Genomic DNA, 57,671 nt, shown 5'->3' on the forward strand with positions numbered 1-57,671 from the left:
ATTAAATTTTAGAAAATAGCCCATTTTTTGTTTAATTTAGGCGAAAGTCAACAAAAAAGGGTGGCGAAGCCACCCACACATGTTGATGAAGAGCCATACTTTTTTATCATAACCGCAAAGTCCCTTTTAATCACATATTAAGAAATTCCGATGCAGTTGTTTATCGCCATATTTGTCTTCGGCCCCTTCTAACAGCTCTTCGGGCCTATATCCCGAGCGAATTTGCAAAAGCTGCACCGATTTTGCAGCTTCGTCATAGCTAAAATCAATACGGAACGTACGATAGGACAGTACTCCAGTCCTTGCCTTTTCATCCAGAGTCAGGCGGCGTCTAGTTCCATCGAAAACGCCATTGCTAAAGCCACCACGTCCAAGTTGCACCTGGGCAAAACTCATCAGGTCAAACTCACTATTTTCCGCAATCCACCGTTGTTGCGTCAAAAACCTTTCGGAAGCGGTCACGGCCCACTTTTCTCCCTCCTGTTCGTCAACCCATCCGGCCTTCGCCTCTGGGAACGCATCCGCCATGGGGATGTAGGGTTTTATGTCAAGAATGGGAGTTTCATTGAGTAAGTCGGCCTCGTCCACATGCAAAGTAAGTCCATCTACTTTCAGCAGGCGCACACAACTCAGTCCAATGGAATTCGGGCGGTAGGGGGAACGGCTTGCAAATGTGCCAACACGGTCTTTCCCAGGAGCAGGAACAGGAGGTCGTGTGGTGGGACGCCAACCGTCATTTTCGTGAAACTGAAAGATCACCCAGATTCGTTCGAAGCCGTCAAGATCCCGAAGGGCCATTTCGAAATTACAGCCCGAATTCAGGACTATACGACCGGGGTGTCCCGCAAAAAGGCGGCCCTGTCTCGGTGCATCGTACTTGTATACAGCATCGCCAAAAAATGTTCCAATGGGTCTTACTTCCATGTGCATAATTTAGATTTTCTATCTTTAAAAACGTCCATATTCCACTGGAGTTTTCCAATGAAACATTCGACTTTCACGTTCAAGGCTATCGCCTCCGCCATTTTGGCAACCACAGCCCTAATTCTCGGGGCCTGTGACTCAGAAAAACAGAATATTCGCTTCGGTTCCGGCAACAAGGGCGGCCTTTATGACAAGTACGCAACCCAGTTTGCCGAATCATTCAACAAGGCAAACGGCAGCATTCAAATCCAGGTGAAGAACACCTCTGGAACTTCCGCAAACATCCGCCTCATTGAAGAAGGTTTCATAGACTTCGGTATTGTGCAGGCTGATATTCTAAAGGATTACCTGATGCGTAGCCGTATACGTTCCGCCATCGCCGCCGTGGCAGGTCTTTACACCGAGTCCATCCAGATTGTGGTGGCTGGCGAAGCCGAAATTAAGTCCGTTGCAGATCTTATCGGCAAGCGGGTCGCTGTAGGCGAAGAAGAATCCGGCGTACTCCGCAACGCAGAAATCATCCTGGAATCCTACGGAATTTCTATGGACAAGGTGGACGCGAAAAAGCTCAGCTTCAAGGAATCCGCCGACGCTTTGAAGGCTGGCGAAATCGACGCCTTCTTCTGCACTGCAGGCATTCCCACGCCCTACATTACCGAACTTGCAAACAGCAAGAACGTCCGATTGCTTTCCATTGGCGAAGTTGACGCCGCCCGCATCATGGGCATCCATCCGGAACTTACCGCAAGCGTCATTCCCGCAGGCACCTACGCAGGGCAGGAAGCCGACCTGCAGACCCTTGGGGCAAAGGCTGTTCTCGTAACAAACCAACTGACGGACAACGCTACCGTTGCTAAAGTCGCAGAATCCGCCTTCGCAAACTCCGCGGCAAGACATGCGTCAACCTCCACCGCAAATTCCGAGGCCGTCGCAGCAGCCCTCGAATTTGCAACCGCCAACGTTCCCGTGGCCTTCCATCCGGGCGCAGCAGCACTCTACGCCAGCAAGAACCTTAAAGTAGAAATCGTCGAGCCTCTTCAGGCCCGCGGTCCCATCCCCTCTACAGGCGACTAAGGAGAACTGATGTATAAACTATCCCTCGACATGTACCAGACTTTGGCCCTTGCCGTTGTGGTTCTCGTCATCGGCGCAAACCTCAAGAAGCAAATCAAGTTTCTGGAAAAATTCTGCATTCCCTCCCCTGTGGTGGGCGGCATCCTGTTCGCCTTCCTTTCCTGCATTCTGTACAAGTTGAATCTTCTAGAATTCCAGTTCGACGAAACCCTGAAATCCATCTGCATGATGGTATTCTTTACTTCCGTCGGTTTTAATGCCAACCTGAAGATTCTCAAGAGCGGTGGCGTCAACCTGATTCTCCTCCTGATTTGCGTCTGTACGCTGATTCTCTGCCAGAATGGTCTTGCCGTTGTTCTCGCCAAGGCACTTCACGTAAGCCCGCTGGTAGGCCTTTCCGCAGGATCCATCTCCATGGTGGGTGGCCATGGTACTGCAGGAGCTTTCGGCCCCGTCCTTGAAGACTTCGGCATGGAAGGCGCCACCACCCTCTGCACCGCCGCCGCCACCTTCGGCCTTGTGGCAGGCTCCCTCATGGGCGGCCCGCTAGGGCGTAAACTCATCATCAAGAGAGACCTTCTCAAGACCGCAAACACCGCCCACAAGGAAGAACTGAAGGAAGAACAAAGCAAGTACCGCCGTTCCGCACAGCGTTACTCCACCGCCGCATTCCAGCTTTCTATCGCCATGGGTCTTGGAACCGTCGTTTCCATGCTTCTTTCCAAGACAGGCATGACCTTCCCCGCCTACATCGGATCCATGATCATCGCCGCCATCATGAGAAACATCTGCGAATACAGTAGCAAGTACGAAGTGCACATGGGTGAAATCCGGGACGTAGGTGGCATCTGTCTTTCCCTGTTCCTGGGCATCGCCATGATTACCCTGAAGCTCTGGCAGTTGGCCTCCCTGGCCTTGCCCCTGGTGGTACTGCTCTGTGCACAGACTTTGCTCATGTTCCTGTTTGCCTACTTCGTGGTGTTCAACGTTATGGGTAGGGACTATGACGCCGCGGTACTTTCCGCAGGTGTTTGCGGATTCGGCATGGGAGCAACCCCTAACGCCATGGCAAACATGCAGGCTATTACCACCAAGTTCGCCCCGGCCGTAAAGCCCTACCTGCTGGTGCCCATTGTAGGAAGTATGTTCGCAGACTTCATCAACAGCCTCTGCATCACATTCTTCATCAATCAGTTTTAATTAGGGGCTAGGATTTAGGATCTAGGGGTTAGGGGATAGGTTCTAGGGGCTAGGGCCGCAGGAGGCAAGTTGTTTTAGGGGCTAGGGGTTCGAGGTACGCTTCGCTTGAGGTGTGAGGTCGGAGCTTCGCTCCTAGAGGTTTGATGTACCCTGACCTCTAGTTTCTAATCTCTATACCCTGCACCTTCAAAGGGGGCCTCGCCCCCGACCTCATAACCTCATACCTCACACCTTTTTTCTACATTTGCACGCGATGAAAGATAAAGCACGTAAACTCATTGAAAAATACGAAGAACTGGAATCCGAACTGGGTAATCCCGATGTTCTCGGTGACCAGGCTCGTTACAACAAGATTCACAAGCAGTACAAGGGTATCGAAAAGGCTGTAATCAAGGCCAAGGAATACCTGCAGATGCTTAACGACCAGGAAGAATGGAAGATGGCTCTGGGCGATTCCGACCCGGAAATGGTGGCCATGGCAAAGTCCGAGCTTTCCACCATCGAAAAGGCACTTCCCGGTCTTACCGACGAATTGCAGATCCTCATGGTTCCCAAGGATCCGTGGGATTTCCGTAACGCCACCATCGAAATCCGCGGTGGTACCGGCGGTGACGAATCCGCCCTGTTTGCTGGCGACCTGTTCCGTATGTACCGCGCCTATTGCGAAAAGATGGGCTGGAAGATTACCATCCAGGACCTGAGCGAAGGTACCGTGGGCGGCTACAAGGAAATTCGCGCCTTTATCGAAGGCGATAGCGTTTACGGCACCCTGAAGTTTGAAAGTGGTGTTCACCGCGTGCAGCGCGTCCCCGAAACCGAAACCCAGGGCCGCGTGCATACCTCTGCCGCTACAGTCGCAATCCTTCCGGAAGCAGAAGAAGTGGACGTAGAAATCCGCGAAGCCGATATCCACATGGACACTTACCGCTCCAGCGGCGCTGGCGGTCAGTACATTAACAAGACGGACTCCGCAGTCCGTTTGACCCATATTCCTACAGGCGTGGTGGTAAGCTGCCAGACAGAACGTTCCCAGCTCCAGAACCGCCTGCACGCTATGGAAATGCTCCGTTCCCGCATCCTTGACGAAGTCATCGCCAAGAAGGAACGTGAAGAAGCCGCCAGCCGTAAAGCCCTGGTGGGTACCGGCGACCGTTCCGCAAAGATCCGTACTTACAACTACCCCCAGAACCGCGTGACCGATCACCGCATCGGCCTCACCCTGTACAACCTGGACCAGGTGGTAGCAGGCGACCTTCAGGAAGTCATCAACGGCCTCCAGATGGCTAACGCTCAGGAAAAGTTGGGCAAGTTCCAGGCATAGTCCTGTCCGCAAGCAAGGAAGGCGCGCGCAATGGCAAACCCGCAAAATGCTCCCATGACGGTTCTGGAAATCCTGAACCGCACTAAGGTCTTCTTCGAAAAGAAGGGCGTTCCCGACCCGCTTCTGGACGCCCAGTACATCATCAGTCACGGTCTCAAGATGAAGAACCGTATGGATCTGTACTTGAACTTCGAGAAGCCCTTGACCCCTGCGGAGCTGGATGAATTGCGTCCCATGGTAGCGCGACGCGCCAACCGCGAGCCCCTGCAGCACATTATCGGCGACACAAGCTTCCGCGGCTTTATCATCAAATGCGACCCTCGCGCCCTCATTCCCCGTCCCGAAACTGAGATGCTGGTGGATATGGCCCGCGACCGCCTGAAGGAAGTGGAAGCCCCCTTTATCGTTGAAATCGGAACTGGCTCCGGCTGCATTTCCATCGCTTCCGCCAAGGAAATTTCTGGCGCCAAGGTTCTAGCCTGCGACGTTTCTGAAGACGCCCTGACTCTGGCCCGCGAAAACGCTGCCGCCAACGAACTGACCGACGACAAGCTGACCTTTGCCCAAGGCGACCTGCTGGAAGCCGCTACCGCCGACGCATTGACCGCCGCAGGTCTCGCTGCCGACCAGAAAATCGATTGTCTGATTGCGAACCTCCCCTACATTCCCGACGGCGAAAAACCGAACCTCCAGCCCGAGGTGGCAAACTTCGATCCGGCTCTTGCCCTCTTTGGCGGTGCCGACGGTCTCGATCTGGTCCGCAAGCTTTTACAGCAGACAGAAGGTCGCATGAATTCCGGCGCATCCATCCTTCTGGAAATCGGTTCCGAACAGGGAACCATGCTGGAAGCGGAAGCCTCTAGCTACCCCTGGCTGACCTTCACCGGCATTCACAAGGACTACTGCGGAAATGTCCGTTTCGTAAGTTACAAGGCGAAATAGCCCGCCCAACTCCGAGCAGCACAAACCTAAAACATTTACAAAGTTTTGAAGACCGTTTTAAGGACGGTCTTTTTTTAATCTGCGTACTAATTACATCTTTTCTATATGATTCACCATGAATTATATGGCAGGTAAAAATTGCAAGTAAATGAAAAAAATTTTTTTAAAGGGCTTATCTTGGCAATCTTTAAGGCTTTCCAAAAGCCTAAATTTAAAGGGATTAGCGATTGGAAGAAAACGACACAAATCTGCCAAAAAAAGGAAAAACATGAAAGTCTCCATTCTTGCTCTATTCGTCGCTTCGCTAGCCCTGCTTTCCGGCTGCGCCAAGACCATGATGCTGAACGCCCCCGCCCTTTATGATCAATACCTTACCAGGAGCTACAACCAGCCCCACAACGCATGTTACAACGCGGTCATCAGGACCTTTTACGATAGGGGCGTCGAACTCACCAAGGCCGACCCCATGGAAGGCAAAATCGTGACAGAAAGACATGTTGCCGCCATCTACGCCAGCTACGGAGTGGTCGGAACAATATCTCATCGTTACTATATCGACGTAAAGGGAAACAAGGAGCAATGTACCATCAAAGTCACGAAGTACAAGGCTTGGAAGGGAGACAACGAGGTTCCTGACGTTCAAGTAGATGCAGTCTACAGTTACTATTGGGCTCCGCTGTTCGGAGGTTTCGAAAGCAATTTCGAAGAGGACGAAGACGAAATCCGTTCTGGCGACGACATTTTGGCGGTCCTCAACCAGCACCGTCCAGAATTTGACGACATACACCAGAAATACATGAAAAAAGCCAAAAAAAGCTTTGAAGGCATCGTCGCGCTGAAATTCACGATTGCACCCGCCGGAAACATCATCGACATTTCTATCGAGAAGACAACAACTGGAGAACTTGAATTTGACCAGCAAATCAAGAAAGCCGTTAGCATGTTGAATTTTGGGGCGATTTCTGGAGGCAACAAGACAGTCATCATCCCGATTAGCTTTACAGACAAGGAAACGGATTCCAGTAAGAACGGCGGACGTAGAGTCAAGGGCGACGGAAGCGGCGGCATCGGGAGCGGTGATGTCAAGGTCACGGGCAACAACCGTATGGCGGCGGATATAATGAAGGTCGTGAAGCAACGTACACCCGCACTCAGGAACATCTACAACAAGTACCTGGAAAAGGACCCTGCCTTCGAGGGTAAAGTTGTCTTGAAATTTACCATCGGTACAAACGGAGATGTCCTTTCCATATCTATCGTATCATCCTCTACAAACAATGACATATTCGACAAGGAAATCAAGAAAAAAGTGAGTTCCTGGAATTTTGGCAAGGCCGAAGGTGGCAACACAACAGTAACAATTCCGTTTACCTTCTCAGAATAAAAAGAAACACGATGAAACAATTCCTGAAAGCACTTTTTCTTTTGCTGTTTTGCGCCTCAGTCGCTTCCGCAGCCTACGTCGCCGTACTCGAGACAAGAATAGACCCGACTATAAAAAAGAAGGTCGAGCTTCCAGACCGTCAGTACCTCACCAACGTTTTGCGGGAAGAAGCCATCAGGGAACTTCCCGCGGAGCAAAACTACACCATCATGACTCGCGAGAACATCAGCGCCATGCTCCCGCCGGGCAAAGCCATCGAAGACTGCGAAGGTAGTTGCCTTGCGGAAACAGGCAGAAACATCGCAGCCGACTACATTTGCCAAGCTCATGTTGGAAAGTTCGGTTCAAAGCTCACAATTTCAGCGGAAATCTACGAAACTGCAGGCAACAAGCTTGTCGCCAGTTTTAACGGACAAGGCGCAAACGTGGAGGCACTTCTGAAGGTCATCAAAGATAATGCTCCCGAATTCTTCCGCAAGGTAAAGGATGGCGTTCATGAAATTTCATCAAGTGGCATAACAGACCAAGACGACGAAATCGAAGAGGATGAAGAAGAGTTCAATCTTAACAAAGTGAACATTTCAGATAATTCTGAATATCGCGAGACTCGCCCTCGTTCCTCTAAGCCCATCGGCAGCGTTCCCTCCACGAACAATCCATTAAGAAGCGGTTGGCTTCGCTGGGGAGCAATCATTGGTGGAAGCACATTACTTACAACAGGCATTGTACTTTGGGCTAATGGAACAACCGATATTGAAGGAGGGCAAACCAAAAGTGCAGTGGGCATCGCCTTGAGCCTCATTGGAGCCGTCGGCATAGGATTCGGATTCATTTTCTAGAGGCCTTGAGGTTTATTTTGTTCCAATCCTTATCAAAAACACCATTCTATTTTCTTGCGTTCTTTCTTCTATGTTCCTGTTCGAATAACATGGACATGGACGACGACATCCTGGACGAATATCTTATAAGGCAAACATCCTTCTATATCGACAAGACGGACAATGAATATCTAGAACTGTTATCCCAGTCCTTTGGCATTAGCAAGGACAAGGTAAGAAAGGTCCAGAAGCACATCATTTCCAAGAAGAACCAGGCCACGGTGGAGCGGGATTACGACCGTGCCATCATCCAGAAAATTGAGGCACTCAAAAAATCCAACAAGGACGACCGCCGTCTAGATTTCGTATATAACGTCCTGGCTCCATATCTGAGCGCCCTCAGCCGAAACGAACCCCTGCTGGTAAAGGAAAGCAATCTTTTTCAGGAACAGGACGTTGTTGAACTTTTTGAGAAATTCTTCCCCGGCGGTGGCAATAGTTTTGCAGATTTGGTTTCGTCGGCACACGGTTATTTTAAAGGAGAATACTTCAACATCAACAAACAGCACAACGTGAATAAGGTCCTGATGTCCTACGGCCTGCTGCTGGATTTTGAAATTGAATCCTGCGCCAACGTCATGCAGATTCAAGATACCATTCTCACCCCCATGGCCTATAAGGGCGATTCTGTGGCAGTGCTGAAAACAAGGCGCATCATTCCGGGCCTGCTGCCGTCAAAAATCGGCTACAGCTCTGCCGCCACCTATTTCGTAATCGTAATTGACGATGCCGTAGAAAAACAGGTCAAGAAATTCACCAGGGAGCTGAAGGCCGATTTCAGCAAGTATGGATCAAAGAATGACCTCTACAATAGATATTGGCGGCTAATCGGTTTACCCAAGTTCGATATATTTAAGGCCAACGAAATCTATTCCAAGCTCCTGGAAAAGGATTTCGGCGGTAAGTCAAGAGAGTTTATCAAGTACGCCCAGGAAATGGAGACCGTCATTCACGAGGCGAAACATCAGGTGGACGGCATTGAACATCCCGAGTTGACGCTCAACCTTGATATCGAATTTTCCGCCCACGTGACTGCTGCGATTTTTAGCCCGGCACCCCACGTGGCACTGCTCTCGGCGATACAGCGCATGGACAACTTCGGGATTTCCCTGGGAGACACGACCAGCTACAATGTTTCCAGACAGCTTTGGGAACTGGCCATCAAGTCGGCAGAAGACTCCACCTACTCCGAGCAGCAACTGAAAAACGACCTGATTGAAATTTACAACAGCTACCGGACAATCCGGGAAAAACAAAGCTTCGAGAAACTTGACGATTTCCGGGATCAAGTCGTCTCAAAATTACTCAAATAAATCCGGGTGTTCCTGCATCTCATCCAGCTGGATCTGGTGGAGAACGACGCGGCCTTCGGAAAGGCTCATCTGGACATCAATCAGGCGCTGGTTCTTAGAACCACGGAACTTCAAGTCCAGGCAGCGCTGTGCCAGCACAAACGGGCCATCCACAAGGATATCTGCAAAAGTCAAAAGCTCCAGGCATTCCGGCATCTGGTCCTTCATGGACATCAGGCGTTCATACGTAAAGCCCGAAAAAATCACCAGGTTCAATCCCATTTCCTTGATTTCGCGGGCCAGCGGCACAAGGGCCTTGGCCTGGAACATGGGGTCCCCCCCACTTAAGGTAACACCATCCAGCAAGGGATTCTCCTGGATCATCTCAAGAAGTTCCTTGAGGGAAATCAGGTGACCGCCCTCAAAGTCGTGAGTCTGCGGATTGTGACAGCCGGGGCAGTGATGAGAACAGCCCTGAGTAAAAATGGAAAAGCGGATGCCCGGGCCGTCCACGAAGGATTCCGGCTCTACACCCGCTATACGTAACTGAATATCATCAAAACTTTGAAAGTTCATTTTTCTCGTACCAGTTTTACAGCTGATCCTGAACCAAGTTCAGGATGACATTCAGGGGAAATTAGTTTTCAGCACAGTCACAACCGTGCTTCACGCGGTCATTGACTTCAGCAAGCTTTGCATTGTTGAAACGATCCACTGTACCTACCAGGTAACCAGTGATGCGGCGGATGCGTTCAAAGCCAACGCCTTCTCCGTACTGGGACTTTTCCTTATCAGACATTTTTCACTCCTTGACTGTGACTTTGTCTATTGTCTTTTTGATCTATAAAAAATTCTATTAGCGAATACCGAGGAATGCAGGCATACCCGGGAACTTCTTGCGGAGTTCCTCGATCTTCTGCGGGTCGATGGAATGACCTTCCTTACGGCCGCAACGGGGGCACACATCGTTAATCACGCCAACATAACCGCAAACCGGGTCGCGGTCCACCGGATGGTTGATGGAGCCATAGCCGATGCCGGACTTTGCCATGAAACGCACGATCTTTTCGAATGCATCCAGGTTCTGGGTCGGGTCGCCATCCATTTCGATGTAGCTGATATGGCCAGCATTGGTGAGGGCGTGGTACGGAGCTTCCAGTTCGATCTTCTTAAACGCGCTGATCTTGTAGTACACCGGCACATGGAAAGAGTTGGTGTAGTAATCACGATCGGTAACGCCCGGAATGATGCCGAAGCGCTTCTTGTCCATGCGGAGGAAGCGACCGGAAAGGCCTTCTGCCGGAGTTGCAAACAGGGTGATGTTCACACCGAGACGCTTGGATTCGCTGTCGCAGAAGTCGCGCATGTGCTGGATGATTTCCAGGCCCAGGCGCTGAGAGGATTCGGATTCACCGTGATGCTTACCGGTAAGGGCCACCAAAGTTTCAGCAAGACCGATGAAACCGATAGAAAGAGTACCGTCCTTCAGGACTTCGCGAACTTCGTCATTCCAGCCCAGCTTTTCGGAGCCAATCCAGATACCCTGACCCATGAGGAAGGGGAAGTTCTTCACGCGCTTACGGCTCTGGACTTCCATACGTTCCAGCAGCTGATCACGGACAAGAGCCAGCATACGGTCCAGTTCCTTGTAGAACAGGTCCAAAGACTTCATCTTGAGAGCGATGCGCGGAAGGTTAATGGAAGTGAAGCTCAAGTTACCGCGACCGAAAGTGATTTCGTGGTCGGGACGAGCGGAGTTACCAATAACGCGGGTACGGCAGCCCATGTAGGCGATTTCAGTTTCGGGACGGCCCGGCTTGTAGTAAGCAGCATTGTACGGTGCATCCATGAAGCTGAAGTTGGGGAACAAGCGCTTTGCGGAAACGCGGCAAGCAAGCTTGAACAAATCGTAGTTGGGATCTTCAGGGTTCAGGTTCACACCAGCCTTCACGCGGAGGATCTGAATCGGGAAGATTGCGGTTTCGCCACCACCCAAGCCTTCTTCTGTGGTAAGGAGCAAATTGCGGATTACCATGCGGGCTTCAGGATCGGTGCACATACCATAGTTGATGCTGGAGAACGGAGTCTGAGCACCGGCGCGGCTGTGCATAGAGTTCAGGTTGTGAACGAAGGCTTCCATTGCCTGGAAGGTAGCCTTATCGGTTTCTTCGTAAGCCTGCTTTTCAGCAAACTTCTGAGCACCCATGACGATTTCGGTAGAGAAAGTCTTGGAGAGTTCGCGAGCTTCGGTCTGGACAAACTTTTCGTTAGGAACGAGAGTTGCAACCATGCCCATTTCGAACATTTCGTCGTGAAGCTTCTTGACGATGGGGCGGAGTTCTTCTTCTTCCTTACCGGTGAGAAGAATCAAGGCCTTCACCATGTTGTTCAGGTAAGCCTTGCGGTAAGTGATGCGAACGCCGTCGGCCATGGCATAGTCGAAGTTAGGAACAGCCTGGCCACCGTGCTGATCGTTCTGGTTGGACTGAATAGCGATAGCTGCGAGAGCTGCGTAGCTGCGGATGTCCTTGGGTTCACGGAGATGGCCGTGACCGGTATTGAAGCCGTTCTTGAAAAGCTTGATCAAGTCGATCTGGCAGCAGGTCATGGTGAGGGCGTAGAAGTCCAAGTCATGAATATGGATATCGCCTTCGGAATGAGCACGGCTGTGTTCCGGCTTCAGCATCATCATGGTGTAGAAGTGCTTTGCAGATTCGGAACCGTACTTGAGCATGGTACCCATGGCGGTGTCGCCATCGATGTTTGCGTTTTCACGCTTCAGGTCGGATTCCTTGGCGGAGCTGAAGGTGATGTCGCGGAGAGTGTGCATGAGGCGAGTATTGACTTCGCGGACGCGAGTACGTTCTGCACGATACAGAATGTAATTCTTGGCGGTGTCACCGTAACCGGCTTCGGTCAAAGCCTTTTCTACAGCGTCCTGGATGTCTTCAATTTCGGGCTTGGTCTTGCCTTCTGCTTCCAGACGGCCAACTGCATAAGCAGCGACCTTGAGAGCGGTACTGCTAAGAATGTCTTCACCACCGAGAAGGTCCATCTGAGACTGGGAAGCCTTAATTTGTTCTTCAAGTTCGCCGGAGGCTCTAAAAGCCTTGATGATGGCGTCGGAAATCTTCTCAATGTTGAACGGCATCTCACGGCCGTCACGCTTCTTCACGGTAAAGATCATCACACAATCCTTATGACAAAGCGGCCCTCACGTCTGCTCCTGCCGTTTTTTGTCAAAAAAGTTCTTTTCCTTCTAATTTCACTATATCTTGTGTTAAAATCCTAACCGCCACCACAAGATGTGGTGTACAAGATAATAAAAGAAATGACGTTTTGTAGAGATTTCGACAAAAAAATCTTATTTTTTTTCAGCCAAATGACATATTTTTGTAAGTTTTGTAAAACAAATTTGACTTTCAACAAAAAACAAACAACTACTCAAAAAAGCACCCACTTTTTTAAACCTTTGATTCATAAAGAGTTAGAGAATCTGCATGAAAATATGGATATTTTTTGAGCCGATGCCTTGACAAATCCGCTTGTATTTATATGAGGCCCAGCCCGACAGTTTCGTCACTAGATATTGTGGTAGGGATCGCAAACCATATCTAGTAGGGATGTCTTTTTTCGAGGGAATGGATGTAGAGAGATTTCAGGAGGCGTCTGGTTTATTTCGGGACGAATCTGGTTTGCGTCGGGTTTGTCTCAGGAACATCTCGGGTTTGCGTGGGGACGCATCGGGATGAGGAAAAGGGAATGTTCGTTCGCAGTCCCCCTGCTTCGCAGGGCTGCTCGCTCACCCTAAAGGGCTTATCGCTTCGCTCAAAGCTCAAAAATCGGCTTCACGCGCTTCGCGCACAACCCGATTTTTGCCGCACCCTCTTCGAGGGCGCTTGATTTCCCTTTTCCAAGTCGATAAAACAAAAAGAACCACTCGTTGAGTGGTTCTTTTGTTTTAGAGCGGGAAAAGGGACTCGGACCCTCGACCCCGACCTTGGCAAGGTCGTGCTCTACCAACTGAGCTATTCCCGCGGGGTGACCCATATATAGCTAAATATTTTCAGCTTGTAAAGGGATATGGGCCATTTTTTTGAACTTTTTTTGTTTTTCTTCAGGTTTTAGTACTTCAGTTCTGTTACGACGCTAATGAAAGATGAAATTTCCACGGAATCGGCGATGTTCATGCCCATGGAGCCATCCCCTCCGCCAAGGAGACTCGCCAGTCCATCATTGAACCCACCAGATCTGCCCATCTTAGCCTTATACAACCTTGGTTGAGCATCCATCACCACCTCATTTACGGCCATGTAGTCTTGAAGCCCGCTGGCGGCGTTATCGCCAACATTCACCACATCGCCTATCTTGCCACCGAAGCCTTCCGCCAAAGCCTTTGCTCGAGCAAGAGCCTTTTGCCCCGCAAGGTTCGTTACCTGGATTCGCAGGGAATCCTCATTACTCAGGGCCGGCTCCGCACGGCGCGGCAGAACATGTTCAATGCCCGCCAAAGCCGAGAAGAATGTTACAGCAGCATCCTTGGAACGGAAATTCACCGTTACATTCTGGCGAGCAGCAATGGGGTTCTTTCCGCCATCCTCTCTCAGTTCCCACTTAGTCTTCTTACTGATGACCAAAGATTCCGTATTCACATCAGACACAGCAATACCAAGATTCTTAGCCAAGTCCTCAATCTGACCACGTTTTTCAGCCACCTGCTTGTAAAGCAGTTCCTTATTGGAGCCATCAATTACAATACAAGCGGAAACAATGAACTTATCAGCAAGGAACTTCTTATTTTCGTACTGATTCACCGTGATGTAGGAATTCTTGGATTCATTCTTTCCTACAAGACGCATGGAGGCCTGTACATTCGCAAAGACGCCCACCGAATCCGTAGAGTTAAATTGATCTACGCTGGAGTGTCCACTGACAGTAATTGCGGTTCCTACATTCGCCCCAACACTCTGGGCATATTCATCCGCCTTCTGTTTCACCTTTTTACAGGCACTCTTAATCGTTTCCACTTCCATGGCCTCCGCATTTTTCAGCTGAGACCAGATGCGGGATTCTTCCACAAAAGAGAATTGAGTCAATTCCTGTTCCAAAGTTTCAGCGTCATCCTTGCTAGAAAGAATCACTCTAAAATGTTGAGTAGCAACGAAGCCATCATCTCGACGTATGTTTTTCTCATAGGTCCAGTCCTTCTTTACGTCAACACTAGTCTGATCAACTCTCTTTTCATCAATATTCATTTTTTTGAAAAGAGCCATAACCTTTTCTCGATTGGCGTTCATCAAGGAGAAAGCCTTGCCCTTATCCTTATTCCTCTGAAAAATACTGAAGGTAGTGATGTATTCATCAGCAACGAACATATGCTGATCTTCACTTGCTACAGTGATGGTTCCGCGGCCGGTTTTCTCCAACACAGGCTTGGAATCAGGTAAGCCCAAGGCCGGGCTTTGAGAAACAACATCTTGTCCAGCACCATTCTGCTGATTCCACAGCAAGCCGAGGCAAACCGCAGACAGACCTGCAATCGCTACTAAAGAAACTTTGTTAGACATAAAGAACCTCCTTGTTTTCCTGCAATATACGCAATAAAGGAAACGCCGAGTACGGAATACGCAGCAAAAATTTACTTACACAATTTGGAATATTACTTTTTGGAAGTGGCCAAATTTGCAACCGCATTTACCACACAGGCAACCACGATGGTGGTGGTCATGCTGATGAGGGGCATCCAGGGCCAGCTAAAGATCCCGCCAAGAACCGCAGGCACCTTAAAGGCAGGAATTCCCTGCACAAGAATCAAGCTTCCCATACCGCAAAGGACTGCCACAATGACCACCCAACCGCGGAGTTTTTTCAGGCCAGTACCGAAGACTTTTTCTCCGAAGAACGCCAGCAGGAACATTCCAAGAAGGGGGCCCGTAAAGAGGCCGGTAAAGAACACGGCATTCTTCAAAAGGCTTCCCTGCTGGGTGGCCGCAAAGAGTGCACCGAACACGCCGAGAACACCCCACAGGACCGTCCACAGCTTTGCACGCTTGAGACCGCCAAGGCCTTCGTTTTCCTTCCAGCCAAAGAAATCCCTTTCGGACGTATTGCTGAGGGAATTGATGGCCCCAGAAAGGGAGCTCATGGCGGCAGCACAGATGGCAGCGACAATCAGGCCTGTTACACCTTGAGGCAGGCTATTTACAATAAAGTAAGGAAACACGTCATTCTGTCCAAGACCTTCGGGAAGAGGCGCGGACTTAGCCATCTGGTAGTAGACATAAAGCGCAGCACCCACCCAATAGAAGAGGATAGAAACCACAACGCCCAGCACCATGGAAAGTACGCTGGAACGGTTGGCGGCCTTTACATCCTTGCAGCTGAGGTAGCGCTGCACGAACTGCTGGTCGCAACCGCGGATGGCAATTTCCAGAATGGCGTAGGCAAAACCTGCAGAAATAAGAGTACGGGCATTGGAAATATCCAAGCTACCGTCAAACCATTTCGTCTTGCCGGCCTCCCCTGCCATGCGGGCCATCTCCCCAAGGCCGCCTACGGAATTGGAGATAATCAAAAGAACGAGAGCGCCACCGCCAAAGAACACGATAAACTGCATCACATCGGTCCAGATAACCGCCTTGATGCCGCCAAACCAGGTGTAGAAAATAGCGACGGCTGCAGAAACAATAATGGCCACCTTCAAGTCGATATGCAGAATCTGCGCGAGCACCAGGGACGGCGCATACAGCAGGATCCCCGTACGGAGTAACAAATGCAAGCAATAGAATACAGCGGCAAGTCTACGGACGGGCCTACCAAAACGAACTTCAAAAAGTTCGTAGGCGCTGGAAATTCCCGAATTCTGGAAGCGAGGAATAAAAACCTTCCCCACCACGAAAATACTGATGAAGGCGCCAATCTGGAACATGAGGAAAGTCATGTTGTCGCCATACACATCCGCAGGCGCCCCAAGGAAAGTGGTAGCGCTGACGGAGGTTGCAATAAGGCTAATGCCAACAGCAATCCAGGGCATGGAACCACCGCCCAGCATATATTCCTTCAGGTTCTTGTTACCGCGGGAAACCCACAGACCGATAAAGAGGGAAACCAGCAGATAGCCCACCAGGACTAGCCAATCAACAGCAGTAAACATAGGACCTCAGGAGGTTAGTTTGCAGCGGTATCGTCCAGAGAACGTTCTTCAAACTGGACAACACGGTTACGGCCGCTTTCCTTAGCCTTATACAAAGCCAGGTCAGCATTCTTCACCGCCTTTTCCATGTCGTTAAATCCAGGAGACACCAGGTAAGCACCAACGCTCACCGTCACCTTCAGCGGTTCTGCCTGGTGGATATCGAACACCAGCTTTTCAATAGCCTTACGGATACGTTCGGCAGTTTCGATCATGCCTTCAGCAGTAGTATCAATCAGACCCACCACGAATTCTTCGCCGCCGAAACGGCCCACCACATCAATATCCTTACGGATTTCAGCGCTGATGGTCTTCGCAAAGCCGTTAATCACCACGTCACCAATATTATGTCCGTAGGTATCGTTCACATGCTTGAAATGGTCAATGTCCATCATCAGGACACCGATATCGTACTTCATACGATTAGCACGAACCTGTTCGGTACGAAGTCTTTCAAAGAGGGTGCGCTTGTTCATGAGCCCCGTCATGCTGTCGCGGGAAGCCATTTCCTTACCATGTTCGAACTTGCGTGCACGGTCATAGGCAAAACCTGCAACCCCTGCAAAGGCCTTCAAAAGTTCCTTTTCATGTTCACTATAGGGACGGGGAAGTTTGCTTTCCAGACAGATAGCAATATCAGCCACCGCGGAATCCGGTTCAGCCGCAATAGGCATCACAAAAAGCTGACGGAGTTCCAGATTACGTTTTTCATTGTCATTCAAACGAGGTACGTAGTCATTAAAACCGGCAGAGAAGGTACGTTCCACAGGACGGTTACGCATCAAGGCAAGAACAAAGATGCCCTTGTCGTCCAAGGTAAAACGTTTTTCCGCAAATTCCGAACTGTCGTCACCTTCACAGAAAACAACTCGGCCAGAGTTTTCTGTTCCCTTGTTCAGCACCAGGATGGTCAAGCGTTCGTAAGCCACATTATTACGGACATAACTGATAATCTGCTTGTAAATATCCTTCACGGTCATGGTCTGGAAGAACTTACGCTGGTAGTTGTACAGGCCACTGTACTGCTGCAAGGCAATATGCTTCTGTGCAGAAAGGAAGCCCTTGAAGTCCAGCATAGAGATCGCACTTGCCACAAAAGCCAATGCCTGGGCAGTCACATCGGTAAAGGCGTTAGGATAAGTAGAGTCCATGACCAAGGCGCCAATACGATGGCCACTGTGATCCAAAATGGGAACAGCCACCACAGATTTGATAGGCGGATGATCGATATAATAGGAAAGGCTCTTACTACCAGGAAGATCGCCTTCCAAAAGGCGGTTCACACCCGAGCGGAAAAGCTGACTTACAATGCCAGAATTTTCGGAAATACGGACACAAGGATCCACAGAAGATTCCTTGTCGTTGACATAGTTACGCACACCCCATTCCCTGGGGCTATTCATCTGGGTAAAGACGATAATGGTATTGACGTGGGGAACAACAGCCTTGAAAGAACGGAGGATATCCGACACGCCCTTATTGATATCGGCATTTGCACGGGCCCACACCTGACTCACCTTCAAGGCGGATTCCGGTTCATTGATCATGCCGTTTTCGTTGCGGAACTCAGAACGGAGATCTGGAGAAACCACAGGAACTGTTCCGGTAGCCTTGGACTTAAAACTGATGACGGGAAGAGTTGCCGTAGAGGTGGAATTAGGGCCCGCCAGACGCGGGCGATTCATCATCCCCAGAAGCAGCGCCACCACAGCAAAGGGTATTGCGAAAAGGAACATTCCTCCCTGGAAAGCCAGGCCAACAAGGAGACCTGCCACCACAAACATGATTTCGGCAACTGACATATTTTCTCTCTTCTACAAACGGAAAGAACGATACAACATCACGGAGGCCACTCCCCCATAAATGAAATGACTGATCCAAGCCGCCCAGAAGGGGGTCAAGGCACCGTTCTCACCCATCTTAAGTCCAATTCGTTCAACGATATAATAGCTAAATACAATCAACAGTCCAACGCCGAACTTCTGGGAAAGGCCTCCAGAACGGCTATATCGGTGGCAAAGGGCGGCGCCAATCAAAAGCACAATCAAGTTCATCCAGTGGGCGGACCTCTTGAAGTGCAAAGCGGTCTCCATCGCCTTAACATCTTCACCTGAACGTTTGAGTACTTCGATGCGGTTTTTCACCATCTTGGAATCCATTTCATCGGATATCTGACGTTCATTGATAAGATCGTCCGGATGAGTCGATACCTTACCGCAGAGAGTCTCATTGCGAAGTTTGTGTGCCACAATTTCGCCCGTATTTTTCAGTTCACGCAAATAACCCCGGTCAAACAGCCAGCAACCTTCCGAACGTCCCGCGATTTTCGGTACGCTGGAATCCCCAGGAGTTTTCTTTTCGACCCAACGGACCACACGGGCGTCGATACGTTCCTCAAGGCGGCCCTGGTTGCGAATCAGGAGCACCACGTCACGACCAGTGCGACTCTTTCCGGAATAGTACTTGAAGAACCAGCTAGCCCTTTCGCTATCGATAAAGGTAAAGTCCTGTTTTTCCTTGATTCGAGGATTCTTCTTTTTCTGGGCATTGGTTTCCATGATTTCCAGACGACGATGGTTCGCATCGGGCAGGATAATTTCACTCATTTCGTAGGAAGCGACGGACATGAGAATACCAAAGACGAAGATGGGTATCAAGGTCTTGAATGGACTTTGACCGGAACTCTGCATGGCGCTCATTTCAAGATGGCGGGCCATGTTACCCACAGATGCAAGGACTGCAATGAACAGGGCCACAGGCGTAATCAGGTACACCATGTAGGGAATGTAACTCACATAGTAATCAATGGCATCCTTGGTATCACGGGCAAGCCATGTCTTGATGTTGCCCACAAAGTCAATCACAGCAAACATCAGGACCGCGCCAAGGAGCACGATCAGGAACATCTTCAGGAAGTTCCACATCAAATACCGGGAGAATTTCATCCAAACCTCCTGGTAAGTTTCTTGAAGATTTTTCCAAAGAAGCCCTTTACCGCACGCAAACCGCGGAAGAACTTGGAATCTCCAGAGAAGCGATCACGAACCATGGCGATGGTAATGAATATGCCAAATACGCCAATGATAATGTTACTCATCCACATGGCAAGAACCGGAGAGACGATCAGACGGTCCGCCATATTTTCGCCACCAATCAGGCAAATCCAGTAAATCACGAAGAAAGCTAGGCTATACAGGATACCCGTGCCGATACCGCCCTTTCGAGCCATAATGCCAAGAGGAGCCCCAATCAGGATAAACACAAAGCAGGCAAAGCCGGTACTGTACTTCTTGTGAATTTCCACCCGGTACTGAGCCGCGCGTTTCTTTTCGGAATCCATGCGCCCGTACAGGCGTTCCGTAGTGCGAAGCGCTGCGATTTCCTGAATACGAAGCCTCTGGAGAGACCTCCTACGCTGGATTGAATCCATAGGGGAAACATCACTGTCGCCCTTCAGTTTCGGGGCAATCGAATCCCCCTCCAGTTGTTTCTGCAAGGTCACGAGAGTTGCCAATCGACGGGGAACCGCCTGGTCTAAAGCCTCCCCGTATTTTTTCTCCGCATCAGTAACCACGTCCATCATCATCTCGATGGGCATTTCGCGGTCACTGCGATAACTGCGGCTACGGCGTTCCAGGCGGTCATCCACATTCTTCATGGCCAGTTCCTGGGAGAAGAAACGAATACGGAAATAGTTTTCCGGATTGTCAGCATCCGTCATGTGGGTTTCGCCACTCTTGAGGCGCAGCATAAGGGTTGCGCCATTATCCGCATATTCCATGGAAGCACTATCCGCATAGATAATGCGGGGAGCCCCCTTCTTTTCCATTTCGTAAATCTGGACTCCATAGAGGGAACCGGAAACAGGATCAATACGGTTTACCCAAAGCTGGACATCGGGGAATTGCGTAATTAGACGACCTGCGTCAATAAAGGCATGAGGTTTCTTTCGTGAAACGGCGTTCATCAATTCCACGGAACGATGGTTGGCTTCCGGCAACACCCAGTTATTAAAGCACACCATCAAAACAGATACCAACATGGCGACAATCAGCACAGGACGCATCAAGGACAAGGGGGAAATACCCGCAGCCTTGCAGGCGGTAATTTCCTGGTCCCCAGACAGTCTTCCAAAAGCCATGAGGCTCGCCACCAACACAGCCATGGGGATGGAGAGGGACAGCATCCAAGCCAGATTCAGCACAAAAATTTCAAGAACAGTGGAAGCTGGCAAGCCCTTGGAAAGAACATTGTCCAGAATCTTCACCAAAAAGTCCACTACGAATAGGAACGTAATGCCAAAAAGTGCGGCCAAAAATGGACCGACAAGCTCTTTCAATACGTAGCGAACTAAAATCATTTTTCTCGGGGACTAAATTTTTCTACTTTACGGATGTAAAAATTAGAATTAACCAAAGAAAAAAAATGACCCTGCGTAAAAAGATTCCCCTGTTCTTAGGCATTTTGACTTCCGCCTTTTTGATTAGTTCCTGCGCATCGGGAACTCATGAGAAGATGACCCATACCCAATGGTGTGGCACTCGCTACGAAAAGGCAGAAGAACTGTTTAAGGCAGGCAAGTACGGTCGCACCATCGAAAAGCTGGAAGACATTCTTACCACTTGCGCAGGCACCGGCTATATGGAACAGGCACAGTTCCTTATTGCAGAAAGCCATTTCAACATGGAAGACTGGATTGAAGCTCGTGGCGAATATGGCAGCTTCATTGTCAACTTCCCCGGTTCCCCCTTCATTGAAACCGCAGAATTCCGTAAGGCAATCTCTTCCTTCAACATGGAATTCCGCGTATCCCGCGACGAAGCCAACACCACCATCGCCATGAAGGACTTCGAACGTTACCTTTCCAATCATCCGGACACTCCGCTCCGCGATTCCGTCAATTACTATTACGGACTCCTGGTGGACCGCATGGCCGAAAAGGAATTCCAGACCGCCCGCCTTTACCTCCGTATGGAAAAGCCCCAGGCAGCAGTTATCTATTTCAAGGAATTCCTGGAAACCTATCCCTATGCCAAGCGCCGTCCGGAAGCCCTGATCATGATTTCCCAGAGCTACAATGACCTGGATCAGTTCGAAACAGCAAAGCTCTACTTGAACATTGCCAAGAAGGAAATTCCTGCAGACAGTGCCGATTTCCAGAAGCAGATTGCAAAGACTGAGAAGAAAATTGCAAAGTCCGAGGAAGCCTTCGAAAAACGCCTGAAGAAGGACTCCGAAAAGAAGCGTATCCAGAAGGAAGAAAAGGAACTGCAGAACTAGTTCCTTCGTGTTAGAATGCGGCTCCATCATCTCTTCCAGCAGTTTCTTATTGCAGTCGCTGCAATCTGCGTATTCTCCGGAATCACGCTAGCTGCGGACGATAGCAAGGTGGAACACGACCGAGCCAAGCTTTCCATTTTCGCACAGCCCTCCGTGTCCTTCCTGAGCTTTGACCAGCGCAAGTATTTCCAGAATGCGGTGGACACCCTCTATTACAGCTTTAGGGAAGATGCCGTTACCGAAAGCGAATCCCTAAATGTGGCCAAGCAGGATTTCCAGAAGGTCAACTTCTGCTTCCCGGTTTCCGCCGGTATCCAGTACCAGATTTTCCAGGACAACTTTATCAGTGCGGGCATAGGATTCATTTACGACAACGAATCCGTAGTGCTGACGGACCGCAAGAACCGCACCCACAATTACAGCTATACCATCCAGGGTGTGCCTCTCTTCCTGGAATACCGACTGGCCATACCCAAGAACTTCATGAGCCTTTCCGGCGAATCCCTCTTCAGCATCTCCCTTCGCTGGTACTGGGTTCTCCCCGGCACGGAAATATACACCACCTGGGGAAAAATCGAGGCGGAAACGCCTGCCACTGGTTCCGGCTATGGCGTAAGTCTCGGCTACCTGATTGCCAGCTGGAAGGACTTTAAGGTTTACGGAGATGTAGGCTTCAGCTCCATCAGCGTAAAATCCAAGCAGTCCTTCGCAGACATCGTTCCCGACGGCCCCGAAACAAAGGCCAAGTGGAATATCGGCGGCCTCCAGATGCAGGTCCGCGTAAGCTTCGGTCTACTCAACGAACCCGAAGTCAAAGATGACGATGATGATGACAAGGTTTCTCCGGAGGAATAATGAGTTTCCTTCCGGGCGAAAAACTGCACTACGCAGAAACCCATTTCAAGTTTAAACTTCCCTGGTCCCTGCTGTACAGACCATGGCCAGAAATCCTAGTGGACGCCCCCTTTCAGTTCGTCCCTGGCACCAATCCCGTCCTATGGATCGTGGTTCGTGACGCACACCGATTCCCAACACGAATCGAAGAAATACGACTCAGGATCGAAAAAGAAAGTGATCCAGAAGAACCTAGAGAAACCAAGGTTTCCCTGGACATCCAGGCCGATCAGCAATTCTGTTTCTTCCCAGTGGAATTAGGGAATCTCGCCCCCGGCGTATACAAAGTCCACAGCCAGATTACAGCCCGTCGAAACGGCAAGACAAGAACCTTCTCCCGCTGGAACTATCCGGGACTGAAGCCCAGGCCTTTACGCATCCATATCCTCAGCGAAGCTCTTCCCAAGCCAGAAGGATTCGTCGCTGGAGAAATGCATTGCCACACCCATTATTCCGCAGACCATGTGGAACATGGCGCCACTCCAGCAGTATTCCAGCAGGCTGCGACAGCCATCGGCCTGGACTTTGTAAGCCTTACAGACCACGCCTACGACTTCGCATTCCTGACGGAAGACTACACCAAGGAAGCCCCTTCCCCCCTGCCCCGTTTTGAAGCCCTCCGCAAGGAAGTTGCCGATTGCAATCTTACAGAAAAAGCCAATGGGCAAAACACCGCAGCACCGCTGATGATCGCCGGCGAGGAAGTGTCCGTCGGAAATTCCAAGGGCGAAAACGTCCACATGACCGTACTTGGTCCCTCAGGCTATTTGCCCGGTCTAGGAGACTGCGGCAGGAACTGGCTGGACAACAAGCCCTCCTTCAAGATTCCGCAAATCCTGAAAATGACAGAAGCCCCCTGCTTCGCCGCTCATCCCCATCAGCAGATGGGCTATCTGGAAAAGTTTGTCTTCCGTCGAGGCTACTGGAAGTCCGAGGACCTCCAGACACAAAGTCCCCATCCCATTCGCGGCATCCAGTTCTGGAACGGCCTTAGGGATGAAGGATTTATGCTCGGCCGTGAATGGTGGATCCAGGAACTGGGCAAGGAAAACTTCGTGTTGCCTATTGGCGGCAACGACGCTCACGGTGACCTGAACGACACAACCGCAGTGAACCTTCCCCTGTTCACTTTGAAGAACAACAGGCATCACGTATTCGGCAAAGTACGCACCGTAGTGCAACTTCCAACCGCTCAACAAGACTCCGGCCAACAGGAAAAGCCTACCCCGCGGAACACGAACGTCGTCGCAAACGGACTCACCTGCGAATTGGTCCAGAAGGCATTCTCTGGAGACAACTGCTACGTTACAGACGGACCCGCACTCTGGTGGGAACGCACCTTGGATAGCAACGGCCGCAACAGCGGCCTCCTGTTCCACGCCCGCAGTAACCAGGACTTAGGCGGCTGTTTCCGATACATCAAGATATTTGGTAGGCGCCGCCTCCCCGGCGGCAAGCTCTCCCCCAGGGAAGAGCTTCACCTGGCAAGCCAGGTCGCCACCCTCCCTTCTGTAGACATCCCCGTTGACTTCGAGAACTACGTCTACCTGCGAGCCGAATGCGAAACCGCCACCGGCAAGTTCGCCCTCACCTCCGCCGCAGTCCAACAATAAGAAAAGCTCCCATCGGGAGCCTTTCCTTAATATGCTTGAATTAGCGCTCTGTCATCCCGAGCAGCAGCGAGCGATGTCACACGTTCTGCCCCGATGAAAAGCGAGCGGTATTGACGAAAAGGCCCCGCTTTCGCGGAGCCTTCTTGAAACCTTCATGAACTAGCGCTCTCTTATCCCGAGCAACAGCGAGCGACGCCATACGTTCTTACCGAGACGATAAGCGAGCGGTCTCTATTAGCGGTCCTTATTCAGCCAGGAACTTCTGAGCCTTGTCAGCAACGTTCTGGTTGTCGCCGTAGATCTTCAGGATCTTTTCTGCAGTAGCCTTAGCCTTGTCTGCCTGGCCCAGCTGCTGATAAACGAGAGTCAACTTCCACATGGCGTCAGCAACAGTGGGAACCTCATCTGCAGGTTCATCCTTCTGATAGCGGTCCTTCAAGTCGCCAGTACGCTTGCCGAATTCACCAACGAACTTTTCCAGGAGAGAAGCGGTTGCAGCGTAGTCAGCCTTTTCAATCTTCACGGAAGCGAGACCGTGCATTGCAGCAGAACGAATCAGAGCAGAAGAACCGGCGTTATCCATGGACTTCTGGAACATGTCTGCAGCAGCGTCGTATTCGCCCTTTTCAAACATGGTATTACCGGAAAGGAGTGCGGCCTTAGCGAGAGCCAAACCCTTCAGCTTGCCAGAATTCATCTGAGACTGGAATTCAGTCAGAGCACTATCGTTCTGTGCAGCATACACATAGGACATACCCTTACCGAGCAGGTTAGCCTGTTCAGCAGCTTCAGACTTCTGGAATTCAAAATACTTGTTCATACCAACCACAACAGCCATGACCACCAGCAGTGCTGCAATAATCTTGGAACCGTGGGCCGCAAAAAATTCCTTCATTTCAGAATTCTTGGTATTAGATTCGTTTGCCATAATTAGACGTCCGTTTTTAAAATTTTGTAGTCCAATTCTAGAAAAAAATTGGGCCGTTGTCAGCCAATCTTGACAAAAAGGGACTCACTTACTAACTTTGTCCCCACTACGCCACTCTAGCTCAGCTGGTAGAGCAGCTGATTCGTAATCAGCAGGTCGGCAGTTCAAGTCTGCTGGGTGGCTTATAAGATTAGGGAGGGGGTCCACCCCCTCCCTAAAACCTACCTGGGCACCTGCGTTAGCAGGTGCGTTTTCTATATACTCAAATCTGAAGAGCGCATATCCTGGGGGTCCACCCCCTCCCTAATAGCATTCAAGGCGAGTGCAGCAAAAATAAGCTTGCTTATTTTTATTGCCGAGCCGCAGAGGCGGACGCCAACGGCGTCCAAACCTACCTGGGCACCTGCATTTTGCAGGTGCGTTTTCTATATACTCAAATCTGAAGGGCGCATATCCTGGGGGTCCACCCCCTCCCTAATAGCATTCAAGGCGAGTGCAGCAAAAATAAGCTTGCTTATTTTTATTGCCGAGCCGCAGAGGCGGACGCCAACGGCGTCCAAACCTACCTGGGCACCTGCGTTAGCAGGTGCGTTTTCTTTTTGTGCACTTCGATCATTACCCGCTAGAAGCAGCAACCCAAGGCACTTAAAACGTAGGTTTCGCTTTCGCCCATGCGATAGAAGGGACGCAGGTCATCGTCTTCGGCAACGAAGTCCGCATTGTTCAATTGAAGCTGTTCGTTGATACGTCTCTTGAAGGCGGCAAAGCCATCATCCCAAGGCCTCTGTTCCGGGATTTCTACTACTTGGTTCTTTACATTCAGGGCCTTATGCTTTTTGTTTTTCATATTGATTCCTTTAAGACACTGTTATTATCGTAATTTCCTTTTATTCAGTAAATCAGTGTCTTTCTGTGCAGTAAATATAAAAACAAAGGATGTCATATATTGACATCCCCAGGTTTTCCCAAAATTTCTTGATTTTTATTCGAAATCGTACATGCTGTTGTACGTATTTTCAAGGATTTCGTCTTCCTTGCTCTTGACTTCCGCCTGTTTTTCCTCGGGCTTCTTGTTCAGCTGTTCATAGTACTTTGCGGAAAGACGGTCAATGTGTTCCTCGCTACTTTTCAAGCGCTTACGTAGGCGTTTCAGATCGTCATCCGTAATCGTCAGGCGGGAATTCAGCATCTTGGTGGCCTGCTGCCCCCAAGGGGTCTGAGGATATTTCTCGCGAAGTTCCTTATACATCGCATAGGTACTATCCAGTCGTTCCGGATTCATCTGGTAGTACATGGCCTTCATGTAGAGAGCCTGGGCACCAGACTGGGTTTCAGGATATGCCTGGTAGAGACTATCGAACTGTTCAAAGGCGCGGGCATACGCGGAGTCCACCAGGTCCATCTGCTCCAACGGCATCTCGGACGCTACAGTCCACAAGCTTTCCGCCATCAGATAGCGTTCCTTGGCCTCATCCTCACGAGTCTTCAAGGTAACACGCATCCCCAGGTTCACCTGGGCCTGTTTGGCGTAATCCGTATTGGGATACTTTTCAATCACTTCCTTATACAATTCCTCGGCGGAATCCGGATCGTGCATAAATTCATCGTAAATAAAAGCCTTGGCGTAAGTTGCACGCAGTACACGGACGCTGTCACCGGAACCCTGAATGATATTATCCAGACGCGCCACCGCACTATCCATTTCATCCAGCTTGAACAGGAACAATTCCGCAATCTGGAATTCAGAATTGAAGAAGGAACCCATGTTCGGGATGGAATCCTTTTTCTTGTCCTCGTCATTCTGGTTTCGCATGGCGATCAGGCGTTTCAGGGCGTCGCGACGTTCCCGGCTTTCCTGTCCATACTTACTGACAGACCTGGAAAGGAAACTACTGTCGTAATAGACCACCGCACGGTCATAGTTCATGGTCTTCGTCTGTTCATAATCACCAAGGCAGAAGTAACTGCGGGAAGCGTGTTCAGTTCTTGGATAATCCGAATTCACCTTCTGCAGGATAACCATGGCATCCGCCACCTTGTTTCCCTGCATGGTCAATTCACCAATACGCACCAGGTATTCCGGCTGCTTTGTTTCAAATTCAGGATTCTTGTAAAGTTCCTTGAATTCATCAGCCGCAGGCAAGTACTGTTGCTGGTTGGCCAAACATTCTGCAGCCTGTTCGCCAGCAGTCTGACGTTCACGGACATTCAGCAGTTTAATTTCTTCAGCGGAATAATGCTCTCGAGCCTTTGCCCAATCATCCTTCTTGAAATAAAGTCCCGCAAGTCGGAAATGGGCCTTGGCCTTCATGAAGGGAGTTCCCGCCGTGTCAGCCAGCACCGCTTCCAGGGAAGCAATGGCCTGGTCCGGGAATTCGGCCTGTTCATCCAGGAGGGAAAGCAGGTTCAGTCCCTGGAAATAGTAGGGGTGCTCCTTGGTGGCAACAACCGGTTCAAGGGCGAAGCGGCTAATATTAAACTCGTGATTTTTATAAAGGCAATAGGCGCGCTGGTATTCCACTGCAGGCATGGAATCATGATCGGCAAAGTAGCGTTCAAATTCGTCGTACTTGGTAATCGCCTTGTTCCATTCCTGTTTATGGCGGAAAGATTCGCCAATAAGGAATACGGCTTCGGCGGATCTTTTCTTGTTCTTGGGGAATCGTTCCAGGACTCGGGAACCCTTTTCGATAATCTTGTCGTATTTCTTGCGTTCTTCACCACCAGGCATGGAATTTTCAGGGTCCGGCACACTATCCATACGGGCGGTACGAAGTTCTGCCGCCTGTTCATCCAGGCGTTCCGCATTAAACATGTGGTTCAGATACGCACAGCAAGTACATCCCTCGAAGAGGAACGCAACCAAGGCAAGCATCATGAACCGAATACGCAACATATAGTTAAAAAGATACAAAAACAGGCTAGAACTGATTCAGGTAGGTGATGTAATCGCAGAGTTTCAGTCCCGGAGGCATTACCGTCTTATCAAAACGGATCATGCGGACTTCGGCTGGCTTACCCACCACGCGGGCAATCATTTCAAAATTGTCCTGAGTTTCCCACACGGCGGCATCCAGAACAAGACCGTCTCCGCAATCCGTCTCGCCGGTGCTATTGCCAATGCCGGAAATTCTGGAATTCTGCTTCAAAAGTCGATTAAACACTTCAGGAGCCATGCCCAGATGGTTTGAACTGGAGGAGGAGTCATACACCACTACATGAACCTGACGAAAATGGTTCAGAGAGTCAAAGACAACCGTATAGGTATGCTTGTAGGGTGCGTTATAGAAGGATTCCTGCCAGACGTTATTTCTTACCGGCTTGAAGTTGGAAATAGAATACTTCTTGAAGAATTCCTTGGGAGTTGCGCCATAGCGGACCAGGTAATGCCCCAGCATGGTGGTAAAGTCATGACTGGAGGTAGGCTTGGAGGCTTCACGCAGGCTATCCACCGCGCGGCTCAGGTTTGCAGCAAGACCATTGTTGCCCTTGGATGCAGGAGCAGCCCTTGTCACGTTGGCTTCCTGGATACGCTGCTGAATTTCAGGATATTCCGGGTTGTTACGCTGGATTTCCTGGAACTGCAGGCGGGCACGATCATACTGGCGTCCCTTCAGGTACGCACGGCCCAGAGCTTCCTTCAAGGGAAGATTTTCGGGATAGCGTTCTACAAGAGGTTCAAGAATGTCACAGGCGACCTGCGCACGATCTTGCGGGGAAACGGACGCTCCGGAACCAGAACCTGGAGGAGTCTTTTCACCAAGAGTGTTTACCGCTTCCCGCGCAGGCAGATACTCCGGACGGAATGCCAGAATACGCTGGTAGATCTTCTCGGCAGCATCATAGCGGCCGCGGTATTCATTCATATAGCCCTGTAGCAACAGCAAATGGGCATCCACCGGATACTGGGAAAGGGCATATTCCACTACTGCGGAACAGCTATCCAGCATACCGCTCTGATGGTACAGTTCCGCCAGCAATTCATAGGCCTTGGGAGAATCCCCGTTGGAAAGGCTAACCACAGTTTTCAGTTCCGTTGCAGCCTGAACGGTTCTGGATTCCTTCAGCAAGAGTTCACCGTACCAGAGTCTTGTTTCATAAAGGGCGGGAGCCCTTTCACTTGCCACTCGGGCCAACTCCTGGGCAGCAGCGGTATTACCAGCCAGATAGAGGGAACGGCTTTCAATGTAAGAAGACAAGCCAGAGTTAGGATAACGGCCCTGAAGTTTTCCGGAGAGCAAGGAAAGTCTATCCCTCTGGTTATCATTCAGGGAATCTATTTCAAACAAAGTATTCACGGCACCCCAGATTGCAGGCGCAAAATCAGGATACAGAAGCACTATACCGTCGTAAATATCAAAAGCACTGCCAAAGGATCCATTGCGGAAAAGTTCCTGAGCACGACGCATTTCCGTCTGGACCTGGACCGGCATGGAGGAAGTTTCGGACTTCATGTCCGGGGCATCACCACGGGCCACAGTCGAACCTGCGGGAAGGCCATAAGGTACACCCCCTACAGAAACCTTAGAGGGGCCGTAAATTTGATAAGCGCGAAAACCTCCAAAAGCAAGGAGGGTTACGCAGCACAATGCCAGGAATAAATATGCCGCCTTTTGAGCCGCAGAGGTGGAATTCGCCATAGGCAAAACCGTAGCTTAGGAGTCGAGGAAGTCAGCCAGCTTTTCTTTGTGTTCCTTGCTCTTCTGCAGGCGACGCAAAGTCTTGTTCTTGATCTGGCGGACACGTTCACGGGAAAGCTTCAAGTCTTCGCCGATATCCTTCAGGGTGGTATCTTCAACAGTATCCAGGCCATAGAACATGCGGAGAATTTCTTCTTCACGCTGAGGCAGGCTGGACAAAGTTTCCTGGATGAGTTTCTTACGTTCCTCGCGTTCCAGATCTTCGTTCTGGTTGCCGTCGGAACCCAGCACATCCATCAAGGTGCTGACAGATTCACTGCTGCTAGACACAGAAGCGCTGTCACCAATAGGTGCATCCAGGGAGATGTCCACAATCTTTTCCATCACTTCCACGATGTCCTTCTCGTACGGGGAGAATTCATCCATGGCGATGGTACGTTCATAGTCACCATCATTCTGCATGAGGGCGCGCTTAAAGCGATTTACGAGGGCAAGCTTGTTAGGCGGAATTCGGACCGCACCTACCTGTTCAAACAGAGCTTTCTGGATGGACTGACGGATCCACCACACGGCGTAGGAGATGAACTTCACGTCCTTGTCCATGTCAAAACGCTTAGCCGCCTTGAAAAGGCCCAGGTTACCTTCGTTAATGAGATCCAGGAGGGAAAGACCACGGCCTTGATACTTGCGGGCAACACTGACCACAAAGCGAAGATTGCCGCGGATGAGACGCTGCAAAGCGGACTTTCGAATTTCTTCTGTAGCTCCGGTCTTGATAATCGAAAGCAGAGCCGACTCTTCCTGAGGAGTAAGAGTCGGGAAACGATTCAAGTCCCGAAAGTATAGTGCTTCGTTTGCATCACTCATATATTCACCTATCAATCCAAATTGTACTTCTTTGGAATAATCCAAGAAGTTGCACAAATATGGTTTTTTATCCTAAATCCGTCAAATCTTTTAGTTTATCGTAAGGGTATATTCCCGAACTATGACCATCACTGAAGGACAAAGTCGCGGCATAACGACCTACGGACTGCACCTTTACAAGTTTGATATCGTTGGATACCGTAGAATCGTCAAGAGTTTTCACCCCCGTATGTTCATCTACGCACAAGGCGCAAGGGCATGCGCAACGCAGATCACGGACTGAGCAAGCCCCCCGGGTGCCATCATTCCATTCCACGCCTAGCTTACCATCAGGAGTTCTAAAGAATTTCTTAGGCTGTAACATAAACACTCCTTAGACGTTTTCTACCGGCAACTGGTCAAATTCGTAATTGTAACTCTTCAAGGTATCCGCATTTTCGTGATCAAACACGGAAATCGTGCGGACCATGGAATCCGCAACCTGCATGAAAACCTTAGCAGATTCAGAGTTGGGATATTTGAGTACAGCGGGAGTACCAGCATCGCCACAATCAGCAACAGCGGGTTCCAGAGGGACCTTGCCAATCAGGGGCACGCCCCACTTCTTGGCAATAGACTCGCCGCCACCCTGACGGAAAATATAGTGGTGCTTTTCGCACTGGTCACAGATAAAGTAACTCATATTTTCCACGACGCCAATCACAGGGACACCCACGTTATCGAACATGGCAATGCCCTTACGGCAGTCTGCAAGGGCAACTTCCTGAGGAGTGGTCACCACAACTGCACCGGACATAGGGCAGTTCTGAGTCAAGGTCAACTGAATGTCGCCTGTTCCTGGAGGAAAGTCCACCAGAAGGTAGTCCAGCTTTCCCCAACGTACATGATGAATAAAATGCTGAATCATCTGGCTTACCATAGGGCCTCGCCAAATGGTCGCCTTGTCGGAATCGGCAAACATGCACATGGACACAATGCTTACTCCCCCCTTGGCTTCCACAGGAGCAATGGTATTGTCATCAAAGACTTCCGGAGCCTTGTCAATACCAAACATAAGGCCCATGCTGGGGCCATAAATGTCCGCATCCAGAATACCCACGCGAGCACCGGACAAGCTCAATGCCATGGCCAGGTTTGCAGTAACGGTCGACTTACCTACACCACCCTTACCGCTCGCCACAGCCACCACATGGGCAACCTCGCCAATATGGGAATCCTGGGGAGCCTTGGCAGCGGAATTACCAGTAGCAGAACCACCTTCCTTTGCCGTAAAGGTCACGTTCACTTCACTTGCGCCCAGGCTTTTTACAATAGCAATGCACTGGTCCTTGAACTGATCTCGGATTGGACAAGTCGGAGTCGTAAGGCGAAGGTCAAAACTGACCTTATCCCCATCAATTTTCAGATTCTGCACGAAGTCCAGTTCCACAATGTTCTTGTGAAGGTCAGGATCCTGCACGGCGCAGAGCGCTTTCAAAATGGTCTGTTCGTTTAGTTGCATAAAAGTAGGAAGTAGGAAATTCTATCTACTAGTTAAGTGAAAATTTCGGCATGCGAAGCAAGTGAGTCATGCAAGGAGGCCATTCTTCTTCGTAATGACTTACCAAAATAATAGTTGTTTCTGTAGACAGGAGCTGCAACAAGTGGAAAATCTTTTCCCTATATTCCCCCTTTAGACCTTGGGAAGGTTCGTCCAGTAATAAAACCTTGGGCGGGCGAATTGCAGCACGAGCCATCAAAACAAGGCGTTTGTCAATAGGTGACAAGGTGCGAACATTCTGGTTCACATCTTCAAAACCCAGATAATTCAACCATTCCCGAGCCTTGGACTTTTCCTCCCAAGTCGGATTGGCGGCCTTGCAGAGATTCGGCGTAAACCCGGTGCAAAGAACTTCTAGAAGGGTCAAATCCTCACGGTACTGCAACGCCAGTTCCGGAGAGAAGAAACCAAGCTTTGCCTTATGGTCCCAAATATTAAGACCATGGCCCGGGCGCTCTCCCAGAAGGGTAATATCGTTGTTATAAATCTGGGGATGGTCAGCCGTGAGCATGCCCAACAGGGTACTCTTACCGGCACCATTCTCACCCATCACAGCCCAGTGTTCCCCCTTACGGACTGTCCAATTCAAGTTCTTGAGAACATCGGTATCGCCAAAACGAACATTGACGTTCTTCAAGTCAAACAGAACTTCGCGATCGTCATGCTGACACTGTTCAACATCGGCATGGTCTAACCGGACAATCTCGTAATCCTTCAGTTCTTTCTTGGTGAACTTCGGCTGAGCAGCAACTTCTGGCAACTTACCTTCGTACTGGGTAAAAGTCTTATCCGCATAAACAAAGGCAGGAATTTCCGGCAATAGCTCATCTTCACGAGCAAGGCGCACTGCAATCTTCAAGCCAGCGCCGCGACTACGAGCCAAATCTGCCACGCAACCAGCCAGATGAGCGCGATATTCAGGATCAAGACCACCAAACAGATCATTAAAATAAATCCATTCCGGAGATTCCATCCACATACGAGCCAACAGAACTCGACGCAGTTCACCATTGGAAAGGCTCAACAACTTACGGTCCAGAATACCTTCCACCAGATCCGCAATTCTCAAAGCCTCTTCTAGCTTGGCAGGATCTGTTTCAGGCCAGGCCATATCATCGATATATCGGTCCGTCTGCAAGAAAAACTTCTTATCCAAAAGCAGGTTACGAACCAAGGGCGCTTCGGAATCACCAAGACTAATGAAACGCTGCTGGAAGAACGGAGCCAGAGCCTGCTGGATTTTGCGCTGGATAGCCTCCGACATGGTGGAGACACCCGTCTGCTGATTCAAGAAATGAGTAATGACTCGGTCAAGATCCTCGCCCTCGGTGCTAAAAATCTGCACCTGCGGGAACTTCTCGATCAAAGCCTCAAAACGTTTAAATTCCATGGCGCCAAATTTAGAAAAAAATCCTGTTCGCCCATAAAAGAAAAACTCCCGACATTACGCCGGGAGTTCATCAAAATCATCATTCATCCTTTAGACAACGAACAGACAAAGCCTCATTGCGTTTTTTCAGAGTAACGGATTCATCATCCTTCGTCAGGCAAAGGGCGAACATGTTGTAATTCGTTCCAGAAAGCGTTCCATAAGACCAAGATTCTACACCATAGCCGGAAGAAGACCAGAAGCAAGCAGACTCGCCTGGAGTAGATACAATCGCCATGCCATACTTCGCATCCTTGGTAACGTAACCAGATCCGACTGCTGAAAAACCAGATTCATTACTGCCACCATTCAACGTCCATCCAAGGGGAGACTTCAACGCCTTCCCTCCGATTTCGGATACGGCCACAGAATCTTCGGTATTCCCATTTACGAACGAGGAATCAACAGAAGAAATCAATTTTTCAAATTCACCGTAACTAGGCAGGCGCCATCCTTCGGGGCAAGCGACCTTGGCATATTGCGCAAAATAATGCGTTCCATGTACAGGATAAAAATCCTGGTAGCCACGGTAGGAAACCACGCCTTCTCCGCGGTAATCCAAATTCTGTGCCATCCAAACCTTGTCACCAATCTTCACCGTTTTATAGACACTGCTATCGCGAGGATCAATCATGGTTCCATATTCAATTTCAGAATTCAGATAATCTTCAGCAGTAAATACAGGATTCTTAGCTTCGTCTTCACCATTTTCTGGACGTTTCTGACAGCTACCGGAAACCATAAGTTCCTGTTCATTTAACCACTTGCGATCGACACAAGTGTACTCCATCTTCTCACCTTTTACATATCCCACAGAGCATTCACGGGACGCGCTACACACAGGCAGTTCATCAAAGCTATTTGCAATCACGTCCTTGCCTTCGTTATCGTTGGGATCTGCAGACTTTTCATCGCCACAGCCAACAAGAGAAAATGCGGCAAGCAATGTAGCGGAAAGGACCAATAAAGAATCTTGTTTTTTCATAAAAACCTCCTAGCCTTACAAGAACCAATCTATTAAAAATCATCAGCAGAAGGTTCTCCCGAATAACAAAAAGCGTTGTTAAAAAACAACAAAAAAACTCCCGACAATTCTGCCGAGAGTTTATAAAACGAGAGAGATTTTAATTAATCTAGAGCGTTGCGGTCATGTTAGAACTGGGTGAAGAATTCCCAAGTAGTCTGGGGAACCCAGGACTTAGTCTGACCCGGGTCCTTATGATCCCAGATATGGCCGCCGTTCTGAGTACACCACTTTACCGGGAAGCGTTCATCCACAGTCTTGTAGTCATAGCAGAGATGGGGGCCGGAACCCTTGTATTCTTCGGCCTGTTCGCCACTAGCATCCGTAAAGTTAGGGCCATTGTGCTTTAAGGCTGTATTACGGGCTGCACGACCAAGGTCCGGACGGCACAGGTCGTCCTGCAGGCCAAGCACACCCATCCAGGCAATGGACTTACCGGAATGAGGCGGAACATAGATGTTGATTTCAGCCGTTTCGTAAGCTGCTACACCACGAAGCACATGCTGATGGTCGCGGGAAAGGCCGTTGGTGAACATAGAGCCATAGCTGAAGCCGGCGGAGAACACGCGGGAAGAGTCAATGCAGAGATTGCTCTGGAGATCAGCCAAAAGTTCATCGAAGAGAATGTAGTCATCCTGGGCCCAGGGAGCCTGATTGCCGTTTCCTTCGGGAGCCACAAAGATGGTGGTCTTTTCCGTATCCAGAGGCTTCATGCCATAGTAGCCTTCCTGCTGAACGCCACCTGCCCAGCCACCCATGCAGTGCATACCGAACACAAGGCGGTAAGGCTTGTTGTTGTCATAGTTGTCGGGAATGTCGATTCTGATGGTTCGCTTACCCTTGCTCCACTGGAAATCATAGCTGCCAGACTTCACGCGGGGCCACGTCTTGCCGCAACCTCGGGTAGGTACGGGCGCATTACCCTTTGCCCAACCAAAGTCAAACTGTTCTTCAGCGCCGACAGCCCTCTGCAAGGTAAGTTCCACATTGGTGTCCAGATTGGCGAGTTTTACATTCAAAGTATCGAAACCTTCTGCAATAACCTGCAAATCGTCTCCAGCGCCATCCTTCTTCAAGCTCTTAACCGTCGGAACGCCATAATTTGCACCATAGGTACCGCGAGCGGAAAACTGTACATTCTGCATGGCAGAACCCATCTGGACCTTAGCAAAATAGGAACCTTCAGCCTTCACATAACCGCGAAGATCCACTTCGCCAGAACCGTAGAAGGACTTAGTCACGACATTATTGCCAAGAGCGTCAAAAACCTGGACTTTCACAGGGCCAGAACTACTCTGAGCAAAAGAAAGAACGCCGTCGTTCACCCCCACAAAACCAGGCAACGAAAGGGAACGGATCCCATCGACGCCACTACCCATAGGCTTATCACGAAGAGTAAATGCCCCTACGCCATCTGTAGTCGTGGAAAGATTATTATTCAAAAGTTTAACGGAAGCCCCCTTAACCGCCTTACCCTTGGCATCGGAAACGGAGCCCGTCAAAATAAACGCATTGGCTGCAGTCGCAGAAAGAGCCAAGGCGAGACCCATTGAAGCAAAATCCAAACGCTTCATCACATACTCCTTTTTGAACACACCACTGTTCATTCTATAATTTATATCCAGGCGTGTTCTTTATCACAAGTCCCACTCACGATTCCATGGACAATATATCCAAAAGCCATTTTACCTTCCATCCATCATCCGCGACCTGATTTGCACCACATTCCGTTTTTCCACACAAAAACTTTCTATTTTACGTTAAAATGAACGATTTACTGCAAAAAGCAATTGATGGTGCAAATAGCGACCGTCCCGAATTCCGCCTCACCCCAGCCGAAGGTCTTAAACTTCTGACGGAAACTCCCTGGACCGAAGTAGTGGAAGCCGCCAACAAGGTACGCCATATCCGCCTTCCCGGCAACAAGGTAGGCTATACCGCTTTTCGCATCGTAAACTACACCAACGTCTGTGAAGTCACCTGCAGTTTCTGCAGTTTCTGCCGTCCGGAAAAAAGCCCAGAAGCATATGTCCTGAGCCTAGACGAAATCCGCCAAAAAACAATCGAGGCAAAAGCCAGGGGCGCCGACCACATTTTCCTCCAGGGCGGCGTAAACAGGAACATCCCTCTTTCCTATTATACAGACGTCCTTCAGATGCTGACGCAGGAAATGAAAGTCCGTGTTCGAGGATTCTCCCCGGTAGAGCTGGTAAGAATTGCCGAAACCAATAAAATCAGCCTGGATGAACTGCTCGACATTTTGAAACAGGCCGGACTAAGCTCTGTCCCTGGCGCAGGTGCAGAAATTCTCAGCGACCGCATGCGTCAATTCCTGAGTCCCAAGAAACTTCCCGCCCAGCAGTGGTGCGACACTTTGGCCGCATGCCATAAGAAAGGACTTCCCGGAAGCGCCAACATCGTGTTCGGCAGTATGGAAACTCCGGAAGAAATCATCCAGCATCTTGAATTTGTTCGTAAAACCCAGGATATCGCCCACGGCTTCAATAGTTTCGTAGTCTGGACCTTCCAGCCTCAAACAGACAAGTTTCCCATCCGTCACGTCCGTGGGGATGAATACCTGAAACTGTTGGCACTGTCCCGCCTCTATCTGGACAACATCCCCCACATTGAAGTTTCCCTGCTGGGAATGGGCCTATCCCTAGGGGAATTGGGGCTCCACTCCGGTGCTGATGACATCAACAGTATCGTCATCGAGGAAAACGTTCTAACCAATCACGGTCTTACCTCCATCGAACAGGCGGAAAAATTCATTACGGACGCTGGATTTACCCCCTACCGCCGTAGTCTAAATTTCGACTAGTCCCAAAAGTCTCGCGCCTGAAAATTTGGTATTTTTAGGCCATGAAAAAATTGATGACAGCTTGTATGGCTCTTGCAGCCATGACTTTTGCCCGTCCGTCCCTGCAATTTGACAGGGAACGTATTGAGATGGGCAATACATTTGGATTACAGCTTATTTTTCCCATGCAGGACCTTCCTGAAAACAGGGAGGCTCCCCAGTTCGAAGCCCAGAATGGATTCTCCCTAGTAAAACTGGACAGTGCTGACCAAGTCATCCGCCAGCAGGTCGACCCCTTTGAAGACTTCTTCGGTGGTGGACGTAGCCGTGGTAGCTACAAGGCCCGTGTTTACACGTTCACCCTTAAGGCACCGAAAAAAACGGGACGAATCAATTCCGGCACCATTTTCATGAACATCAACGGACAGAAGGTGAATGTCACCGGGGAAATTCCCGTTAGCCTTCAGCGTTCCTATAACGATGACGCGCTCGTGGTCTCCCTGAAGCCCAACAAGACTACCATCTACGAAGGGGAACAGATTTACCTGAGTCTGAATTTCCACACTTACGAACACTTCGCAGGAAATCTCCAGGCTACGGACATGAGCACCGGTAACGACTTTATCGTTCACCGCAATGAGTTGAGTTCCATTGAATGGAATGCCGTGGAAGGTTCCCCCCGCGAACGTCAGGCTAGCGCAAAGTTCGCATGGCTCAGCCCCACTAAGAGTGGCAATCTTCAAATTCCACCCTTCAAGTTCAAGTACACCAAGGTCGGCGAACCCAAGATTGTGGAAGAAAAAAAGCAGATGGGCGGCATGTCCTTCTCCAGCCGCACCGTCAAGCAGGAACCTGTAGATACAGAAACAGCTTCCCAGCCTATCAAGATTACCGTAAAGCCCTTGCCTACCGAAGGCAAGCCTGCAGACTTTAGCGGCATGGTAGGTAGCTACAGTTTCTCTGCCAATGTGGACAAGTCCAATCTGAAGGTTGGCGAAGCCCTGACCCTGACCATTACGATGAAGGGTGATGGAACTCCGGGCACCATTACGGACCCCAAGCTTCCGGACTTCAGCGACTTCCGTGCGGTGCCTCCCGAAAACGACATTAACAAGAAGATTTCCGGACAGAAGGTCATTACGACCAAGACTACCAGAATCTTCCTCTATCCCAAGAAGAAGGGCGAATTCACCATTCCCGCCATTTCTTACAGCTGGTTTAACCCTACCAAGAAGAAATACGAAACAACAACCGAAGGTCCCTGGAACATTGAAGTCGAAAAGGGCGAAGCACCCGCCGCTGACGCAATCTTCCAGCCTCAAGTCGCCGCAAATCCTGCAGGCGGTCCTCCGACCGTACAGAAAAAGGAAATCGAAGCCCTGGGCTCCGACATCCGATTCATCCACTCCATCAAGGGCGCAGCAGACAGCAGCAAGGCGCCCTACAAGGAAATCTGGTACTGGATCGCATTCCTGGCAGCAATTCCCGCTTATTTCGCCGTAGTATTTACCGTACGCAGCAAGCGCAAACGTAATAGCGACACCGCACTCGTCCGCAAGAGCCACGCCAACAAGCAACTCAAGCTGCGTTTCGCCAAGGCCAAGGAAGCACTCTCCAAGGGTGACGCCAAGGCGTTGTACGCCGCCCTGGAAAACGGTCTTGTAGATTACCTCAGCGACCTTACCAACCAGGAATACAAGGGCATGACCCGCGACCAGATGAAGGCAGACTTGCAATCCAGAGGAGTCAAGGAAGAAACCATCGCATCAATTGACAGCTGGCTAGAAAAGTGCGCCTTTGCAAGATTTGCACCGGTCAACCCCTCCGCAAACGAACAGAAGCAGATGCTTGAAGATGTGGAAAAACTCTGCGAAGGTCTGAAGGTTTAATATGAAAAAGATGATTTGCATGTTGATTACCGCAGTAGCCCTCATGGGTTCCGCAGCCTTTGCCGCAAACGAAAGCTGTCCGGGCATTTCTGCAGGCGAAAAAGCCTATCATAACAACGACTTCGAAAGAGCCATCGACGAATGGCGCACCTGTGCCGACAACGGTACGGAAGATCCCGACCTATTCTATAACCTGGGCAATGCCTACTTCCGAAACGGCAAGTTAGGATTCGCAGTCTATTACTACAAATCCGCCTTAAGACTTCGTCCTAACGATCCCGACATTCTGCACAACCTGGGATTCGCCACAGCCATGACTAAGGACAAGGTGGAAGAAGACGAAGAAGAAAATCCCCTTCTCTCCGGACTCTTCAAGGCACACCACGCACTGGCTCTCAAGACCCAGATGTTTATCCTGCTAGGACTCTTCTGGTGCTTCGTGATTTTCGCCATTGCAAGACGCCTTACCGCAAACGAAAAGACCCGAAACATCCTAGTGGGATCATCCTTCATTCTAGTCTTTATTTTCTGTATCGTAGGGGCTAGCGCCGGCTACAAGATCTTTATTGCCGAAACGGAAACCATCGGTGTTGTCACCGCCGTTGACGCAGATGTTACCAGCGCTCCCGACCACAAGTCACAAACGCTGAACACCCTTTCCGAAGGCACTTCCTTCGAAGTTCTTTCCGAACAAGGCCAGTTCCTTGAAATCAGACTTGGAGAGCGTATTAAAGGTTTTGTCCACAAAAAGGACGTAGGGGTTATCCGCTAGTATTTTTTAGGAACACTTGCGAATACATCTACATCCATTCAAAAAGAAATAGCGAGGCATCCACCTCGCTATTTTTCTTTTTCGCAAAAATCCGGATTAGTTGAATCTCAGCATCAATGCAATTTCGAATTGCAGGATCTGTCTCAGGTGAGGCGTTTCGTCGTCCAGCTTTTCGTGAATCTGACGATATTCAATGAAGGAACTCATGGACGCCATCTTGTTGAACTGGTAGCTCGCACTCGGTCTCAGGAACCATTCATGCGTTCTGGAGGGAACAGTGCGATCAACCAATTCCAGATCCGGCTTATAGACAGCGGTTTCAGTCTTCTTACCCGTCGTGGGAGAAACATAAGACCACTGCTTAAACACGCCATCAGTACCGCTGTCCTTATTCCACATATAATAACCTTCCACAGTATTGTATTCCTTACGGATAGTCTTCTTGTAGTCATAACCAGCGGTAAACTTCAAGTCAATGCTATTCTTGAACTTGTAGAACCAACGCCAGATTTTCAGGACCTTATCTATCTTCAGCGGGTAGGTAATGGTGATGTCATCGCCAATGTTGAAGGCAAAGTCATTATACAGGTTCGTGTGAATCCAGGGCGTTTCCCAGTAGTAATCCGTCGTATCCGTGGAGTTCACGTCTTCGCATTCCCGATTTGCAGGAGTCCAGTTCACACAGCCCGCAACTTCTTCCTTGGGACGACGATCCGTAGATTCAATCTTCATGCGGACACTATTTTCGATGCGCATGTTATTCTGCAGCAAGAAGGAAATACGAACCAGCGGGTTAAAGTTAATGGAATGGCTCCAGGAATCTTCTGCACTCTGGAACGGATGTACGGTTGTGGTCTTCGTATATTCGAAACGATGCGTAGTAGAAACACTACGGAATCCATTCAGGAAGGAAACTCTCTGGGAGAAATTGGGAACAGTGATGCCAATGCCAATTTTCGGCCATACGGTAGTCGTATCGATGTACATGGGATATTCTCGTGACTGAGAGAAATCTTCCTTCCACTGCAAGTCGCCAGAAAGACCGATATCCCAAATAGGCAGCGTAATGCCGCTGGACACCTGGAAGTTCCGGGATACAGAATGACGGAAGTTACCCTGATAGACAAGAGTATCCACATGATGGTTACGATACTGGGCGAAACCTCTGTAATCATCGCGATGATCCAGGCCCATATCACCAGAAACAATATTCCATAGACCACGATTACGATAACCGTTACCAAGGCCCAAGCCATACAAATAATACTGCAGCGGAGTCACACCCTGTTCTTCATAAAGCTGAGCCAAGGTGAAGTTTTCACCCACTGTATTTGTTCTTGCAGACCAGTTAAACTTCACTTCACGCCACTTGATGGCTTCAAGAGCCTTAGCCGCAGCGGATTCCTTGCCGAAGTTCTTCACCAAATCAAGAACCTTCAATGTGGGAGCGAATTCAAAGCGGTTTGTCTGAGAAATCGTCCAGAAATTCTTCTCAATACTGGTTTCATCCATAAAGTCATAATCGTTCGGAATAGACTTCTGCTGGTTCAAATCAGAGGAGAAGGAGGTTGTGAACGGGATGAAGGGAATCAGTCTGGGATTAAAGGTCAACTTGAACTGCTGAGAACGAGAACGTTCGTTGCGAAGAATACCATAGGAACGACCATATTCACGACGGCCAACACTATCCACCTTATAGAAGGTGGTGCTATCATACAGAATCTGGTAGGAATCCGGATTGTCCATATTGATAGTCATGGTATCGCCATTGGCGTTTACCCTGGGAATGGTGTCATAAGGAATGGCAACAATACTATCAGCAGAGAAGTAAACCTTTCGGTCGGAATGATCGAAGTCAAAGACGTAGCCATTAGCAAAGAGGCCACCTTCTCCCTTGCTGAAGAAGTTTTCCTTGGTAAAGCCTTCACGGTCACCACCACCGTACATATCACGCTTTACATTGATGGCATAGTTTGCTGATAGGAAGGAAAGAATATTCCAACGCATGTTCAGCTTGTGGTTCAATTCTGCGGTGTAAGTCACCACACGGTCCACCTGCGGTTCCACAAAATCCGGATCGCGGCTCTGGTTCACATAACGAACATAGTTGAAGTCAAACAGGGTCAAGTCCAAAGTCTGGGGCCAAGGTTCAAATTCAGTCTTGGAAAGTTCCTTAGCCCAGCCGTACTTGGCAAGATTGCTAAAGGGTCTGAACTTGAACATGCTGAAAGTACCCAGCTTATATTCCATCACTGTATGGTAAGAATAAGTAGAGTCTGCCGAAGTCGTAGAGCGGCCTTCTGATTCACGGTAGGAATAACTGAAGGCAGGTCTTTCCAGGAACATCTGGGACAGGACTTCACCAAGTTTAGTTTCGCTGGCCTTGTAATCCTTACGGAAGCTAATGCCAAACGTCTTTTCACGAACATAAGACTGGTAGCCCTTAGATTCAGCGCTATCACGTAAAGCCTGTTCCTTCTTGTCGGAGGTCACTTCCAGTTCATTCTGGAACATGTCGCTAGTCATTTCACCGAAGCTGCTCTTATTCAGGAGCAGGTCATCAGTGGGCTTCATGTAGGGGCGCTTGGTAGTACTATGGTACCCAAGAGAAAGAGGAATATGGAATCCGGCACTATCGTTCAGGAACTTATTCAAGTTCATGGTAAAGTCGCCAGCAATGTCCAACTGGGATGCGGCTTCAGAAATTTTCGGTTTGGGAGATCCGTTAGAAGTAGAAAGTGTTGCAAAAGCACCATCCTGGTAACGCACCGTTCCAGACAGAGAAATAAAGTCAGCGAAGTTCACCTGACCACCCACACGAGCAGCGTAGCCCCAATCCGTATCCATATCGGAAAGGCGCAGGTCATCCAGCCAGAAAGTACCTTCCAAATCTTCGGCAGAGGCAGAAGAGTCAGCAATAATCACAAAGCGAATCCAGTCAATGCTAGAAACAGAAGGATTACCCACCAGGCGGATCTTTTCTTCACGATCGCCACCCAGGTTCTTTTCAACAGCGTTGACATACGGCGGACGGCGACCACGCTTCAAGTCAGAGAAATCCGCAATGTCCATAGCGAACGCATTGTCCAGCCAGTTTTCTTCATCGCAGTCCTGTTCACGAGCGCCACAGGGATCTTGCTTCTTTATAGGCCTAAAGCTCCATTCATAATAGTCAGAGGATCCTTCCAGAGAACCTTCACCAAACTGTATTGCGAAACGGACCGGAGTAGACTTCGCCTTCGTCTCGTAATGGATTTCCATCTTCAAGGACTTATAGCTGGAGAAGTCCTTCTTGTCCGTATCAAAAATACGAGTAACGCCAACTTCCTGACCGGGGCTCATGTTCTGATAATCCAGCACGAGTGCAGTTTCCTTCAAAGGAGCGTTGGAGTCAGAATCACGTTCAGTCTTTGTATTGGGAGACTTGTGGTATCTATCAGAATTTTCACGGTTATTGAGAGTGGAAACCTTAATAAAGGTTGCATCTCTTGTAGCCACTTCAGCAGAAACCTGCTGTTCCACGCCGTTTACTTCCACGATCTGGGAATTTTCAGAAGAGCTAGTCTTATAGAAATCCGCAACAGTCGCATCTTCCCAGGAATTGCCCACCACAGCAAGGCCGGCCACCTGGACCTTCGCTTCGGACACACCATTACTTAGGGAACCAATCCACATCCTGGTGTACTGAGCTTCGCCAAGAATAGTACGGTAATCGCTACCTGTGGAGGAAACAATGGTATCGTACTGGCTCAATGGAATGCGCCACTTACGCCAGCCGTTTTTCAGTTCTTCAAAGTGCAGAGGGTCTTCGTCCGAAAGATCAATGCGATAACGGACAAAACTAATGTCCCTATCCAGAGATCCATTCTTGTTAATGTCTTCCGTATCGTAAGTACGTTCGCCAGAGTTGTTTTCAGTACCATTAATATTTACAGGCGGATCACTATCATCGTCCAAATTGCCATTAAAATCATCCATTGCAATATCGCTAGTGGATGCATCGGAATTCAAGGAACTCTTTTCTTCATACTGACATTCACTGGTACGGCAGTCCCAAACCAAACGGGTTTCGTTATCCCCAGTCTTATTGTCAAGACCTCTATCATGAAGAGCAACAGTCGTACCCAAATCATTTTCACCATCATACACACCGTTAGGTGCATAACCATTGATGGACAAGTCTTCACTCACAAGACCCAAGTCAAGATAGATGGATCCCACGTTACCACGAGCAACCACTTCGATGTACTTCATGTCGCTCATATCCTGATAGTAACTGCTGTTGGGACGCATCACACCACCCCAGGAATTACCAGTCAGATTATCATTAGCGCGAAGCGTCATCTTCAGCACGGTCAAGTGCTGGTTATCCACATCGGAGTTACCCACCGTAGGATAAATATGCTTGTACAGTTCCGTATTGTTACTGTGCCAAATGAATTCACCCTTATGGCGGTAATCCTGGTTCTTGATATAGGTGGACATGTTAAGAGTGTCACCACCCGGCGGAGATGCCTGGTACCAAGAAAGTCTGGACAGAGAATAAGTAAGGCCAGAAGTAGTCGCTTCAAAATCTTCCACCAAGGCTTCGACATCATCGCTGGTGTTTGCGTTATGACGGCTTGCAGCAAATTCAGCCTCAAAGCGCCAGGAAGATTGAGCGGTAGTGTTTATGCCAGGAATTGCATTTACCAATTCCGTCAAGGCAGGAATCGTATCCTGCAAGCGAAGGTTCATTCCCCACAGCACGCTGGAATAAGGTTCGTTACCAAGAGTGGGTGTCTTTGCCGTTGTACTCTGACTCTTATATAGAGCGGTAATACCAAACACGGAACCCGCACCCAATCCGTAAAGATCCAGAGGTAATTCCGCACGAGCACCAAGCAACAGCTTGTTGTCAATTTCAAAGAGCGGTTCACATTCGAAGCTTACCTTGATTTCCTTATTAGGATCAAGAGCGCGTTCACTGAGAAGTTCAATCTGACCCAGCTCGTAGTTGACTTCATAGTCCGTACCACGGATAAGAGTCGTGGAACCTGCGGTTACCTTTTCGGTGCCGGGAGAAATATCCATACAGGAATTTCCGCCCACAGCGTAACTGGAGCTAGGATCACGAACGCTAATGGTAGAGCTACGACGTTTACCTACAGATTCAAAGTAGAATCGGTTCGTATAGCGGTTCAAGTTATAGACCGGCAGCGTATACAACTGAGCCATAGCGGCAGTAGAATCCAACTGACGCAAAGGTTCCAAGCAGAAGTCCTTAGCCTTTTCAATAGTGATGTGGGCTGTAGAATCATAGTCGCGAACGGCCTTACAGGGCAACCACATTTCACCGGTATAGCTACCGGAAGCATCTTTCTTGAAGATGGTTGCGTCATTCACCAGGGGACTACCCGTAGTTTCATCCACAAGGCCCAGCGTCCTCAAGTACGAACCAGCGATGCCAGACTTATTCTTCATGCGCAGCACAAAGTTGGAGGCGCTCGCATCCGTGATGCCGATGTTATAAACATTACGGAGCATCAACTGATCGATATCTGTCAGTTCAGAAAGAGTCGCATCCCACTGAATCAATACGACTCTGGAACCATCCTTCACTTCCTTGTTGCTACTACGTCCAGAGCCATCTCCAGTCTTGCTGCTCCAGCTTGCGGCAATCAACGTGTTACGGTTTGCCGTATTGATTTTCAGGATACCCGTCCTGTTATCGTAAGAGTATTCCTTATCAGGAATTTCCACCAGGCGGTCCACCATCTTTTCCACCTTCTTACCAGAACGTGTGGTATAGACAGCAGTCACCTTTTCAATAACGCCAGTAGTAGCATTGGTAGATGCACGACGATAAAGCCTGAGATCAGAAACTTCATAGTGGGGAGACTTGTTACCGCCAATCGCGCTAGTGACGTAATTGCCCCTGGCTTCCTGGTTCAAGAAGTAGTATCGATACGGAATGAACTGTTTATCCAGCACCTGGAATTCAGAGGTAGACTCATTCGCCTTCAGGGAGTACTCTTCCTGAGAGCCTCCATCCTGGGACGCAATCGTCGTCAGGCGCCAGTCCCCCAACTTCCAGTCAGCCTTGATACCGAACAGGCCCTGATGGTTTTCCGAATAACCAGTCAGTTCGGTACCAGTCAAAGTCAAGTTCGTGGTACCAGCCTCGACGCGTTGCAGGATGTAGTCTTCAAATTCATCCTTATAGGATTCCTCGTACACCACGCGGACCTGGTTCTGGGCACCAAGGCCCTGCTCCACGTTATTGATTTCCACAGTGATATACGGGCCGATCTTACCCTTCACCATGAAGTTCGGTGTATAATCCAACGTAGGGCTGGGCCAAAGACTGGTCTTCGTACTGCCTTCAGCATCATCCTTTTCGCCATATCCCTTCAGACGGATGTCCATGGTACCCTGGAGCATCAGCTTAGGCTTGTCCAAGCCAAAATCCCTCATCCAGGCAGGCATGGTCACAGGGATGGTAATATCAAATACAGAACCGGTTTCCGGAGTTTCGTAACCGTCATTTGCCTGGCCCACAAGGCCATTCAGCCACAGACCCTTACGGCCAATATCGTACATGTCCGCCACATAGTCCGTCAATTCCGGATAGTGGGCGGACCACAGGGGAATCGTATCCCTGGATACAGAGTTGACACGCTTTTCGCTGACATCCATTTCACGAGTGGCCACGTCCACATCATGAGTAAAGACCTGTCCTCTGGAATCATTCATCAGGCGAGGGCTAGCGCCAATACCGCCAAAAGGAAGCATCCCGTTCAGGGGATTTACTGAGGGAGGCAAAGAAATATACTGGAGAGTGGGTTGCCATTCCGTTTCTGCAGGATCCGGGTCGGAGACCTCTGCATCAGATGCAGACACAACGGATGTAGAATCGCTCTGGGACCAGGCAAAGCCTGCAGTCAGAGCCACACCAACAGCATAAAACCAATATTTCAAATCAGCAAAAGACACAAACAAAAAGCCGCGATAAAAACCTTGATAACCACCATCCGGCAGTGTCCCCACAAAATACTGAATTTCACTTTCAAAAATTCAGTACAAACACAGGAAAACTACCAGATTTTAGGGCAAATTAGCTTTTTTTCAGTGCAAAAATAGCCCTCAACTTTAAACCGAGGGCCAAAATTGCATGTTTTTAGATTTAATTTGTTCTAAAATTACAGCGGAATCCGTGAGCCTCAAGCGACCGATCTTCATCGGTCGTGGAGGCGAGAGCTTTAGTGACCGGAGGTTCTTCCCCCGACGAACGACTAAAGCGGTATCTGTGAGTAAAAAGGCACTTGGTCTTTCACCAAGTGCCTTTTTAGGAGAGGTTGGTCTTACGAGACGAACTCTATTGAATCTAGACCAACCGGTCTTATTCCGCTTACAGCGGAATCCGTGAGCCTCAAGCGACCGATCTTTATCGGTCGTGGAGGCGAGAGCTTTAGTGACCGGAGGTTCTTCCCCCGACGAACGACTAAAGCGGTATGTTAGCGTGTTTCTTCCAAAGGCGCTTCTGATCCTTAGTCTTCAGAGCGTCAAAGGCTGTCACAAGGCGCTTACGTACGTCTTCCGGCTTGATGACTTCGTCCACCACGCCCATGGCAGCGGCAACGTAGGGGTTCATCAATTCTTCTTCGTACTTGGCGATGCAGGCGGCACGTGCAGCCACCGGATCAGGTGCAGCAGAGATTTCCTTCTTGTTGATGATTTCAACGGCACCTTCTGCACCCATCACAGCCACCTGAGCGATCGGGAGAGCGAAGACGTAGTCTGCGCCCACATCCTTGGAGTTCATGGCGATGTAAGCGCCACCGAAGGCCTTACGGAGGATGAGGGTAACCTTAGGTACGGTTGCTTCGGCGAAGGCGTACAGGAGCTTTGCGCCGTGGCGGATAATGCCAGAGTATTCCTGCTTGCTGCCCGGCATGTAACCCGGAACGTCCACGAGAGCCAGCAGCGGAATGTTGAAGGCGTCGCAGAAGCGAACGAAGCGGCCAGCCTTGGAAGAGCCATCAACATCCAGAGAACCTGCGAGAACCTTGGGCTGGTTAGCCACGATGCCGATAACTTCACCGTTCAGGCGAGCGAAACCGATCACCACGTTCTTGCCCCAGTCCTTCTGGACTTCGAAGAAACTATCAACGTCAGCGAAAGCGGCAATCACGGCGCTAACGTCATAAGCCTGCTTGTAGTTATCCGGGACGATGTCCTGGATAGTTGCGCTCTTGTCTTCTGCAGTTTCGCAGGTAGCTTCCTGCTTGTTCAGGAACTTCTTGAAGAGCTTCTTGAGACCCTTTTCGTCTTCCTTTTCTTCCATCTGCTGATCAGCGGGAACCGGCTTGCACTTGTTGCCCTGAGGCAGGTAGGAAAGGAGCTTGCGAACGCCTTCCAAGGTCTGCTTGTCATCGGGGTACATGAAGTGAGCCACACCGGACTTTGCAGTGTGAACCGGAGCGCCGCCCAGTTCGGCAGCGGTGATGTTTTCGCCCATGACCTGCTTAACCACAGCCGGACCGGTAAGGAACATCTGAGAAGTGGACTGAGTCATGAAGATAAAGTCAGACAGAGCCGGAGAGTAGCAGGCGCCACCAGCGCAGGGGCCCATGATCACGGCAATCTGAGGAATCACGCCAGAAGCCCAAACGTTACGAGCCATGATAGCGCTATAACCAGCCAGAGAGAACACACCTTCGTCAATACGAGCTCCACCGGAGTCGTTCATAGCAACGAACGGGCAACCAGCTTCCACTGCCATGTCCATGACGCGGCAAATCTTTTCAGCATGGCACTGACCGAGAGCACCACCGCCAACAGTAAAGTCCTGAGATGATGCGAACACCAGACGACCGTTCACCTTACCGTAACCGGTAACGACGCCGTCACCCAGGACGACCTTGCTTTCCTTGAGAACGCGGTTGCTGGACTTGCGGAGGCCACCAACTTCCACAAAAGTGCCTGCATCGAACAGCATTTCCATGCGTTCGCGAGCAGTGTACTTACCGGACTGATGCTGCTTATCGATACGGGCAGCGCCACCAGCAGCCTGAGCCTGGCTCAGGTACTCGTTCAGTCTATTCAGATGTTTTTCGTTCCACATAACGTTAGAACTCCTTGTGTAAAATTTCCGCAAACAAAGATAAAAAAGGGCGTTCAAGCGGTCAACAAATAATGCAAACAACTACACATATAAGTTAGATGTGACAAGATTTTAGTAAGCAAAAGGCCCCTGGTCTATATAACCAGGAGCCTTTTAATATCAAATGAACCGAGCGGTTAGATAAATGCTTCAATACCTTCGCGGCACTTTTCCCACTGCTTGTTCTTCTTGCAGAGGAGGTCAAGCATCTTTTCGTAGGTAGCCGTGTTGGAGAAGCCCTTCCACAGACGACGTTCCACAGATTCACCGCTATCCTTGTCGATGGTGGTGATGGTGTCGTAGTAGTTGGAGTTATCCTTGAATTCGCTGATGAGGATGCCCTTCAGGTCGTCTGTGTAGATCTTGGAGGCATACTTCAGGATGGATTCATTGAAGTTCAGTTCGTTTTCAACCAGCCAGTCGAAATCCTGGATCGGATCGCCGTAGATGAGCCAATGCTTGAGGGCGAGAGCCACAACCAGGTCCTTGACGGCGCTGCGGAAGATGAACTTGTCTTCCAGGCGGCCATTCCAGGTAATGCGGGTCAGCGGATTATCGTCGTTAGCTTCGATGGACACGCCCTTACCCGGGGTCACCTTACGGATCTTAATGGGGAGGCGAGAAAGAAGCTGCCAAGCCTTGGTGAAGGCAATGGTCTTGCGGACGAAATCCCGTTCCTTTTCGGGAGCCACGCGAACGAAGGCGCCGAAGCAACGCTGGTAAAGAGTTTCCTTGTCAAAGATGCAGTCAGAGGAACGGCATTCAGAGAGCTTGCCATCCATCATGAACAGGGTCTTTGCAAGTTCAGGACGCATACGGACTTCCAGCTTACGGGTACGAGCCTTCAGACGGACGCCATCCTTGTAAACGTAGGTAAAGCCTTCTTCCTGGTAACGCTGCCAGATGAAGAACTGCAGGTCGTCAGCAGCACGCAGGTGGTAGCTGAACACCGGGTTCTGACGGTTGTTAGCCATGGTCACCTGGTTCAGGAAGCTATCAGCACCGGGATACGGCACCACAACCTTCACGAGAACATACGGATTCACCGGCTTCTTGCTCTTCTTGGCATACTGTTCGTAAGTGAACAGGGACTGAGCACCGTTAATAATCTTGGGACGTTCAATGAAGAGGACCTTCTTGCCGTCGCGATCCTTCAGGCGAAGGTCATCACCGGTAAGGGTCATACCGTTGTGCAGGAACGGGAAATCGTCCACGTTCACGTTCTGGTCATCGTTACGTTCCATGGTCTGGAAAGCGTCAATGAGGGCAGCGTTGGTATGAGTAAGGTTACCGAGGTAAGTACGGATGTTGGAGCTGACGATAGCCATGTTGTGCTTGGTCTTCAGACGCTTGCCCAGAGCAACATGGTAGTCAAAAATGGTACGGATGGGGCAGAAACCGAGGAACAGTTCACCGTGGTCGCTGGTGAGGTGCAGCGGTTCGGATTCCATCACAATTTCAAGTTTGTCATCTGCAGAGCGGAAATCGCGGGTCAGGTCATCGTGTTCTGCGGAAATTTCCAGCTTAGCCTTAACTTCGTCCTTCCAGAGGGTAAGCTTACGGCGCATGTCCTTAAGGGTACGTTCCAGTTCGGAGTCGGTAATGTCGCGGCTAGCGCGGGTACGAAGCACGGTAATTTCCAGGGTTTCCATGTAAGGACGGCTGGCCGGTGCGTCATCTTCCTCTTCTTCAGAATCTTCGGAAATCTTATTGATTGCCCAGGGATCAGCCTCTTCACGGAGAGACATGAAGAACGGATTGGTGGGGTCGCTAGTACGGAACACAGCGATTTGCAACTGCTTCAGGTCGGCATTCAGGTGAGCCACGACCTTTTCGAGCGGAGTATCTTCATCCAGAAAGATGAAGAATTCCATATAGCCCTGGGAGTACTGGAAACCATGGAAGCAACCATTTTCGTCCAGGTTTAAGTGCCGGAGTGCCTTAATACGATCGGTGGGATCGTTAGGGTTGAGACTCAAAAGGCTAGCCACAAATGCTAGACGGCGTTCCTGTGATTTGGTTAATTCCATTTTTTCCTCAGCTTCTAAATCGGCAAAAATCGGGTATACAGAGTACACCTTTTTATTACCTATATAATTACGCACCTAAAAATAGCTTCAAAAAGGGGGCATAGAGCATAAAAAGGACAAAAAAAGTCAAAACTTTTCATTTTTTTTTCAAAACCGCTCGTTTTTTAATAAACATTTGAGCACTAAAACCTCCTTTTTTACGTTTTTTATACCCCTCCTATCTCTTTTTCCATTAAAAAAGCTATGATTAAGTCGTATAGGAGTTTTACTATGAATTTGCTAGAAGTCATCGCAAAAGCCAAGGCAGACAAGGCCACCGTCCTGGACTTGTCCCAGCAGAATATTCGCATCCTTCCTCAGGAACTTTTTGAGCTGACGGATCTCGAAGAACTGAACCTCGACCGCAACATGCTGGTGGAAATTCCCGACGACATCGGCAAACTCAAGAACTTGAAGAAATTATCCATCAGCGAAAACGACTTGATGGAACTTCCCGAAACCATTGGTGAACTGACCAAGCTGGAACACCTATATCTAGGTTACAACAGCCTGTCCGAGCTTCCGGATTCCATTGGTAAGTTGACAAAGCTCCAGAATGTGAACATTGCCAAGAACCAGCTATTGGATCTGACCAACGAAGTGGGCAAGTGGGTAAACGTAACCAAGCTGTCCCTCCACGACAACATGCTCTCCGAAATCCCCGCCACCTTAGGCAAACTCAAAAAATTAAAGAAACTCTACCTGGACAACAACGACCTGAGCAGCATTCCTGCCGCACTGGGCCATCTGGAAGCTCTGGAAATTCTCATGGTCTCCGGCAACAGCCTGGGAGCCATCCCTTCTGAATTCGGCAACCTGAAGAAGCTGAAGGAATTGGTCCTGGACGCAAACCAACTGGCTACTCTCCCCGAAAGTCTTGCCGAATGCGATAGCCTGGAAACCATTTCCGTAATCGAAAACCCGCTGGAAGTAGGCATTCCCCGCGTCCTTCAGGACAAGAAGGGGCTGAACATTGACCAGTAAGTTTCATGGCGGACTTGCATTGAAGGCGGCGATTCTTTTCGTCGCCTTTTTGCAATGCAGCTGCTCTGATTTTTTTCAACCCGTAGAAAGCACTCCTACCCCATCGGAATACGAATTCAACTACTGGCTGTTAAAGCGCCAATACTTGTACGAAGATGAACTGGAAAAACTGGATCCCCACGGCGATTCCGTCCAGACACTCTACAGCGCTCTTTCCGATCGATATACCCGATACATTCCCCCCTCGAAAAGCGAAGAAGTAAGTACCAGCATTGAATCCAGTTTCATTTCTGGAGATGTAGGCATGGAGTACAAGTGGGGCGATACAGAACATCCTCTTTATATCCACCGCGTTTACCCCAACAGTCCTGCGGGAAGAGCAGGAGTTCCCCGTCACGGAAACATTATTAAAATCAACGATGTAAAGCTGGAAGGCTGCACCGCATACAGTGTCTACGATTCCGTCCTATCCAAAAATAAGGAAGTTTCTCTTACGGTGGTCTCCCAGCAGGACACTCTGCACTTTGACTTGATCAAGGAAGATGTCTACGCCCCGACAGTAATACTGGATACCCTATACGGAACGGAATTCATCATCATCACGGAATTCAAACAAATCACTGCAGGAAAAAATCCCAATGGCACTTACGGTGAATTGCAAAGCTTACTAGACACCCTGCCCAACGACGGCAAACCCCGCATTTTAGATTTGAGAGGTAATCCCGGCGGTCTCGTAAATCAGTGTATTAAAATGGCGGATTTATTTGTAAAGAGCGGAAAGCTTTCCACCCGAGCATGGCGCGCCCTGGAGCCGGACGGACAAGCAGTCAAACGGACCATTACAGAAAACGCAAAACCTGGAGATGCAGGTGAAGGTCGTCCTTTCATGCTGCTGGTGGACAAGTCCAGTGCAAGCTGTGCGGAAATTTTCACGGCAGCTGTTGCGGAGGGCGCAGATATCCCAGTCGCAGGATCAGTCTCCTACGGAAAAGGCATTGGGCAATCCACCTGGAACACCATCAATAACGGTCTCGCAATTATCACCAATCTGGAATTTTTGACACCAAAGGGAAATTCCTATCACAAAACAGGAATCGTCCCCGACTATCCTTGCGAATACGAAACCATAACCACAAAGTGCAGGGCCTCCGTGGCGATCAGTTCCAAATGTGCCGTGGATGCACTTCATAAGGCTTATGGGAAAAAATCTCTCGAGAAGATCACCCCCCACATCCAAGAAAACCTCCAGCCCATTTATCGACAGCAGAAATCCCTGGGCGGAGCGCTCTTGAATTTGTAATTTGAATCTCATTTAGGAGGAACAAATGAAAACTTGTTCAAAATTAAAGGCATTAGGCTTAGGCGCTGTACTTGCAGCAGCTCTCACAGGCTGTTCTTCCGATAGCGACAGTGACGGTCTGGTCCTACCTGGCACATCCAGTGATATCCCGAACGAACTGAAGGCCAACTACCTATTTTTGAACTTCTACTATTTCTATGCTCACGAGAAAAACGAACTGAGCGACAATATTCTGAGCTACTACAACGCCCCAATACTTTCAAGCTACGGTCGCAGCGCCTGTACCATCAACTATACCGACGTATGTTACATGTACAGCAAGATGAGCGATCCGTACACCCGCTATTACGATCCGAACTACGCTGCAAAAGTTCTCGCCATGATTAACGAATCCGACAAGGATATCGGCATTGGCGCAATTCTTGAAACCATAGGCGAAGAAGGAAACACCGCTTTAGTATTTACCCAAGTCTACGAAAAGTCACCTGCACAAAAAGCAGGCCTTCTCGAAAATGACACCCTGATTTCCATTGACAAAACCATCCCTGCAACGGAAAAGGCAGCCCTTGCATTGCTTAGTGGCGAAGAAGGGGACATTATTTCTGTCGAAGTGAAGCGAGCTGAAGATACGCTTGCATTTAAAATTGAACTAGGCGAATTCGCAACCCCCACTGTCTATTTAAGCTACCAGGATTCCATTCCCGTAATCCGTATTACGGAATTTGACAGCAAGACTGTTAGCGACAGCGGTACTTATGGAGAATTCATCCAGGCATTGAAGAAAACCGAAGGCGCAAAGTCCACCATCATCGACCTCCGTGGAAATCCAGGCGGCGATACCAGGCAGTGCAACAGTATCTCTGCAGAATTCCTGGACGAAGGCGACACCATTATTATCGACATTGAAACAAACATGGATTCCACCATAAAGAACAAGCAACTTTCGTACTTCCAGGTTTTCGACACCATTCCCTACATAACCACTGCAGAAGGGCTGGCTAAGGATCGTTACGTCGTATTCTTAGCAGACACCATGTCCGCCAGCTGTGCAGAAGTTGTGCTTTCCGCCGTTCCCGTCAACACCAAATCTCCCATCGTGGGACTCATTTCCTACGGTAAAGGCATTGGACAGTACGTCATTGACAATACCCCTGACAATGGTCTGGCCCTGATTACAGGTCTACAATCCATGGACAAGAACGGAAACGTCTACCATCGCGTAGGCATCGTGCCGGACTACGAAAGTGACGATTCGGCAGAACAGATGAAGGTTGCGGTTGAATGGGCTAAGGAAAGAACAAAGACTCGTCGTACCGAAGGATTCTACGGTTCTGAATCTACAGGTCACTTCGCAAAGAAAGTTCGAGCTGTCAGAACAGAAAATTCCTTCCCCAAAAACAAGAAGGAATTCTACCAGCAACTTGGTGGAAAACTGGTGATCAAGAAATAATTAAAGTTTGATCATTCGGACCAATACTTCGGTCGTATCGTTGGCCTTGACTGCAGGAGCAGCCAAGGTCTTTTCAATTTGACTGCGAATTTCCACCACCTGCTTTTGCAATCTTGCAAGACGTTCGCCCGTAAGCTTGGGAGCAGCAATCATTGTCTTGCTTGCAGGATTCATCCAGGCACCCTTCTCATTCTTGAATCCCAAATGAAGATGGGGTCCTGTGCTACGGCCTGTGTTGCCCACACGTCCAATGACCTGACGTGCGGCCACATGCGTACCAACACTGACGCCACGGGTAGACAAATGCATGTACCAGCTTTCGGAATTATCACGATGGCGAATGGCAATCTTGTTTCCGCTAAATTCATCATAACCAGAAACAGTCACATTACCTTCGGCCACGGCATAGACAGGCGTTCCCACCGGGTTTCCACCATAGTCAATACCATGATGAGTTTTACGCTGACCCGTAATAGGATGAATACGGGAACCAAAAGGACTTGTAATGTGGAGGCGGTCCAAGGGATAGCGTAATCCGTCAAAAATCAAGGCCTCACCCTTTTCGGTATAATGAGCGTTGAAGGAACTCTTGGGATCTCCGTCATCATAGCGGAAAGCTTCATGATGTCCCACCACACGGCCATTGAATTCCGCATATACAACCTTGCCGGAAATCCAGATGGAATCCTGATAGAAGGTTTCTTCCAGAAGAATGCGGAAACTATCCCCCGGCTGAGCCTGGGCGAAAGCAACCTTACACTGAAGGACACCACTGACGATTCCCACCATACGGCCAGGAATACCAACCTTGAAAAGGGTTCCATTCAAGGTGCTTCCAGAGGCAAGAGAACCTTCAAAAATGGAAAGTCTGCGAACAACCGGCTTTTCCAATCGGCTGTAGACATAACCATCGTCCGTTTTCGTAAGCATATGGACTGTTGCAGGATTTGTTGCGTACCTAAAACGTTGAACGCTACCCGCACTATCGATTGCGGCATAAAAAACCTGGCCAACACGCATTGCAGATAGTTCCACACTATCCTGCATGGCAAGAACAATTTTACCACGTTCCGTCTGATTGATATGCATGCGGGAAAGCACCTGGAACAAACCATCCCCCGCACGAACCGTATCATTCTCGATATCCCAATTTACAGGAACAAATTGAGTGTTTTCAATGACAGCCTGCAAGGAATCCACCTTAGCACGCAAGGATTCACCTTCGGCTTTTAGGGACTGGATTTTCTGTTCTTCGTTACAGGATGTAAAAAACAGGGCCAGAATTGCACACAACGCAAACTTATGGAGCATGAACACCTCAAAAAATCAACACCAATGCAAAAAGTAAAGTTGGAGTTTACAAAATAAAAAAAATCCCCGGATTGTCTCCGGAGATTTTTCAAAAGACTTTTCTAATCTAGGAAATCTTTTTACTGTGCTGCAGCAGGAGCGGCAGGAGCGGCTGCGGGAGCGGCAGCCGGTGCAGCAGCTGCAGGTGCGGCGGCAGCAGGCTTAGCTTCTGCCTTGGGAGCAGCCTTCTTAGCAGCCTTCTTTTCGGCCTTAGCAGGAGTCTTCACTTCCGGCTTAGCTTCCTCAACCTTCGGTTCTTCTGCGGCATGGGTGTCAATCAGTTCCATTTCGAACACGAGAGTGCTGTTGCCCGGAATCTGCGGACCACGGCCACGAGGACCGTAAGCGATGTCGCTAGGAATCCATGCGGTCACCTTTTCGCCCACCTTCATGAGCTTGAGCATTTCGGTCCAACCCGGAATGACGGCGTTGATGGGGAATTCCAGAGGTTGGCCACGATCGACAGAGCTGTCGAACTTGGTGCCGTCCAGAAGAGTACCGGTGTAATGAACCTTGACGATGTGACCTTCTGCAGGAGTTGCACCATCAGCATTACCTTCGGTGATTACCTTGTACTGAAGACCACTTTCGGTGGTGATAACGCCTTCAGCGGTCTTGTTCTTGGCAAGGAAAGCTTCGCCGGCAGCCTTGTTAGCTTCAGCAGCCAGGCTATCCTTCATTTCCTTTTCTCTCTGGCGATCAGCGGAAAGCTTGTTGAGAGTTTCAAATACGACAGAGTCAACCATCAGATACTTTGCGGAATCTTCGTTATAACGTTCCTTGAAAGCCTGAATGAATACGTCAACGTCAAGATCAATGGAATCACGAGTGACCAGCTGGAAGTGTGCCTGGTTACCAAAGTGAGCACCGAGGGCGTAGCTGTACTTTTCCTTATCAGTCACCAAAGTAGTCTTAGTCTGGGAAGCTGCACCACCCTGGCAGAACTGATCGCAACCAGTCATAGCCAAAGCAAGAGCGCCTGCAGCAATAATCAATTTTTTATCCATTCTCATTCCTTTTTTTGGCGCAAGCATCGCTAGCGCACGTTTGTGTCCCGAAAAATAACAAAAATCGCAGTTCAAAAGAACGGATAAAATCTTTTTTACCAAAAGTTTTTCATATATTGCCCTCTGTAAGCAAATCAAGGAACATATATGTGCGGAATCGTTGGTTACATCGGTCAAAATGATGCATTGCCCGTTCTTGTGGGCGGTTTAAAGAAACTTGAATATCGCGGATATGACAGTTCCGGCGTGTCCGTCTTGAACGACGGCAAGATTACTACAGTTCGAGCTTCCGGCAAGATTTCTGCCCTGGAAGAAAAACTGAAAGCAACCCCCGCAGCAGGCAACCTTGGTATCGCCCACACCCGTTGGGCCACCCACGGAGCTCCTACCGAACAGAACGCACACCCTCACACCAGTTTTGACGGAAAGATTTCCATCGTTCACAACGGTATTATTGAAAATTATGCTGTCCTGAAAAAACGC

41 protein-coding genes and 2 tRNA genes (1 of these 43 running past the window's edge) are annotated in these 57,671 nt (G+C 49.5%); 18 read left to right on the forward strand and 25 right to left on the reverse strand.

Annotation, left to right across the window (positions count from 1 at the left end; genetic code table 11):
* Nucleotides 1-126: 126 nt before the first annotated feature.
* Nucleotides 127-924: a tRNA (N6-threonylcarbamoyladenosine(37)-N6)-methyltransferase TrmO gene (gene tsaA, locus BGX12_RS06345; RefSeq protein ID WP_109735319.1), complete on the reverse strand. Its 798-nt coding sequence runs from the start codon at nucleotides 922-924 to the stop codon at nucleotides 127-129.
* A 57-nt stretch (nucleotides 925-981) separates the two neighbouring features.
* On the opposite strand from tsaA, the gene BGX12_RS06350 reads away from it, so the two are divergent.
* The 7 genes from BGX12_RS06350 to BGX12_RS06380 all read left to right on the forward strand — a co-directional run bounded on the left by BGX12_RS06350 (nucleotide 982) and on the right by BGX12_RS06380 (nucleotide 9,036).
* On the forward strand, nucleotides 982-1,998 hold the full coding sequence (locus tag BGX12_RS06350; protein ID WP_109735251.1) for a TAXI family TRAP transporter solute-binding subunit: 1,017 nt from the start codon (nucleotides 982-984) through the stop codon (nucleotides 1,996-1,998).
* A 9-nt stretch (nucleotides 1,999-2,007) separates the two neighbouring features.
* A complete protein-coding gene (gene gltS / locus BGX12_RS06355) occupies nucleotides 2,008-3,198 on the forward strand; it encodes a sodium/glutamate symporter (protein WP_199220736.1) in 1,191 nt (396 codons plus the stop codon).
* A 253-nt stretch (nucleotides 3,199-3,451) separates the two neighbouring features.
* Nucleotides 3,452-4,519: a peptide chain release factor 1 gene (gene prfA, locus BGX12_RS06360; protein WP_109735253.1), complete on the forward strand. Its 1,068-nt coding sequence runs from the start codon at nucleotides 3,452-3,454 to the stop codon at nucleotides 4,517-4,519.
* Nucleotides 4,520-4,549: 30 nt separating this feature from the next.
* Nucleotides 4,550-5,461 (forward strand): peptide chain release factor N(5)-glutamine methyltransferase, encoded by a 912-nt coding sequence (prmC, locus tag BGX12_RS06365; protein ID WP_109735254.1) that lies wholly within the window; start codon nucleotides 4,550-4,552, stop codon nucleotides 5,459-5,461.
* A 268-nt stretch (nucleotides 5,462-5,729) separates the two neighbouring features.
* Nucleotides 5,730-6,845 carry a TonB family protein gene (locus BGX12_RS15765; RefSeq protein ID WP_109735255.1) on the forward strand — a complete coding sequence of 372 codons (1,116 nt, stop codon included), beginning with the start codon at nucleotides 5,730-5,732 and terminating at the stop codon, nucleotides 6,843-6,845.
* A gap of 11 nt (nucleotides 6,846-6,856) precedes the next feature.
* Nucleotides 6,857-7,684 (forward strand): hypothetical protein, encoded by an 828-nt coding sequence (locus BGX12_RS06375; protein ID WP_109735256.1) that lies wholly within the window; start codon nucleotides 6,857-6,859, stop codon nucleotides 7,682-7,684.
* 95 nt (nucleotides 7,685-7,779) lie between these two features.
* Nucleotides 7,780-9,036 (forward strand): hypothetical protein, encoded by a 1,257-nt coding sequence (locus tag BGX12_RS06380; protein WP_146196271.1) that lies wholly within the window; start codon nucleotides 7,780-7,782, stop codon nucleotides 9,034-9,036.
* Here the strand turns inward: BGX12_RS06380 and nrdG are convergent.
* The 9 genes from nrdG to BGX12_RS06430 form a co-directional block, all read right to left on the reverse strand.
* Nucleotides 9,025-9,591: an anaerobic ribonucleoside-triphosphate reductase activating protein gene (gene nrdG, locus BGX12_RS06385; protein ID WP_109735258.1), complete on the reverse strand. Its 567-nt coding sequence runs from the start codon at nucleotides 9,589-9,591 to the stop codon at nucleotides 9,025-9,027. The genes BGX12_RS06380 and nrdG overlap by 12 nt on opposite strands.
* Nucleotides 9,592-9,652: 61 nt before the next feature.
* Nucleotides 9,653-9,814: an anaerobic ribonucleoside-triphosphate reductase gene (gene nrdD / locus BGX12_RS06390; protein WP_109735259.1), complete on the reverse strand. Its 162-nt coding sequence runs from the start codon at nucleotides 9,812-9,814 to the stop codon at nucleotides 9,653-9,655.
* A gap of 57 nt (nucleotides 9,815-9,871) precedes the next feature.
* A complete protein-coding gene (locus BGX12_RS06395; protein ID WP_109735260.1) occupies nucleotides 9,872-12,202 on the reverse strand; it encodes an anaerobic ribonucleoside triphosphate reductase in 2,331 nt (776 codons plus the stop codon).
* Nucleotides 12,203-12,980: 778 nt separating this feature from the next.
* Nucleotides 12,981-13,053: transfer RNA gene (locus BGX12_RS06405), tRNA-Gly, on the reverse strand.
* 86 nt (nucleotides 13,054-13,139) lie between these two features.
* Nucleotides 13,140-14,582, reverse strand: a complete 1,443-nt coding sequence (locus tag BGX12_RS06410) for an SIMPL domain-containing protein (protein ID WP_109735262.1) — start codon at nucleotides 14,580-14,582, stop codon at nucleotides 13,140-13,142.
* Nucleotides 14,583-14,674: 92 nt separating this feature from the next.
* Entirely contained in the window at nucleotides 14,675-16,168 is a 1,494-nt protein-coding gene (locus BGX12_RS06415; RefSeq protein WP_109735263.1) for a sodium:solute symporter, read from the reverse strand.
* 14 nt (nucleotides 16,169-16,182) lie between these two features.
* Nucleotides 16,183-18,009: a diguanylate cyclase gene (locus BGX12_RS06420; protein ID WP_109735264.1), complete on the reverse strand. Its 1,827-nt coding sequence runs from the start codon at nucleotides 18,007-18,009 to the stop codon at nucleotides 16,183-16,185.
* Nucleotides 18,010-18,021: 12 nt separating this feature from the next.
* Nucleotides 18,022-19,152, reverse strand: a complete 1,131-nt coding sequence (locus BGX12_RS06425; protein ID WP_109735265.1) for an LptF/LptG family permease — start codon at nucleotides 19,150-19,152, stop codon at nucleotides 18,022-18,024.
* Complete coding sequence (locus BGX12_RS06430; RefSeq protein ID WP_109735320.1) at nucleotides 19,149-20,567, reverse strand: LptF/LptG family permease; 1,419 nt, start codon at nucleotides 20,565-20,567, stop codon at nucleotides 19,149-19,151. The genes BGX12_RS06425 and BGX12_RS06430 overlap by 4 nt, the downstream gene beginning before the upstream one ends.
* Before the next feature lie 65 nt (nucleotides 20,568-20,632).
* Between BGX12_RS06430 and BGX12_RS06435 the strand changes: the two genes are divergently transcribed.
* From BGX12_RS06435 to BGX12_RS06445, 3 genes are read left to right on the forward strand one after another with little or no spacing between them, the layout of a single operon-like run.
* Entirely contained in the window at nucleotides 20,633-21,487 is an 855-nt protein-coding gene (locus tag BGX12_RS06435) for an outer membrane protein assembly factor BamD (RefSeq protein WP_158278186.1), read from the forward strand.
* Nucleotides 21,488-21,502: 15 nt separating this feature from the next.
* A complete protein-coding gene (locus tag BGX12_RS06440) occupies nucleotides 21,503-22,342 on the forward strand; it encodes a hypothetical protein (protein WP_199220737.1) in 840 nt (279 codons plus the stop codon).
* Nucleotides 22,342-23,994, forward strand: a complete 1,653-nt coding sequence (locus BGX12_RS06445; protein ID WP_109735267.1) for a PHP domain-containing protein — start codon at nucleotides 22,342-22,344, stop codon at nucleotides 23,992-23,994. Before BGX12_RS06440 ends, BGX12_RS06445 begins: the two co-directional genes overlap by 1 nt.
* A 244-nt stretch (nucleotides 23,995-24,238) precedes the next feature.
* Here the strand turns inward: BGX12_RS06445 and BGX12_RS06450 are convergent, their stop codons facing one another.
* Nucleotides 24,239-24,922, reverse strand: coding sequence for a tol-pal system YbgF family protein (locus tag BGX12_RS06450; RefSeq protein ID WP_109735268.1), 684 nt, complete (start codon nucleotides 24,920-24,922; stop codon nucleotides 24,239-24,241).
* 110 nt (nucleotides 24,923-25,032) lie between these two features.
* On the opposite strand from BGX12_RS06450, the gene BGX12_RS06455 reads away from it, so the two are divergent.
* Nucleotides 25,033-25,105: transfer RNA gene (locus BGX12_RS06455), tRNA-Thr, on the forward strand.
* Between the two features lie 439 nt (nucleotides 25,106-25,544).
* Here BGX12_RS06455 and BGX12_RS06465 read toward each other — a convergent pair.
* The 9 genes from BGX12_RS06465 to BGX12_RS06505 all read right to left on the reverse strand — a co-directional run bounded on the left by BGX12_RS06465 (nucleotide 25,545) and on the right by BGX12_RS06505 (nucleotide 35,996).
* Nucleotides 25,545-25,769 carry a hypothetical protein gene (locus BGX12_RS06465; protein ID WP_109735270.1) on the reverse strand — a complete coding sequence of 75 codons (225 nt, stop codon included), beginning with the start codon at nucleotides 25,767-25,769 and terminating at the stop codon, nucleotides 25,545-25,547.
* Between the two features lie 135 nt (nucleotides 25,770-25,904).
* The gene (locus BGX12_RS06470; RefSeq protein ID WP_109735271.1) at nucleotides 25,905-27,818 is read right to left on the reverse strand and encodes a tetratricopeptide repeat protein; all 1,914 of its coding nucleotides are present in this window, start codon (nucleotides 27,816-27,818) and stop codon (nucleotides 25,905-25,907) included.
* Nucleotides 27,819-27,843: 25 nt separating this feature from the next.
* A complete protein-coding gene (locus BGX12_RS06475; RefSeq protein WP_109735321.1) occupies nucleotides 27,844-29,562 on the reverse strand; it encodes a tetratricopeptide repeat protein in 1,719 nt (572 codons plus the stop codon).
* 15 nt (nucleotides 29,563-29,577) lie between these two features.
* The gene (locus tag BGX12_RS06480; RefSeq protein ID WP_109735272.1) at nucleotides 29,578-30,429 is read right to left on the reverse strand and encodes an RNA polymerase sigma factor RpoD/SigA; all 852 of its coding nucleotides are present in this window, start codon (nucleotides 30,427-30,429) and stop codon (nucleotides 29,578-29,580) included.
* Between the two features lie 67 nt (nucleotides 30,430-30,496).
* Nucleotides 30,497-30,793, reverse strand: a complete 297-nt coding sequence (locus tag BGX12_RS06485; RefSeq protein ID WP_109735273.1) for a DUF971 domain-containing protein — start codon at nucleotides 30,791-30,793, stop codon at nucleotides 30,497-30,499.
* A gap of 9 nt (nucleotides 30,794-30,802) precedes the next feature.
* Entirely contained in the window at nucleotides 30,803-31,930 is a 1,128-nt protein-coding gene (locus BGX12_RS06490; RefSeq protein WP_109735274.1) for an Mrp/NBP35 family ATP-binding protein, read from the reverse strand.
* Between the two features lie 28 nt (nucleotides 31,931-31,958).
* Complete coding sequence (locus tag BGX12_RS06495; RefSeq protein WP_109735275.1) at nucleotides 31,959-33,359, reverse strand: ATP-binding cassette domain-containing protein; 1,401 nt, start codon at nucleotides 33,357-33,359, stop codon at nucleotides 31,959-31,961.
* A gap of 79 nt (nucleotides 33,360-33,438) precedes the next feature.
* On the reverse strand, nucleotides 33,439-34,383 hold the full coding sequence (locus BGX12_RS06500; protein WP_109735276.1) for an FISUMP domain-containing protein: 945 nt from the start codon (nucleotides 34,381-34,383) through the stop codon (nucleotides 33,439-33,441).
* 167 nt (nucleotides 34,384-34,550) lie between these two features.
* Nucleotides 34,551-35,996, reverse strand: coding sequence for an esterase (locus BGX12_RS06505; protein ID WP_109735322.1), 1,446 nt, complete (start codon nucleotides 35,994-35,996; stop codon nucleotides 34,551-34,553).
* Between the two features lie 191 nt (nucleotides 35,997-36,187).
* On the opposite strand from BGX12_RS06505, the gene BGX12_RS06510 reads away from it, so the two are divergent.
* The 3 genes from BGX12_RS06510 to BGX12_RS06520 are packed head-to-tail and all read left to right on the forward strand — an operon-like array spanning nucleotide 36,188 to nucleotide 39,883.
* Nucleotides 36,188-37,243, forward strand: coding sequence for a CofH family radical SAM protein (locus BGX12_RS06510; RefSeq protein ID WP_109735277.1), 1,056 nt, complete (start codon nucleotides 36,188-36,190; stop codon nucleotides 37,241-37,243).
* Between the two features lie 41 nt (nucleotides 37,244-37,284).
* Complete coding sequence (locus BGX12_RS06515; protein WP_109735278.1) at nucleotides 37,285-39,111, forward strand: BatD family protein; 1,827 nt, start codon at nucleotides 37,285-37,287, stop codon at nucleotides 39,109-39,111.
* Between the two features lies 1 nt (nucleotide 39,112).
* Nucleotides 39,113-39,883: a tetratricopeptide repeat protein gene (locus BGX12_RS06520; RefSeq protein WP_109735279.1), complete on the forward strand. Its 771-nt coding sequence runs from the start codon at nucleotides 39,113-39,115 to the stop codon at nucleotides 39,881-39,883.
* 96 nt (nucleotides 39,884-39,979) lie between these two features.
* On the opposite strand, the gene sprA is transcribed toward BGX12_RS06520, so the two are convergent.
* The 3 genes from sprA to BGX12_RS06535 all read right to left on the reverse strand — a co-directional run bounded on the left by sprA (nucleotide 39,980) and on the right by BGX12_RS06535 (nucleotide 51,058).
* Complete coding sequence (gene sprA / locus BGX12_RS06525; protein ID WP_233246291.1) at nucleotides 39,980-46,843, reverse strand: cell surface protein SprA; 6,864 nt, start codon at nucleotides 46,841-46,843, stop codon at nucleotides 39,980-39,982.
* A 523-nt stretch (nucleotides 46,844-47,366) separates the two neighbouring features.
* A complete protein-coding gene (locus BGX12_RS06530; RefSeq protein ID WP_109735280.1) occupies nucleotides 47,367-48,989 on the reverse strand; it encodes an acyl-CoA carboxylase subunit beta in 1,623 nt (540 codons plus the stop codon).
* 176 nt (nucleotides 48,990-49,165) lie between these two features.
* The gene (locus tag BGX12_RS06535; protein ID WP_109735324.1) at nucleotides 49,166-51,058 is read right to left on the reverse strand and encodes an AIPR family protein; all 1,893 of its coding nucleotides are present in this window, start codon (nucleotides 51,056-51,058) and stop codon (nucleotides 49,166-49,168) included.
* A gap of 270 nt (nucleotides 51,059-51,328) precedes the next feature.
* On the opposite strand from BGX12_RS06535, the gene BGX12_RS06540 reads away from it, so the two are divergent.
* Genes BGX12_RS06540 through BGX12_RS06550 form a run of 3 tightly spaced genes read left to right on the forward strand, consistent with a single transcriptional unit; the run spans nucleotide 51,329 to nucleotide 54,831 of the window.
* A complete protein-coding gene (locus BGX12_RS06540; protein ID WP_109735281.1) occupies nucleotides 51,329-52,081 on the forward strand; it encodes a leucine-rich repeat domain-containing protein in 753 nt (250 codons plus the stop codon).
* Nucleotides 52,071-53,381: a S41 family peptidase gene (locus BGX12_RS06545; RefSeq protein ID WP_109735282.1), complete on the forward strand. Its 1,311-nt coding sequence runs from the start codon at nucleotides 52,071-52,073 to the stop codon at nucleotides 53,379-53,381. The genes BGX12_RS06540 and BGX12_RS06545 overlap by 11 nt, the downstream gene beginning before the upstream one ends.
* A 25-nt stretch (nucleotides 53,382-53,406) precedes the next feature.
* Nucleotides 53,407-54,831, forward strand: a complete 1,425-nt coding sequence (locus tag BGX12_RS06550; protein ID WP_109735283.1) for a S41 family peptidase — start codon at nucleotides 53,407-53,409, stop codon at nucleotides 54,829-54,831.
* Here the strand turns inward: BGX12_RS06550 and BGX12_RS06555 are convergent, their stop codons facing one another.
* Both BGX12_RS06555 and BGX12_RS06560 read right to left on the reverse strand, forming a co-directional pair.
* Nucleotides 54,832-56,142, reverse strand: coding sequence for a M23 family metallopeptidase (locus BGX12_RS06555; protein WP_109735284.1), 1,311 nt, complete (start codon nucleotides 56,140-56,142; stop codon nucleotides 54,832-54,834). It lies immediately after the preceding gene.
* Nucleotides 56,143-56,261: 119 nt separating this feature from the next.
* Nucleotides 56,262-57,188 carry an FKBP-type peptidyl-prolyl cis-trans isomerase gene (locus BGX12_RS06560; RefSeq protein ID WP_109735285.1) on the reverse strand — a complete coding sequence of 309 codons (927 nt, stop codon included), beginning with the start codon at nucleotides 57,186-57,188 and terminating at the stop codon, nucleotides 56,262-56,264.
* Nucleotides 57,189-57,335: 147 nt separating this feature from the next.
* Between BGX12_RS06560 and glmS the strand changes: the two genes are divergently transcribed.
* Nucleotides 57,336-57,671 carry the 5' end (the start) of a glutamine--fructose-6-phosphate transaminase (isomerizing) gene (gene glmS, locus BGX12_RS06565; RefSeq protein WP_109735286.1) on the forward strand. The gene runs 1,491 nt beyond the window's last position, so 336 of the gene's 1,827 nt are visible here — the first part of the coding sequence; it begins with the start codon at nucleotides 57,336-57,338; its stop codon lies beyond the right edge, outside the window.

It is taken from the genome of Fibrobacter sp. UWR4 (assembly GCF_003149045.1).
GTDB lineage: Bacteria > Fibrobacterota > Fibrobacteria > Fibrobacterales > Fibrobacteraceae > Fibrobacter.

What these genes read in the sequence shown, in the direction of transcription:
- tsaA (WP_109735319.1), bottom strand. Translation starts at nt 924, where the DNA reads ATGGAAGTAAGACCCATTGGAACATTTTTTGGCGATGCTGTATACAAG.
- BGX12_RS06350 (WP_109735251.1), top strand. Translation starts at nt 982, where the DNA reads ATGAAACATTCGACTTTCACGTTCAAGGCTATCGCCTCCGCCATTTTG.
- gltS (WP_199220736.1), top strand. Translation starts at nt 2,008, where the DNA reads ATGTATAAACTATCCCTCGACATGTACCAGACTTTGGCCCTTGCCGTT.
- prfA (WP_109735253.1), top strand. Translation starts at nt 3,452, where the DNA reads ATGAAAGATAAAGCACGTAAACTCATTGAAAAATACGAAGAACTGGAA.
- prmC (WP_109735254.1), top strand. Translation starts at nt 4,550, where the DNA reads ATGGCAAACCCGCAAAATGCTCCCATGACGGTTCTGGAAATCCTGAAC.
- BGX12_RS15765 (WP_109735255.1), top strand. Translation starts at nt 5,730, where the DNA reads ATGAAAGTCTCCATTCTTGCTCTATTCGTCGCTTCGCTAGCCCTGCTT.
- BGX12_RS06375 (WP_109735256.1), top strand. Translation starts at nt 6,857, where the DNA reads ATGAAACAATTCCTGAAAGCACTTTTTCTTTTGCTGTTTTGCGCCTCA.
- BGX12_RS06380 (WP_146196271.1), top strand. Translation starts at nt 7,780, where the DNA reads ATGGACGACGACATCCTGGACGAATATCTTATAAGGCAAACATCCTTC.
- nrdG (WP_109735258.1), bottom strand. Translation starts at nt 9,591, where the DNA reads ATGAACTTTCAAAGTTTTGATGATATTCAGTTACGTATAGCGGGTGTA.
- nrdD (WP_109735259.1), bottom strand. Translation starts at nt 9,814, where the DNA reads ATGTCTGATAAGGAAAAGTCCCAGTACGGAGAAGGCGTTGGCTTTGAA.
- BGX12_RS06395 (WP_109735260.1), bottom strand. Translation starts at nt 12,202, where the DNA reads ATGATCTTTACCGTGAAGAAGCGTGACGGCCGTGAGATGCCGTTCAAC.
- BGX12_RS06410 (WP_109735262.1), bottom strand. Translation starts at nt 14,582, where the DNA reads ATGTCTAACAAAGTTTCTTTAGTAGCGATTGCAGGTCTGTCTGCGGTT.
- BGX12_RS06415 (WP_109735263.1), bottom strand. Translation starts at nt 16,168, where the DNA reads ATGTTTACTGCTGTTGATTGGCTAGTCCTGGTGGGCTATCTGCTGGTT.
- BGX12_RS06420 (WP_109735264.1), bottom strand. Translation starts at nt 18,009, where the DNA reads ATGTCAGTTGCCGAAATCATGTTTGTGGTGGCAGGTCTCCTTGTTGGC.
- BGX12_RS06425 (WP_109735265.1), bottom strand. Translation starts at nt 19,152, where the DNA reads ATGAAATTCTCCCGGTATTTGATGTGGAACTTCCTGAAGATGTTCCTG.
- BGX12_RS06430 (WP_109735320.1), bottom strand. Translation starts at nt 20,567, where the DNA reads ATGATTTTAGTTCGCTACGTATTGAAAGAGCTTGTCGGTCCATTTTTG.
- BGX12_RS06435 (WP_158278186.1), top strand. Translation starts at nt 20,633, where the DNA reads ATGACCCTGCGTAAAAAGATTCCCCTGTTCTTAGGCATTTTGACTTCC.
- BGX12_RS06440 (WP_199220737.1), top strand. Translation starts at nt 21,503, where the DNA reads ATGCGGCTCCATCATCTCTTCCAGCAGTTTCTTATTGCAGTCGCTGCA.
- BGX12_RS06445 (WP_109735267.1), top strand. Translation starts at nt 22,342, where the DNA reads ATGAGTTTCCTTCCGGGCGAAAAACTGCACTACGCAGAAACCCATTTC.
- BGX12_RS06450 (WP_109735268.1), bottom strand. Translation starts at nt 24,922, where the DNA reads ATGGCAAACGAATCTAATACCAAGAATTCTGAAATGAAGGAATTTTTT.
- BGX12_RS06465 (WP_109735270.1), bottom strand. Translation starts at nt 25,769, where the DNA reads ATGAAAAACAAAAAGCATAAGGCCCTGAATGTAAAGAACCAAGTAGTA.
- BGX12_RS06470 (WP_109735271.1), bottom strand. Translation starts at nt 27,818, where the DNA reads ATGTTGCGTATTCGGTTCATGATGCTTGCCTTGGTTGCGTTCCTCTTC.
- BGX12_RS06475 (WP_109735321.1), bottom strand. Translation starts at nt 29,562, where the DNA reads ATGGCGAATTCCACCTCTGCGGCTCAAAAGGCGGCATATTTATTCCTG.
- BGX12_RS06480 (WP_109735272.1), bottom strand. Translation starts at nt 30,429, where the DNA reads ATGAGTGATGCAAACGAAGCACTATACTTTCGGGACTTGAATCGTTTC.
- BGX12_RS06485 (WP_109735273.1), bottom strand. Translation starts at nt 30,793, where the DNA reads ATGTTACAGCCTAAGAAATTCTTTAGAACTCCTGATGGTAAGCTAGGC.
- BGX12_RS06490 (WP_109735274.1), bottom strand. Translation starts at nt 31,930, where the DNA reads ATGCAACTAAACGAACAGACCATTTTGAAAGCGCTCTGCGCCGTGCAG.
- BGX12_RS06495 (WP_109735275.1), bottom strand. Translation starts at nt 33,359, where the DNA reads ATGGAATTTAAACGTTTTGAGGCTTTGATCGAGAAGTTCCCGCAGGTG.
- BGX12_RS06500 (WP_109735276.1), bottom strand. Translation starts at nt 34,383, where the DNA reads ATGAAAAAACAAGATTCTTTATTGGTCCTTTCCGCTACATTGCTTGCC.
- BGX12_RS06505 (WP_109735322.1), bottom strand. Translation starts at nt 35,996, where the DNA reads ATGAAGCGTTTGGATTTTGCTTCAATGGGTCTCGCCTTGGCTCTTTCT.
- BGX12_RS06510 (WP_109735277.1), top strand. Translation starts at nt 36,188, where the DNA reads ATGAACGATTTACTGCAAAAAGCAATTGATGGTGCAAATAGCGACCGT.
- BGX12_RS06515 (WP_109735278.1), top strand. Translation starts at nt 37,285, where the DNA reads ATGAAAAAATTGATGACAGCTTGTATGGCTCTTGCAGCCATGACTTTT.
- BGX12_RS06520 (WP_109735279.1), top strand. Translation starts at nt 39,113, where the DNA reads ATGAAAAAGATGATTTGCATGTTGATTACCGCAGTAGCCCTCATGGGT.
- BGX12_RS06530 (WP_109735280.1), bottom strand. Translation starts at nt 48,989, where the DNA reads ATGTGGAACGAAAAACATCTGAATAGACTGAACGAGTACCTGAGCCAG.
- BGX12_RS06535 (WP_109735324.1), bottom strand. Translation starts at nt 51,058, where the DNA reads ATGGAATTAACCAAATCACAGGAACGCCGTCTAGCATTTGTGGCTAGC.
- BGX12_RS06540 (WP_109735281.1), top strand. Translation starts at nt 51,329, where the DNA reads ATGAATTTGCTAGAAGTCATCGCAAAAGCCAAGGCAGACAAGGCCACC.
- BGX12_RS06550 (WP_109735283.1), top strand. Translation starts at nt 53,407, where the DNA reads ATGAAAACTTGTTCAAAATTAAAGGCATTAGGCTTAGGCGCTGTACTT.
- BGX12_RS06555 (WP_109735284.1), bottom strand. Translation starts at nt 56,142, where the DNA reads ATGCTCCATAAGTTTGCGTTGTGTGCAATTCTGGCCCTGTTTTTTACA.
- BGX12_RS06560 (WP_109735285.1), bottom strand. Translation starts at nt 57,188, where the DNA reads ATGGATAAAAAATTGATTATTGCTGCAGGCGCTCTTGCTTTGGCTATG.